General features: G+C 71.7%; 54 protein-coding genes (1 of these 54 cut by a window edge). 23 read left to right on the top strand and 31 right to left on the bottom strand.

The genetic code is table 11. The features are described 5' to 3' along the window. Positions 1-1,580, top strand: partial view of a DNA primase gene (dnaG, locus tag ACZ4TV_RS31325; protein ID WP_468138562.1) — the 3' portion only. It extends 337 nt beyond the left edge of the window; the window shows 1,580 of its 1,917 coding nt (coding positions 338-1,917); the start codon falls outside the window, past its left edge; it ends in the stop codon at positions 1,578-1,580. A 42-nt stretch (positions 1,581-1,622) separates the two neighbouring features. Here the strand turns inward: dnaG and ACZ4TV_RS31320 are convergent, their stop codons facing one another. Beyond that, complete coding sequence (locus tag ACZ4TV_RS31320; protein ID WP_468138560.1) at positions 1,623-2,075, bottom strand: gamma-glutamylcyclotransferase family protein; 453 nt, start codon at positions 2,073-2,075, stop codon at positions 1,623-1,625. Between the two features lie 270 nt (positions 2,076-2,345). Here ACZ4TV_RS31320 and ACZ4TV_RS31315 point away from each other — a divergent pair, with 270 nt between their 5' ends. Together ACZ4TV_RS31315 and ACZ4TV_RS31310 are read left to right on the top strand one after the other, a co-directional pair. Then, positions 2,346-2,888 (top strand): hypothetical protein, encoded by a 543-nt coding sequence (locus ACZ4TV_RS31315; RefSeq protein WP_468138558.1) that lies wholly within the window; start codon positions 2,346-2,348, stop codon positions 2,886-2,888. Positions 2,889-3,271: 383 nt separating this feature from the next. After that, positions 3,272-3,826: a class F sortase gene (locus ACZ4TV_RS31310; protein ID WP_468138557.1), complete on the top strand. Its 555-nt coding sequence runs from the start codon at positions 3,272-3,274 to the stop codon at positions 3,824-3,826. A gap of 10 nt (positions 3,827-3,836) precedes the next feature. Here ACZ4TV_RS31310 and ACZ4TV_RS31305 read toward each other — a convergent pair whose 3' ends face one another. Further along, positions 3,837-4,613 carry a sulfite exporter TauE/SafE family protein gene (locus ACZ4TV_RS31305; RefSeq protein WP_468138556.1) on the bottom strand — a complete coding sequence of 259 codons (777 nt, stop codon included), beginning with the start codon at positions 4,611-4,613 and terminating at the stop codon, positions 3,837-3,839. Between the two features lie 173 nt (positions 4,614-4,786). Here ACZ4TV_RS31305 and ACZ4TV_RS31300 point away from each other — a divergent pair, with 173 nt between their 5' ends. Genes ACZ4TV_RS31300 through nirD form a run of 3 tightly spaced genes read left to right on the top strand, consistent with a single transcriptional unit; the run spans position 4,787 to position 9,061 of the window. Beyond that, the gene (locus ACZ4TV_RS31300) at positions 4,787-6,208 is read left to right on the top strand and encodes an NAD(P)/FAD-dependent oxidoreductase (protein WP_468138555.1); all 1,422 of its coding nucleotides are present in this window, start codon (positions 4,787-4,789) and stop codon (positions 6,206-6,208) included. Position 6,209: 1 nt separating this feature from the next. Continuing rightward, entirely contained in the window at positions 6,210-8,732 is a 2,523-nt protein-coding gene (gene nirB, locus ACZ4TV_RS31295; protein WP_468138554.1) for a nitrite reductase large subunit NirB, read from the top strand. Further along, positions 8,729-9,061, top strand: coding sequence for a nitrite reductase small subunit NirD (gene nirD, locus ACZ4TV_RS31290; RefSeq protein WP_468138553.1), 333 nt, complete (start codon positions 8,729-8,731; stop codon positions 9,059-9,061). The genes nirB and nirD overlap by 4 nt, the downstream gene beginning before the upstream one ends. Positions 9,062-9,067: 6 nt before the next feature. Here nirD and ACZ4TV_RS31285 read toward each other — a convergent pair whose 3' ends face one another. Both ACZ4TV_RS31285 and ACZ4TV_RS31280 read right to left on the bottom strand, forming a co-directional pair. Next, positions 9,068-9,478: a VOC family protein gene (locus ACZ4TV_RS31285; RefSeq protein ID WP_468138551.1), complete on the bottom strand. Its 411-nt coding sequence runs from the start codon at positions 9,476-9,478 to the stop codon at positions 9,068-9,070. A gap of 170 nt (positions 9,479-9,648) precedes the next feature. Beyond that, a complete protein-coding gene (locus ACZ4TV_RS31280) occupies positions 9,649-10,113 on the bottom strand; it encodes a group III truncated hemoglobin (RefSeq protein WP_468138549.1) in 465 nt (154 codons plus the stop codon). Positions 10,114-10,212: 99 nt separating this feature from the next. Between ACZ4TV_RS31280 and ACZ4TV_RS31275 the strand changes: the two genes are divergently transcribed. After that, complete coding sequence (locus ACZ4TV_RS31275; RefSeq protein WP_468138548.1) at positions 10,213-10,770, top strand: SRPBCC family protein; 558 nt, start codon at positions 10,213-10,215, stop codon at positions 10,768-10,770. Between the two features lie 125 nt (positions 10,771-10,895). After that, a complete protein-coding gene (locus ACZ4TV_RS31270) occupies positions 10,896-12,056 on the top strand; it encodes an alkaline phosphatase PhoX (protein WP_468138547.1) in 1,161 nt (386 codons plus the stop codon). A gap of 201 nt (positions 12,057-12,257) precedes the next feature. Here ACZ4TV_RS31270 and ACZ4TV_RS31265 read toward each other — a convergent pair whose 3' ends face one another. The 3 genes from ACZ4TV_RS31265 to dusB form a co-directional block, all read right to left on the bottom strand. Continuing rightward, positions 12,258-13,256, bottom strand: coding sequence for an ArsR/SmtB family transcription factor (locus tag ACZ4TV_RS31265; protein WP_468138546.1), 999 nt, complete (start codon positions 13,254-13,256; stop codon positions 12,258-12,260). Between the two features lie 389 nt (positions 13,257-13,645). Next, positions 13,646-16,354: a pyruvate, phosphate dikinase gene (gene ppdK, locus ACZ4TV_RS31260; RefSeq protein ID WP_468138545.1), complete on the bottom strand. Its 2,709-nt coding sequence runs from the start codon at positions 16,352-16,354 to the stop codon at positions 13,646-13,648. A 364-nt stretch (positions 16,355-16,718) separates the two neighbouring features. After that, positions 16,719-17,879: a tRNA dihydrouridine synthase DusB gene (gene dusB / locus ACZ4TV_RS31255; protein ID WP_468138544.1), complete on the bottom strand. Its 1,161-nt coding sequence runs from the start codon at positions 17,877-17,879 to the stop codon at positions 16,719-16,721. Positions 17,880-17,913: 34 nt separating this feature from the next. On the opposite strand from dusB, the gene ACZ4TV_RS31250 reads away from it, so the two are divergent. Next, positions 17,914-19,362: an MFS transporter gene (locus tag ACZ4TV_RS31250; protein ID WP_468138543.1), complete on the top strand. Its 1,449-nt coding sequence runs from the start codon at positions 17,914-17,916 to the stop codon at positions 19,360-19,362. Positions 19,363-19,374: 12 nt separating this feature from the next. Here ACZ4TV_RS31250 and ACZ4TV_RS31245 read toward each other — a convergent pair whose 3' ends face one another. After that, the gene (locus ACZ4TV_RS31245; protein WP_468138542.1) at positions 19,375-19,830 is read right to left on the bottom strand and encodes a MarR family winged helix-turn-helix transcriptional regulator; all 456 of its coding nucleotides are present in this window, start codon (positions 19,828-19,830) and stop codon (positions 19,375-19,377) included. Between the two features lie 91 nt (positions 19,831-19,921). Here ACZ4TV_RS31245 and ACZ4TV_RS31240 point away from each other — a divergent pair, with 91 nt between their 5' ends. From ACZ4TV_RS31240 to ACZ4TV_RS31230, 3 genes are read left to right on the top strand one after another with little or no spacing between them, the layout of a single operon-like run. Continuing rightward, positions 19,922-20,266, top strand: coding sequence for a DoxX family protein (locus ACZ4TV_RS31240; RefSeq protein ID WP_468138541.1), 345 nt, complete (start codon positions 19,922-19,924; stop codon positions 20,264-20,266). A 54-nt stretch (positions 20,267-20,320) separates the two neighbouring features. Continuing rightward, positions 20,321-21,388 carry an aldo/keto reductase gene (locus ACZ4TV_RS31235; RefSeq protein ID WP_468138540.1) on the top strand — a complete coding sequence of 356 codons (1,068 nt, stop codon included), beginning with the start codon at positions 20,321-20,323 and terminating at the stop codon, positions 21,386-21,388. Positions 21,389-21,408: 20 nt separating this feature from the next. Then, positions 21,409-22,002: a TetR/AcrR family transcriptional regulator gene (locus ACZ4TV_RS31230; protein WP_468138538.1), complete on the top strand. Its 594-nt coding sequence runs from the start codon at positions 21,409-21,411 to the stop codon at positions 22,000-22,002. Positions 22,003-22,101: 99 nt separating this feature from the next. On the opposite strand, the gene ACZ4TV_RS31225 is transcribed toward ACZ4TV_RS31230, so the two are convergent. Continuing rightward, a complete protein-coding gene (locus ACZ4TV_RS31225) occupies positions 22,102-23,484 on the bottom strand; it encodes a glycine--tRNA ligase (RefSeq protein WP_468138536.1) in 1,383 nt (460 codons plus the stop codon). 155 nt (positions 23,485-23,639) lie between these two features. Here ACZ4TV_RS31225 and ACZ4TV_RS31220 point away from each other — a divergent pair, with 155 nt between their 5' ends. The 4 genes from ACZ4TV_RS31220 to ACZ4TV_RS31205 are packed head-to-tail and all read left to right on the top strand — an operon-like array spanning position 23,640 to position 26,805. Next, positions 23,640-24,638 (top strand): metal ABC transporter substrate-binding protein, encoded by a 999-nt coding sequence (locus tag ACZ4TV_RS31220; RefSeq protein WP_468138535.1) that lies wholly within the window; start codon positions 23,640-23,642, stop codon positions 24,636-24,638. Positions 24,639-24,667: 29 nt separating this feature from the next. After that, the gene (locus ACZ4TV_RS31215) at positions 24,668-25,459 is read left to right on the top strand and encodes a metal ABC transporter ATP-binding protein (RefSeq protein WP_468138533.1); all 792 of its coding nucleotides are present in this window, start codon (positions 24,668-24,670) and stop codon (positions 25,457-25,459) included. Beyond that, positions 25,459-26,322 (top strand): metal ABC transporter permease, encoded by an 864-nt coding sequence (locus ACZ4TV_RS31210; protein WP_468138531.1) that lies wholly within the window; start codon positions 25,459-25,461, stop codon positions 26,320-26,322. The genes ACZ4TV_RS31215 and ACZ4TV_RS31210 overlap by 1 nt, the downstream gene beginning before the upstream one ends. 51 nt (positions 26,323-26,373) lie before the next feature. Continuing rightward, positions 26,374-26,805: a Fur family transcriptional regulator gene (locus ACZ4TV_RS31205; RefSeq protein WP_078999356.1), complete on the top strand. Its 432-nt coding sequence runs from the start codon at positions 26,374-26,376 to the stop codon at positions 26,803-26,805. On the opposite strand, the gene ACZ4TV_RS31200 is transcribed toward ACZ4TV_RS31205, so the two are convergent. From ACZ4TV_RS31200 to leuA, 6 genes are all read right to left on the bottom strand, one after another. Next, entirely contained in the window at positions 26,802-27,368 is a 567-nt protein-coding gene (locus ACZ4TV_RS31200; RefSeq protein ID WP_468138530.1) for a YcxB family protein, read from the bottom strand. The two genes, ACZ4TV_RS31205 and ACZ4TV_RS31200, sit on opposite strands and share 4 nt — an antisense overlap. A gap of 26 nt (positions 27,369-27,394) precedes the next feature. Beyond that, entirely contained in the window at positions 27,395-28,222 is an 828-nt protein-coding gene (locus ACZ4TV_RS31195; RefSeq protein ID WP_468138528.1) for an isoprenyl transferase, read from the bottom strand. 12 nt (positions 28,223-28,234) lie between these two features. Beyond that, positions 28,235-28,981, bottom strand: a complete 747-nt coding sequence (gene recO / locus ACZ4TV_RS31190; protein ID WP_468138527.1) for a DNA repair protein RecO — start codon at positions 28,979-28,981, stop codon at positions 28,235-28,237. A 106-nt stretch (positions 28,982-29,087) separates the two neighbouring features. Continuing rightward, the gene (locus tag ACZ4TV_RS31185; protein ID WP_468138525.1) at positions 29,088-30,689 is read right to left on the bottom strand and encodes a nucleobase:cation symporter-2 family protein; all 1,602 of its coding nucleotides are present in this window, start codon (positions 30,687-30,689) and stop codon (positions 29,088-29,090) included. A 547-nt stretch (positions 30,690-31,236) separates the two neighbouring features. After that, positions 31,237-31,932, bottom strand: coding sequence for a TerB family tellurite resistance protein (locus ACZ4TV_RS31180; protein WP_468138523.1), 696 nt, complete (start codon positions 31,930-31,932; stop codon positions 31,237-31,239). Between the two features lie 222 nt (positions 31,933-32,154). Then, positions 32,155-33,918, bottom strand: a complete 1,764-nt coding sequence (leuA, locus tag ACZ4TV_RS31175) for a 2-isopropylmalate synthase (RefSeq protein ID WP_468138521.1) — start codon at positions 33,916-33,918, stop codon at positions 32,155-32,157. Positions 33,919-34,369: 451 nt separating this feature from the next. Here leuA and ACZ4TV_RS31170 point away from each other — a divergent pair, with 451 nt between their 5' ends. The 4 genes from ACZ4TV_RS31170 (at position 34,370) to ACZ4TV_RS31155 (ending at position 37,383) form a co-directional block, all read left to right on the top strand. Beyond that, positions 34,370-35,443 carry a M4 family metallopeptidase gene (locus ACZ4TV_RS31170; RefSeq protein WP_468138520.1) on the top strand — a complete coding sequence of 358 codons (1,074 nt, stop codon included), beginning with the start codon at positions 34,370-34,372 and terminating at the stop codon, positions 35,441-35,443. 9 nt (positions 35,444-35,452) lie between these two features. Then, positions 35,453-35,722, top strand: a complete 270-nt coding sequence (locus ACZ4TV_RS31165; protein WP_468138518.1) for a protealysin inhibitor emfourin — start codon at positions 35,453-35,455, stop codon at positions 35,720-35,722. A gap of 69 nt (positions 35,723-35,791) precedes the next feature. Further along, entirely contained in the window at positions 35,792-36,613 is an 822-nt protein-coding gene (locus tag ACZ4TV_RS31160; RefSeq protein WP_468138516.1) for a GNAT family N-acetyltransferase, read from the top strand. Between the two features lie 125 nt (positions 36,614-36,738). After that, positions 36,739-37,383, top strand: a complete 645-nt coding sequence (locus ACZ4TV_RS31155; RefSeq protein WP_468138515.1) for a class I SAM-dependent methyltransferase — start codon at positions 36,739-36,741, stop codon at positions 37,381-37,383. Positions 37,384-37,439: 56 nt separating this feature from the next. On the opposite strand, the gene era is transcribed toward ACZ4TV_RS31155, so the two are convergent. Then, entirely contained in the window at positions 37,440-38,390 is a 951-nt protein-coding gene (gene era / locus ACZ4TV_RS31150) for a GTPase Era (protein ID WP_468138583.1), read from the bottom strand. Between the two features lie 300 nt (positions 38,391-38,690). Then, positions 38,691-39,749 carry a GlxA family transcriptional regulator gene (locus tag ACZ4TV_RS31145; protein ID WP_468138514.1) on the bottom strand — a complete coding sequence of 353 codons (1,059 nt, stop codon included), beginning with the start codon at positions 39,747-39,749 and terminating at the stop codon, positions 38,691-38,693. A gap of 71 nt (positions 39,750-39,820) precedes the next feature. Between ACZ4TV_RS31145 and ACZ4TV_RS31140 the strand changes: the two genes are divergently transcribed. Then, positions 39,821-41,113 (top strand): MFS transporter, encoded by a 1,293-nt coding sequence (locus ACZ4TV_RS31140; RefSeq protein WP_468138513.1) that lies wholly within the window; start codon positions 39,821-39,823, stop codon positions 41,111-41,113. Between the two features lie 451 nt (positions 41,114-41,564). Here ACZ4TV_RS31140 and ACZ4TV_RS31135 read toward each other — a convergent pair whose 3' ends face one another. The 12 genes from ACZ4TV_RS31135 to hrcA all read right to left on the bottom strand — a co-directional run bounded on the left by ACZ4TV_RS31135 (position 41,565) and on the right by hrcA (position 52,341). Further along, positions 41,565-41,921, bottom strand: a complete 357-nt coding sequence (locus ACZ4TV_RS31135) for a cytidine deaminase (RefSeq protein WP_468138511.1) — start codon at positions 41,919-41,921, stop codon at positions 41,565-41,567. Positions 41,922-42,010: 89 nt separating this feature from the next. Then, positions 42,011-42,373 carry an MmcQ/YjbR family DNA-binding protein gene (locus ACZ4TV_RS31130; RefSeq protein WP_468138510.1) on the bottom strand — a complete coding sequence of 121 codons (363 nt, stop codon included), beginning with the start codon at positions 42,371-42,373 and terminating at the stop codon, positions 42,011-42,013. Next, complete coding sequence (locus tag ACZ4TV_RS31125; RefSeq protein WP_468138509.1) at positions 42,370-43,674, bottom strand: hemolysin family protein; 1,305 nt, start codon at positions 43,672-43,674, stop codon at positions 42,370-42,372. Before ACZ4TV_RS31125 ends, ACZ4TV_RS31130 begins: the two co-directional genes overlap by 4 nt. Then, a complete protein-coding gene (gene ybeY / locus ACZ4TV_RS31120) occupies positions 43,671-44,168 on the bottom strand; it encodes an rRNA maturation RNase YbeY (RefSeq protein WP_351295522.1) in 498 nt (165 codons plus the stop codon). The genes ACZ4TV_RS31125 and ybeY overlap by 4 nt, the downstream gene beginning before the upstream one ends. A gap of 13 nt (positions 44,169-44,181) precedes the next feature. Next, the gene (locus ACZ4TV_RS31115) at positions 44,182-45,228 is read right to left on the bottom strand and encodes a PhoH family protein (protein WP_468138507.1); all 1,047 of its coding nucleotides are present in this window, start codon (positions 45,226-45,228) and stop codon (positions 44,182-44,184) included. A 156-nt stretch (positions 45,229-45,384) separates the two neighbouring features. Beyond that, positions 45,385-46,479, bottom strand: a complete 1,095-nt coding sequence (locus ACZ4TV_RS31110) for a carbohydrate kinase family protein (protein ID WP_468138505.1) — start codon at positions 46,477-46,479, stop codon at positions 45,385-45,387. Between the two features lie 165 nt (positions 46,480-46,644). Beyond that, positions 46,645-47,550 (bottom strand): ribonuclease Z, encoded by a 906-nt coding sequence (locus tag ACZ4TV_RS31105; protein ID WP_468138504.1) that lies wholly within the window; start codon positions 47,548-47,550, stop codon positions 46,645-46,647. A 3-nt stretch (positions 47,551-47,553) separates the two neighbouring features. After that, positions 47,554-47,913, bottom strand: coding sequence for a histidine triad nucleotide-binding protein (locus ACZ4TV_RS31100; protein WP_468138582.1), 360 nt, complete (start codon positions 47,911-47,913; stop codon positions 47,554-47,556). 283 nt (positions 47,914-48,196) lie between these two features. Beyond that, positions 48,197-48,940, bottom strand: a complete 744-nt coding sequence (locus tag ACZ4TV_RS31095) for a 16S rRNA (uracil(1498)-N(3))-methyltransferase (protein WP_468138502.1) — start codon at positions 48,938-48,940, stop codon at positions 48,197-48,199. Further along, positions 48,937-50,028, bottom strand: a complete 1,092-nt coding sequence (locus tag ACZ4TV_RS31090) for a nitronate monooxygenase (RefSeq protein WP_468138500.1) — start codon at positions 50,026-50,028, stop codon at positions 48,937-48,939. The genes ACZ4TV_RS31095 and ACZ4TV_RS31090 overlap by 4 nt, the downstream gene beginning before the upstream one ends. Positions 50,029-50,184: 156 nt before the next feature. Continuing rightward, positions 50,185-51,324: a molecular chaperone DnaJ gene (gene dnaJ, locus ACZ4TV_RS31085; RefSeq protein WP_190182426.1), complete on the bottom strand. Its 1,140-nt coding sequence runs from the start codon at positions 51,322-51,324 to the stop codon at positions 50,185-50,187. Next, positions 51,325-52,341, bottom strand: a complete 1,017-nt coding sequence (hrcA, locus tag ACZ4TV_RS31080) for a heat-inducible transcriptional repressor HrcA (protein ID WP_468138498.1) — start codon at positions 52,339-52,341, stop codon at positions 51,325-51,327. It lies immediately after the preceding gene. A 157-nt stretch (positions 52,342-52,498) separates the two neighbouring features. Here hrcA and ACZ4TV_RS31075 point away from each other — a divergent pair, with 157 nt between their 5' ends. Further along, positions 52,499-53,224, top strand: a complete 726-nt coding sequence (locus ACZ4TV_RS31075) for an MBL fold metallo-hydrolase (protein WP_468138497.1) — start codon at positions 52,499-52,501, stop codon at positions 53,222-53,224. 28 nt (positions 53,225-53,252) lie between these two features. Beyond that, on the top strand, positions 53,253-54,062 hold the full coding sequence (locus tag ACZ4TV_RS31070; RefSeq protein ID WP_468138495.1) for a DUF3097 domain-containing protein: 810 nt from the start codon (positions 53,253-53,255) through the stop codon (positions 54,060-54,062). On the opposite strand, the gene ACZ4TV_RS31065 is transcribed toward ACZ4TV_RS31070, so the two are convergent. Both ACZ4TV_RS31065 and hemW read right to left on the bottom strand, forming a co-directional pair. Continuing rightward, positions 54,040-54,165: a hypothetical protein gene (locus tag ACZ4TV_RS31065; RefSeq protein WP_468138493.1), complete on the bottom strand. Its 126-nt coding sequence runs from the start codon at positions 54,163-54,165 to the stop codon at positions 54,040-54,042. The genes ACZ4TV_RS31070 and ACZ4TV_RS31065 overlap by 23 nt on opposite strands. A gap of 35 nt (positions 54,166-54,200) precedes the next feature. Continuing rightward, positions 54,201-55,433, bottom strand: coding sequence for a radical SAM family heme chaperone HemW (gene hemW, locus ACZ4TV_RS31060; protein WP_468138491.1), 1,233 nt, complete (start codon positions 55,431-55,433; stop codon positions 54,201-54,203). Positions 55,434-55,753: the final 320 nt, after the last annotated feature.

Genomic DNA, 55,753 nt, shown 5'->3' with positions numbered 1-55,753 from the left:
GTGAGCGCATCCGGCTGGTCGAGGCGCACAAGGCCGCCGCCCAGTTCTACGTGGACCAGCTGGACAGCCCCGAGGCGGAGATCGGCCGCAAGTTCCTGGCCGCGCGCGGCTTCGACCAGGCCGCGGCCGCGCACTTCAGCGTGGGCTACAGCCCGGCCGGCTGGGACCACCTGACCCGCTTCCTGCGCGGCAAGGGCTTCAGCGACAAGGAGCTGATCACCTCCGGACTCGCCCAGGACAGCCGCAGCGGGAAGCCGATCGACCGCTTCCGCGGCCGGCTGATGTGGCCGATCCGCGACATCAGCGGCGAGGTGGTCGGCTTCGGCGCGCGCAAGCTGCGCGACGACGACAACGGCCCGAAGTACCTGAACACGCCGGAGACGGCGATCTACAAGAAGTCCCAGGTGCTGTACGGCATCGACCTGGCGAAGAAGGAGATCGCGAAGACCTCGCGCGCCGTGGTGGTCGAGGGCTACACGGACGTGATGGCCTGCCACATGGCCGGAGTCACCACCGCGATCGCGACCTGCGGCACGGCCTTCGGCGGGGACCACATCAAGATCCTGCGCCGGCTGCTGATGGACAACGCCACCGCCGAGGTGATCTTCACCTTCGACGGAGACGCGGCGGGCCAGAAGGCGGCGCTGCGGGCCTTCGAGGACGACCAGAAGTTCGCGGCCGAGACCTCGATCGCGATCACCCCGGGCGGGATGGACCCGTGCGACCTGCGCCTCGCGCAGGGGGACGCGGCGGTGGCCTCACTGGTGGAATCCCGCACTCCGCTCTTCGAGTTCGCCCTGCGGCACATCGTCGCCCGGCACAACCTGGAGAACCCGGCGGGCCGCGCGGCCGCCCTGGACGAGGCGGCTCCGGTCGTCGCCCACATCAAGAACATCGCGATCCAGCACGAGTCGGCGGTCCAGCTGGCGGGAATGCTGGGCATTCGCGACGAGCAGTTCGTGGTCAAGCGGGTCGCGCAACTGGCGCGCTGGGCACGGGAGCGCGGCGGCCAGCCGGGCGGGCAGCCGGGCGGGCCGCAGCAGCGGGGCCGCCAGTCGTACGAGGCCACCTCCGCGCCCGCGCCCCAGCCCGCCGGCGGCCCCGCGCTGAATCTGCGCAGCCCCGCCCACCGCACCGAGCGCGAGCTGCTGAAGCTGGCCCTCCAGCGACCGGCCCTGGTCTCCCCCGCCTTCGACGCGTACGGGATGGACGAGTTCACCGCCCCGCCCTACGCGGCCGTGCGCCAGGCGATCCTGGACGCGGGCGGCGCCTCGCTCGCCGCCGAGGACTACCTGGCCCGGGTCCGCGAGGCGGCCCCGAACGACACCGTGCGCGCGCTCGTCACGGAGCTGGCGGTCGAGGCCATCCACGCGAAGACGGTGGACGAGATCTACGCCGGTGTCCAGCTGGTCCAGGTGCGGCTGCGCGCCGTCGACCGCCGGGTCCACGAGATCCAGGGCACGCTGTCCCGGCTGGGCCCGCAGGCCCCGCCGGAGCAGCTGGCCGCGGTGCAGGAGGAGCTGTGGGTGCTCCAGCAGTACGGCCAGCGGCTGCGCAACCGCGGCGCCGAGGGGCTCTAGCTCCGGGCTCCGGGCTCCGGGCTCCGGGCTCCGGCAACGGCTCTAGATCCGCGCTCGCTTGAACCAGTCGCCACCCGGTATCTCGGTCCCGGATTCCCGCAAGTCACGGGCGAGCAGCGGGGACGCCAGATAGACCCAGGCCCGCACGGCGGTGCCGTCGGGGCGCAGGGCCCACCGGGCGATCCGGTCGTAGACGTTCCCGGGGCGGCCCGGGCCCCCGTACTCCTCCAGCAGGTCCAGCGCGGCCAGCAGGTCCCCGTACGCGCCCGGCGCCGCCGTGATCAGCTCCCCGACGACGGCCGAGCCGGGGCGGTGGACCGCGAACGGGTATCCGGGGCCGTCGTAGAGCGCCACGTCCGGGAGGGTGGCGGGCTCCTCCGAGGCCGTGCGGCCGCGCAGGAACAGGTCGTGGTTGACCTCGCCCGGGCGCAGCGTCCCGTAGACGAAGAACGGGAGCGGAACGGTCGGATCTTGTGGCCGTTCGACCGGTGTCACGGGGCCCTCCCTCGGACAGGGCGCAGCGGTCCGCCTGCCGGGCCGGACGTCCCGGCCCTCCCTGCGCCCCACCACCGTACGCACCGCTGGGGCGCGGGAGTCACCCGGACGGCGCGGGCGGCACGGATGGCCGCGCCGGTGGCTTTGACCTGCGAGAACGGCCCGCAAGCGGACCGTGCGCAGGCAGACCTGACGGGACATCAGCAGGCGGGCGGCGGGCGGGCCGGGTTTCCTCGGAATCACGACCCCGTGTCTCCAGGGAGAGTGTCCATGCGCCGACGTACCGCACACGCGCTGACCGCGACCGCGCTGATCGCCGCCGCGTTCACCGGGCCGGTCGCCGGCGCGGTCGCCGCCGCGGACCTCGGCATGGTGGCCTTCGCGCCCGGTGACTTCGCCAAGCTGGAGGTGTGGCCCAAGTCCGCCGCCGGCGGCGCCACCGTCACCGTGAACACCACCGCCTGCGGCCCCGGCAGTCACGCCGAGGGCGATGCCACCACGGTCGGCGGCGGCCGGTTCAAGCTAGTCCCGGGCACCCACAAGGAAGTGGTCGTGGGGCAGTTCCAAGTGGCCCACGGCACCCGCGCCGGCACCTACGGCATCGGCGCGACCTGCGCGAACGGCAAGTTCGCCACGGGCGACCTGGTGGTCACCGAGCGCGGCCCACAAGGCCACGTCAACACCGGGGTGGGCGGTGGCACGACCACCACCGCCGACCCCGCCAAGATCGCGGCGGGAGCGGCCGTGCTGGCCGCGACCGCCGTCGGCGGTACCTGGCTCCTGCGTCGCCGGGCGAGCGGCACGCGGAGCTGACGGACGCCCACCGCGGCTTCGGCCGCGGTCCGACCGGTACCGTCCCCCGTCGCCCGCCCCGCGAGGTCCCCCCCGTTCGCGGGGCCGGGCGACGGCCAGTCACCCCGAAACGAAGGAAACGAAGAAACGGAAGAAACGGAAGCCGAGGGGTACGACGCATGGCTGGCGATGTCGGTGGCTTCCGGGGGCGCGACCCACAGCCCTGGCCGACGACGGGGCGCGACCCACGGCCCTGGCCCTCGACCGTGCGCGACCCGCGGCCCCGGCCAGCAAAGGGCGATCGCCCCGGATCGGGCGCACGCTTCCGGAAGCGAGCCTTCCACACCCCGACGGCCCGCCACGGGGGACTCGTCGCGCTCGCCGCCTGCATCGGCATCTGGCTCGTGACCAGCGGTTCCCGCGAGCCCGTCGGGCCGCCGCTGCCCTCCCCCGCCGAGGCCCTGACCGCGGCCGGCTCCGTGGGACCCGGCATCGCCCCGCTCCCCGGCTCCCCGCCCGGCCGGATCCGGATCCCCTCCATCCGGGTCGACGCACCGCTGACCGGGCTGGGCCTGGAGCGGGACGGCAGCCTCGAAGTGCCGCCGCCCGACCGGCGCGACCTGGCCGGCTGGTACCGCGAGGGCACCACCCCGGGCGCGACCGGCACCGCCGTCATCGCCGGGCACGTGGACGACGCCGCCGGGCCGGGGGTCTTCTACCACCTGGGCGCGCTGCGCCGGGGGGCCGCGATCGAGATCCCGCGTGCGGACGGCCGTACCGCCGTGTTCACGGTCCACGCCGTCGAGGTGTACGACGCCAAGGCCTTCCCCGACACCCGCGTGTACGGGCCTTCACCGCGCGCCGAGCTGCGGGTGATCACCTGCGGCGGCGGCTTCTCCCCGCGCACGGGCTACCGCGGCAACGTGGTCGTCTTCGCGCACCTCACCGGCACGTACTGACGCCGCGCGGTCAGCCCCACTGCTCGAAGCCGAGCTTGATCACGAGCGCGCCCACCACCGTCAGCAGGACGCCGCGGACGAAGCCGCTGCCCTTCTTGAGCGCCATGCCGGCGCCGATCATGCCGCCGGCCAGGTTGAACACCGCCATCAGCGCCGCCAGCTGCCACAGCACCATGCCCTGGTAGGCGAACATGGCGAGCGCCCCGGCGTTGGTGCAGCAGTTGACGATCTTGGCGGTAGCGGAGGCGGTGACCAGGTCGAGGTGGAGCAGCGCCGTGAGTGCGAGCACCAGGAAGGTGCCGGTGCCGGGCCCGATGAGGCCGTCGTAGAAGCCGATGCCGAGGCCGGCGAGCCCGATGGCGAGCAGGACCCGCTGCCTGCTGACGGGCGAGGTGGAGGGGGCGGTGCCGAAGGCGGGCCTGAAGAGCACGAATCCGGCGACGACCACGAGCACCACCATGATCAGCGGACGGAGCGCGTCCTTGCTGATACCGCCGGCGAGCGCGGCGCCGCCCATCGAGCCGGCGAGCGCGGCCAGGCCGATGCGGACGGCGATCTTCACGTCCACCGGGGCCTTGCGGACGTACGTCACGGCGGCGCCGGCTGTGCCGACGATGGCCACGGCCTTGTTGGTGCCGAGGACGGTGGCGGGGTGGGCGTTCGGCAGGCCGAGCAGGAGTGCGGGCAGCAGCAGCAGACCGCCGCCGCCCACCACCGCGTCGATCCAGCCGGCCGCCGCCGCGGCCACGCACAGCACGATGATCATGGTCGTTGATATGTCGGGCACGGTCAGACCCTACGGAGCGGTTGGCTGCAGACGGCATCGATCCCCGGAAACTTGCGCAAAGGTTGAGCTTTCACAAGGCCTCACGGGCCCTTGACCCGGGCGCTGAGGTCGGCGTTCCGTCCGGGTAACAAAGGCGATGCGGCGGGGAAACAGCGGACCCGCACGCTCATGGCATGACCTCGGAAAAGCGTGTGGTGGTGATCGGCGGTGGCCTCGCGGGCCTGCGGCTCGCACAGCGGCTGGGCCCGGCCGCGGCGGTGACCGTCCTCGGCGAGGAGTCCCACGTGCCGTACAACCGGGTGCTGCTCGCCGAGGTCCTCGCGGGCCGGTACGCGCCGGAGGTGATCGCCCTCCCGGCGGCCGGGCCGGCGCTGCGGCGGGCGGTCCGGGCGGTCCGCGTCGACCGCGCGGAGCAGGCCGTGCACTGCGACGACGGCACGGTGGCGCGGTACGACACGCTGGTGCTGGCCACCGGCTCGAACGCGGTGCTCCCGCCGCTGCGCGGGCTGTTCGAGCCGGAAGGGCGGGACCTCCCGGACGGGGTCCACGCGTTCCGCACGATGGACGACTGCCTGGCGCTCTCGGCGGCCGTACGCCCAGGGGTGCGGGTGGTGGTGATCGGCGGCGGCCTGCTGGGCGTCTCGGCGGCCCGGGCGCTCGCCGCCCGGGGCGCACAGGTGGTGCTGGCCCAGCAGGCGGAGCGCCTGATGGAGCGGCAACTGGACGCCGAGGCCTCCGGCCTGCTGCATGCGCACCTGACCGCGCTCGGCGTCGAGATCCACACGGAATGCCGGGTCCGCGGCCTGACCACATCTGCGGCGCCGCTGCCGCCGGAGGGGCTGAACGGGCCCGGCGGCCGCCACATCAAGCCCCTCCGGCGTTTGAGGAGCGGGGGTCCGGGGGCAGCGCCCCCGGCAGCGGCGCCGCGCCGATCCGCCGAGCCCGGCCACGGGCAGCGCCGGGTCACCGGGGTCGAGCTCGCCGACGGGTACCGGCTGGACGCCGACATCGTCGTGCTCGCCTGCGGCGTACGCCCCCGCACCGGCCTCGCCAAGGCCGCCGGCCTCGACGTCCGCACCGGCATCGTGGTCGACGACCAGCTCCGCACCAGCGACCCCCGCATCCACGCCATCGGCGACTGCGCCGAACACGCCGGCCAGGTGTACGGCCTGGCGGGCGCCGCCCTGGAACAGGCCGACGCCCTCGCCACGGTCCTCACCACCGGCGGCACCGGCAGCACCGGCAGCACTGGCAGCACCGGCACCGGCACCGCCACCGGCACCACCGCCAGCACCGGCGCCCCCACGCAGTACACCGGCACCCGCGCCCTCACCCGCCTCACCCTCGGCGGCACCGAAGAGGCCTTCGATCTCGCCGCCTTCGGCGAGACCACCCCCCGCCCCGGCGACGACGTGGTCCGCCTCGCCGACGCCACCCGCCGGACCTACCGGAAGGTCGTCCTGCGCGGCGACCGCCTCATCGGCGGGGTGCTCCTCGGCGAGCTCTCCACCGTGGGGGCCCTCGCCCGCACCTGGGAGGGCGAGGAATCACCGCACGACCTGTTCCACCTGCTCACCGACGACGGAGGCCACTGACATGACCGAGCCCTTGCCCACGATCGTGCTCATCGGGCACGGCATGGTCGGCCAGCGCTACCTCGAAGCGCTCGCCGAGCGCGGGGTCACCGCCACGCACCGGATCACCGTGCTCTGCGAGGAGCCCCGGCCCGCCTACGACCGCGTGCACCTGACCTCGTACTTCTCCGGCAGCACCCCCGAGGACCTGTCCATGACGCCCGCCGGGTTCATGGAGCAGCACGGCATCGCCCTCCACCTCGACGACCCCGCCGAGCACATCGACCGGGACGCCCGCACGGTCACCTCCCGCTCCGGGCAGGTGTTCCCGTACGACGTCCTGGTCCTGGCCACCGGCAGCTACCCCTTCGTGCCGCCCGTCCCGGGCAAGGACGCCCCCGGCTGTTTCGTCTACCGCACCATCGAGGACCTCCTCGCCATCGAGGAGTACGCGAAGGACAGGACCGCCGGCGCGGTCGTCGGCGGTGGTCTCCTCGGCCTGGAGGCCGCCGGCGCCCTCCAGGGGCTCGGCCTCGCCACCCGCGTCGTCGAGTTCGCCCCGCGCCTGATGCCCGTCCAGGTCGACGAGGGCGGCGGCGCCGCCCTGCTGCGCACCATCGAGTCCATGGGCCTGACCGTCCACACCGGCGTGGGCACCCAGGAGGTGCTGACCGGCGAGGACGGCCGAGTCAGCGGAATGCGGCTCTCCGACGGCTCCACCGTCGAGACCGACCTCGTCGTCTTCTCCGCGGGCGTCCGCCCCCGCGATCAGCTGGCCCGCGACGCCGGGCTGGACGTGGGCGAGCGGGGCGGCATCGCGGTCGACGCCCGCTGCCGCACCTCCGACCCGTACGTCTACGCCATCGGCGAATGCGCCCTGGCCTGCGACGGCCGCGTCTACGGCCTGGTCGCGCCCGGCTACGAGATGGCCGAGACCGCCGCCGACGATCTACTGGGCCGCGAGAAGGAGTTCACCGGGGCCGACCTCTCCACCAAGCTCAAGCTGCTCGGCGTGGACGTGGCCTCCTTCGGCGACGCCCACGGCACCACCCCCGACAGCCTCGACGTCGTCTGGTCCGACTCCCGCTCCGGCGTCTACAAGAAGCTGGTCGTCTCCCCCGACGGGGTCCTGCTCGGCGGAGTCCTGGTCGGCGACGCGGACTCGTACGGCCTGCTGCGCCCGCTCACCGGCAGCGTCCCGCCCGTCTCCCCCGAGCAGCTGGTCCTGCCCGCCGGGCTCGGCGCGCCCGTCGCCCTCGGCCCGTCCTCGCTGCCCGACCACGCGGTGATCTGCTCGTGCCACAACGTCACGAAGAAGGCCATCGCCGCCTGCGCCACCCTCGCCGAGGTCAAGAAGTGCACCAAGGCGGGCACCGGCTGCGGCAGCTGCGTCAAGGTGATCGGGCAGCTGCTGCCGGCCGCCGCCGACAAGGGGCTGTGCGGCTGCTTCCCGTTCACCCGGGCCGAGCTCTACGAGATCGTCCGCACCCGCCGGCTGACCTCGTACGAGCAGCTCCTCGACGGCCACGGGCGCCCGGAGGCCCGCGGCGGCGACGGCTGCGAGATCTGCAAGCCCACCGTCGGCTCGATCATCGCCTCGCTCGCCCCGACCCTCGGCGCGAGCGGCTACGTCCTGGACGGGGAGCAGGCGGCACTCCAGGACACCAACGACCACTTCCTCGCGAACATGCAGCGCAACGGCTCGTACTCGGTCGTCCCGCGCATCCCCGGCGGCGAGATCACCCCCGACAAGCTGATCGTGATCGGTGAGGTGGCCCGTGACTTCGGCCTCTACACGAAGATCACCGGCGGGCAGCGGATCGACCTCTTCGGCGCGAGCGTGGACCAGCTCCCGCGGATCTGGGCGCGGCTCGTCGACGCCGGATTCGAGTCCGGGCACGCGTACGGGAAGGCCCTGCGGACGGTGAAGTCCTGCGTGGGGCAGACCTGGTGCCGCTACGGGGTCCAGGACAGCGTCCGGATGGCCATCGACCTGGAGCTGCGCTACCGGGGGCTGCGCGCCCCGCACAAGCTCAAGTCCGCGGTCTCGGGCTGCGCCCGCGAGTGCGCGGAGGCGCAGAGCAAGGACTTCGGGGTCATCGCCACGGCGAGTGGCTGGAACCTCTACGTGGGCGGCAACGGCGGGGCCACCCCGCGGCACGCCGACCTCCTGGCCCAGGACCTGTCGGACGCGGAACTGGTCCGGCTGATCGACCGGTTCCTGATGTTCTACATCCGCACCGCCGACCGGCTGGAGCGGACCTCCACCTGGCTGGAGCGGCTGGAGGGCGGCCTGGCGCACCTGCGGGACGTGGTCGTGCACGACTCGCTCGGGCTGTGCGCGGAGCTGGAGTCCCTGATGGCCGAGCACGTGGCGCACTACCGGGACGAGTGGGCCGAAACGCTCGAGGACCCGGAGCGGCTGCGCCGGTTCGTGTCCTTCGTCAACGCGCCCGGCGCCCCCGACCCGACCGTGAAGTTCGTCCCCGAGCGCGACCAGGTCAAGCCCGACCTGGCCGTCCTGACGATCGGAGGAGTCCGATGACCGTGGAACTGCAAGTGGCGCAGGGCTGGCTGACGGTGTGCGAGCTGTCCGCGCTCACCCCCGGGCGCGGGGTCGCGGCGCTGCTGCCGGACGGGAGCCAGGCCGCGGTGTTCGTCGACCGCGCGGGGCGTCCGTACGCCATCGCCAACCAGGACCCCTTCACCGGGGCGCACGTGCTCTCGCGCGGGCTGGTGGGGGCCGTGGCGGGCCGGCCCTTCGTGGCCTCGCCGCTGCTGAAGCAGCGCTTCGACCTGGAGTCGGGGCGCTGCCTGGACGACGAGGAGGTGGCGGTCCGGACCTACCCGGTGCGGACCGCCGCGACCTCGTAGCCGGCATCAGCCCTCGATGGCGGCCGGGTCCATCCACACGTACTCCCACACGTGGTGGTCCAGGTCCTCGAAGGCCCGGCCGTACATGAAGCCCATGTCGACGGCCGGCCGCGGCTCGGTGGCGCCCGCGGAGAGGGCGGCGTCGACGATCTCGTCGACCTTGGCGCGGCTGTCCGCGCTCAGGGCGACCATCACCTCGGTGGTCTTGGCGGCGTCGGCGACCGGCTTGGTGGCGAACTCCTTGAACTTCTCCTCGGTCAGCAGCATCGCGAAGATCGTGTCGCTGATCACCAGGGATGCGGCGGTCTCGTCGGAGAACTGCGGGTTGAAGGAGTAGCCGAGCTTCTCCCAGAAGGCCCTGGCGGCGGCCAGGTCCTTGACCGGCAGGTTGACGAAGATCATCTGGGGCTGGGACATCTCGGTCTCTCTTTCTCGCGCGGTGTTCGCTGCTTTCGAGAGGTAGACCGGGGCGGCCGGGGGAACTCATCGCTCCCGGCGAAGTTTTTTCGAGAAATCTCGGACCCGTACGAAACCGCAGGTGAGGCCGTCAGGCCGTCAGGCCGCCAGGCCGTCAGGCCGCCAGGCCGTCAGGCCGCCACGGATCGCAGCTCCAGTGCGGCCAGCGGCACGAAGCCCACCCGCCCCTCACCGCGCAGCAGTCCCGCGTCGGGGCCGGCGAGGCGCTTGTGCAGGGTCAGCGCGATCCGCTCGCCCTGCGCCTTGGCCCGTTCGGCGTTGGGCCCGCGGTGCAGGCCGTCGATGGTCGCGTGCCACAGCTGCACCCAGCGGCCGAAGTCGGCGGCGGTGAGCGCGCGCGCCGAGTGCAGCGCGGCGTGCGGGGCGAAGGCGTCGCGCCGGTATTCGGCGCTGCGGAAGAGCGCCCGCTCCCAGAAGTCGGTGATCCGGGGCAGGTGGACGTCCAGGTCCGTGCCCGTGATCTCGGTGAAGAACGGCCCGATCCGCGGGTCGGCGAAGGCGGCCGTGTAGAAGCGGCGCAGCACGACCTCGAGGTCGGCGCGGCCCGTGATGTCGTGCGCGGCGCAGTGGTTCATTGCTCCACCATTCTCCTCCACCGGGGACCTCCCCGGGGCAGAAGGTCCCGCGGTACGTCACACCGTGCTGGTCCGCCCGCCCCGCAGTAGCGTCGAAGCATGGCCGTCAAGAAGATCACCGAGAAACTGTCGGACGAAACCCTGGCCGCCGAGACCGGCCGGGACTGGTCCGCGTGGTTCGCCGAACTCGACGGGTGGGGCGCGACCGAGCGTACGCATACCGAGATCGCCCGCCGCCTGGTGGACGCGTACGGGGTCAGCGGCTGGTACGCCCAGTCGATCACGGTCGGCTACGAGCAGGAGCGCGGGATGCGCGAGGTCGGCCAGTCCAGCGGCGGGGACTGGCAGGCGAGCGTCAGCCGCACCGTGGGGGCCGACGCCGAGCGGGTCACGGAGGCCTTCGCCGACGCGGCGCTGCGCGAACGCTGGCTGCCGCACGCGGATTTCGCCCTGCGCACGCACCGGCCCGGCACATCCGTCACCGCCGACTGGGACGGGGGCAGCAGCCGCATCTCCGTCTATCTCACCCGGAAGGGCACCGATCGTACGCAGGTGGGACTCGGGCACACGAAACTGGCCGACGCGGACGCCGTGGAGGTCTACAAGGCCTTCTGGAAAGAGCGCCTCGGCGCCCTGAAGTCTCTGCTGGAGGATTGAACCTCGACCGGTCGCTCGGGCGTAATGAGGAGTTGGCGCCACGTCAACTGGCGTCTCCTAGGTTCCTCGACGCGTGCGACCCCGCGTCCGACCGGCCGCGGGGCCTTCCTCCCACAGGAGTGACCGTGGAACGTCGTACCTTCCTGCGCGGCGCAGTGATCGGTTCGTCGGCCGCCGCCTTCGGCGGCACGTTGATGCACGGGGCCGCCTACGCGGCGCCCGCCCAGCCCGGTGCCGGACCCTACGGAGCGCTCGGCGCCGCGGACGCGAACGGCATCATGCTCCCCAGCGGCTTCACCAGCCGGGTGATCGCCCGCTCGGGCCAGACCGTCAGCGGCACCTCGTACACCTGGCACAGCGCTCCCGACGGCGGCGCCTGCTTCGCCGACGGCACGGGCTGGATCTACGTCTCCAACTCGGAGATCTCCTCCACCGGCGGCGCGAGCGCGGTGAAGTTCAACTCGTCGGGCTCGATCACCTCCGCCTACCGGATCCTGTCCAACACCAACCGGAACTGCGCGGGCGGCGCGACGCCCTGGAACACCTGGCTGTCCTGTGAGGAGGTCAGCCTCGGCTACGTGTACGAGACCGACCCGTGGGGCGTGAACGCCGCCGTCCGGCGCTCCGCGATGGGCCGCTTCAACCACGAGGCGGCGGCCGCCGACCCGGTCCGCAAGGTCATCTACCTCACCGAGGACGACTCCAGCGGCTGCTTCTACCGCTTCGTCCCCACGACCTGGGGCAACCTCTCCTCCGGCACCCTCCAGGTCCTCAAGGCCGGCACGGCCACCTCCGGCTCCTTCACCTGGGCCAACGTGCCGGACCCGGACGGCTCCCCGACCGCGACCCGCAGCCAGGTCTCGGGCGCGAAGAAGTTCAACGGCGGCGAGGGCTGCCACTACGCCAACGACACGGTGTGGTTCACCACCAAGGGCGACAACCGGGTCTGGCAGCTCAACGTCGCCACCAACACCTACGAGCTGGCCTACGACGACTCCCTCGTCCCCGGCGGCGCGGCTCCGCTGACGGGCGTGGACAACGTCACCGGGTCCTCGTACGGCGACCTCTACATAGCCGAGGACGGCGGCAACATGGAGATCTGCCTGATCACCCCGGACGACGTGGTGGCGCCCTTCCTGCGGATCACGGGCCAGTCCTCCTCCGAGATCTGCGGCCCGGCCTTCTCGCCCGCCGGCAACCGGCTCTACTTCTCCAGCCAGCGCGGCACGAGCGGCAGCTCCTCGGGCGGCATCACCTACGAGGTAACGGGCCCGTTCCGAGTCTGACCCCCCACCCCGCCGGGCAAACTCAGCCTCGCCGGCGTTTGAGGCGCGGGGTCCGGGGCGGAGCCCCGATCTTTCAGCCCCGCCGGCGTTTGAGGCGCGGGGTCTGGGGCGGAGCCCCAGGAAACGGCGCCGCGCCGCACCACCGACCGCACCCCGACGGGTCCGCCCCGCCGGGGTGCGGCCCGTCGGGGGTGCGGCCCGTCATGAGGCCACGGCACCACCCTTGAGCAAGGCGGCACCCAGCGGAGTCACCGTGTGCAGCACCGCGTTCCCGTGCCGGAGCGTCGTCACCAGCCCCGCCTCCCGCATCACGCAGGCGTGCTGACTCGCGGAGGCCAGCGAAACCCCGGCCCGCCGGGCCAGCTCACTGGTGGTCGCCCCGTCCCCTATGGCCCGCAGCACCACCGACCGGGTGTGCCCGACCAGCTTGCCCAGGGTCCGCTGGCGCTGCTCCTCCACCGGCCGGGCCGCATCCCCGCCCCCCGGCGCCGACGCCAGCTGCGCGGCGGCCGGATAGACCAGCACCGGCGGCAGCTCCGGGTCGTGCAGGGTCACGGCGGTGCGCCGGCAGAAGAAGGACGGCTGGAGCAGCAGCCCGCGCCCCCGAAGCCGTACGTCCCGGTCCACGGGGTAGTCGCACTCCAGCACCGGAGCCCGCCAGCGCAGCATCGGCGGCAGCGAGTCCAGCAGTTCGTCCGCGCCCCCGTCCAGCAGGGCCCGGCCGCGTGCGGCCCGCTCGGCCTCGATCTGGGCCTGGATGTGCGTCCAGTACGGCTCCACGGCCGCCCGGTGGTACGCCCGCAGCTCGCCCAGCAGCCTGGGCAGGTGCTTGCCGCCGCCGTCCATGAACTCCCGTAGCCGCGGCGTCATCGGCGCACCGGCCCCGAGCAGCTGCAGCTCGCGCCGCATACGATCGGGACGGATCCCGCGCAGCGCGTCGAGGCCCACGTCCCACCCGTACTGCCCCTCCACGGGGGTCAGGAAATCGGGGAAATAACCGCGACTCGGTATGAGCATACCGAGCGTGCGTGTTTCACTATTCAACCTGCTCCGGGTTTCCGTACGCCATTCACCGAACAACCGGGCATCGCGCCGGTCTCTTAAGCGGTGAAAGCTGAGAATCGTTTCCCACAACGCATCGGGACGCCCTGCCATCCGTACGCGTGCCAGGTCCACTCCAGTGAAATGGATACGCAGCACCGAACCCCCACCTGTGCAACCGCAATCCCCCCGCCCCATGAGTATGCATGCCGTCACACGTGGTCACCACGCCCTTTCGGCCACAGTTGAAACCCCTTTCGGCAGAGGCGTGACAACCGAAATCCTGTACTCCGCCGGGCACACTCCAGTGCGACCGAAACGCTCCGTGAAGGCCGTGGGGGGCTTTGCGGGGCCTGGCGGTCGGTCGCACCGGGAAGCGCCGACGTGCCCGGCAGAATGACAGCGGCGGTGGACGGGTGGGGATCCGTCCACCGCCTGCTGGCGTAAAGGTTTGTTGAACAACAAAAAAATGAGGCGCGCCCGCCCCACGGGCAGTCAGGGAACCCGGGGGCAGGCGCGGTCCAGGGGGCCCCTCGCGCGGCCGGGGGTCAGCGGCTGTCGCTGCCCTTCGCCTCGGCGGCCGCGCGACCGGCCTCCAGGCGCGCCACCGGAATCCGGAAGGGCGAGCAGGAGACGTAGTCGAGGCCGACCTCGTGGAAGAAGTGGACGGACTCGGGGTCACCGCCGTGCTCCCCGCAGACGCCGAGCTTGAGGTCGGGGCGGGTGGCCCGGCCGGCCTGTACGGCGCTGCGGACCAGCGTGCCGACGCCGTCCTTGTCGATGGTCTCGAAGGGCGAGACCCCGAAGATGCCCTTCTCCAGGTACGCGGTGAAGAAGCTGGCCTCGACGTCGTCGCGGGAGAAGCCCCACACCGTCTGGGTCAGGTCGTTCGTACCGAAGGAGAAGAACTGCGCGGCCTCGGCGATCTGCCCGGCCGTCAGCGCGGCGCGCGGCAGCTCGATCATGGTGCCGATGGACAGCTTGAGGCTGGTGCCGGTGGCGGCCTCGACCTCGGCGATGACCTGGTCGGCCTCCTCGCGGACGATCTCCAGCTCCTGGACGGTGCCCACGAGCGGGACCATGATCTCGGCGCGCGGGTCGCCCTTGGCGTTCTTGCGCTCGGCCGCGGCCTCGGCGATCGCCCGGACCTGCATCTTGAAGAGGCCGGGGATGACCAGGCCGAGGCGGACGCCGCGCAGGCCCAGCATCGGGTTCTGCTCGTGCAGCTTGTGCACGGCCTGGAGCAGGCGCAGGTCGTTCTCGTTGGCGTCCTTGCGGGACTCGGCGAGGGCGACGCGTACCGACAGCTCGGTGATGTCGGGCAGGAACTCGTGCAGCGGCGGGTCGAGGAGCCGGACGGTGACGGGCAGCCCGTCCATCGCCTCGAACAGCTCGACGAAGTCCTTCTTCTGCAGCGGCAGCAGGGCGCTGAGTGCCTGCTCGCGCTCGCCGTCGGTGTCGGCGAGGATCAGGCGCTCGACCAGCTCACGGCGCTCACCGAGGAACATGTGCTCGGTGCGGCACAGGCCGATGCCCTGCGCGCCGAAGCGGCGCGCGCGCAGCGCGTCCTCGGCGTTGTCGGCGTTGGCGCGCACGCGCAGCCGGCGGACCCGGTCCGCGTACGCCATGATCCGGTGCACGGCGGCGACGAGCTCGTCGGCGTCGTCGGCGCCGGCGTGCATGCGGCCCTCGAAGTACTCGACGACCGGGGAGGGTACGACCGGTACCTCACCGAGGTAGACCTTGCCGGTGGAGCCGTCGATGGAGACGACGTCGCCCTCCTCGATGACCGTGTCGCCCACGGTCATCCGGCGGCGCTTGGTGTCGACGTCGAGCTCCTCGGCGCCGCAGACACAGGTCTTGCCCATGCCGCGGGCGACGACGGCCGCGTGCGAGGTCTTGCCGCCGCGCGAGGTCAGGATGCCCTCGGAGGCGATCATGCCGTCCAGGTCGTCCGGGTTGGTCTCGCGGCGGATCAGGATGACCTTCTCGCCGGAGCGGGACCACTTGACGGCCGTGTAGGAGTCGAAGACGGCCTTGCCGACCGCCGCGCCCGGGGAGGCGGCGATGCCGCGGCCGAGCAGCTCGGTCTTGGCGTTCTCGTCGAAGCGGGGGAACATCAGCTGCGCGAGCTGGGCGCCGTTGACGCGCTGGAGGGCCTCGGCCTCGTCGATCAGGCCCTGGTCGACGAGCTGGGTGGCGATGCGGAAGGCCGCGCCCGCGGTGCGCTTGCCGACGCGGGTCTGGAGCATCCACAGCTGGCCGCGCTCGATGGTGAACTCGATGTCGCAGAGATCCTTGTAGTGGGTCTCCAGCGTCTCCATGATCGTCATGAGCTGGTCGTAGGAGGCCTTGTCGATGGCCTCCAGGTCCGCGAGCGGCACGGTGTTGCGGATGCCCGCGACCACGTCCTCGCCCTGCGCGTTCTGCAGGTAGTCGCCGTAGACGCCCTGGTGGCCGCTGGCGGGGTCGCGGGTGAAGGCGACGCCGGTGCCGGAGTCGGGGCCGAGGTTGCCGAAGACCATGGAGCAGATGTTGACGGCGGTGCCCAGGTCGCCGGGGATGCGCTCCTGGCGGCGGTAGAGCTTGGCGCGGTCGGTGTTCCACGAGTTGAAGACGGCCTCGACGGCGAGGTCCATCTGCTCGCGGGCGTCCTGCGGGAACTCGCGGCCGGCTTCCTTCGCCACGATCTTCTTGAAGAGCTTGACCAGCTTCTTCAGGTCGGCGGCGTCGAGGTCGGTGTCGACGGTGACCTTCTTGGCGGCCTTGGCCTCGTCGAGGGCGTCCTCGAAGAGCTCGCCGTCGACGCCGAGGACGGTCTTGCCGAACATCTGGATGAGGCGGCGGTACGAGTCCCACGCGAAGCGCTCGTCACCGGCCTGCGAGGCGAGGCCGGTCACGGACTCGTCGGAGAGACCGATGTTCAGGACGGTGTCCATCATGCCGGGCATGGAGAACTTGGCGCCGGAGCGCACGGAGACCAGGAGCGGGTCGTCCGACTGGCCGAGCTTCTTGCCCATCTTCGCCTCGAGGGCCGCAAGGTGGGCGCTGACCTCTTCGCGCAGCGCGGCCGGGGCCGTGCCGCTCTCGAGGTAGACCTTGCAGGCCTCGGTGGTGATGGTGAAGCCGGGAGGGACCGGGAGACCGAGGTTGGTCATCTCGGCGAGGTTGGCTCCCTTGCCGCCGAGAAGGTCCTTGAGGTCGCGGTTCCCCTCGGTGAAGTCGTAGACGAACTTCTGATCTTTGTTTTCCGACACGGGTCTCGACTCCTCGAGGCTCGGTGGCTGCCCTGACGGCCAGGAACATACCCAGATCGAAGGCTTCTGGGTACGTCCACTTGGTCGTCATACGGCTGTAACCACCCGTGCGCCAGCAGATCGAAAGTAACTCATGGGTAATCAGAAAGTACGAAGAGCCTTCACAAGCCGAAGGAAGAGGGGCCTCCTGGCGCCTGATCACGCTCGGATGAGCGATCATCGATACATTTGTGTTCAAGTATTGAACGCACAAAGGGTGGCACCCAGTGCCACCCTTTGAAAGTCTTACCCGTGACTTTAGTGCTCATCTGAGCGAAACCCCTCCCATGCGTGGCGTATATCACGCGCCACGGAGGGCGATTTGTCAGCCTCCGGAGGTGTCCAGTTCGGCGTCCTCGCTCACACCGGCACAGTCGTAGGGGTCCTTCAACCAGCCGTCCGGCAGGACAACTCGGTTGTTTCCGGACGTCCGGCCCCGCGGGCCGTCCGCGCTCTCGGGCCACCCCTGATCCAGATCCAGCTCGCTCAGATGAGCGTTCAGCTCGGCCAGGGAAGAGGTGACCGCGAGCTTCTTGCGCATCTCGGACCCGACAGAGAAGCCCTTGAGGTACCAGGCCACGTGCTTACGGAAGTCGATCACCCCGCGCGCCTCGTCGCCGATCCACTCCCCCAGCAGCTGTGCGTGGCGGTGCATGGTGGCCGCGACCTCGCGCAGCGTCGGCTTGTGGAAGTCCTCGGGCCGCCCCTCGAAGGCCGCCACCAGGTCGTTGAACAGCCACGGCCGCCCCAGGCAGCCGCGGCCCACGACCACGCCGTCACAGCCGGTCTCGCGGACCATGCGCAGCGCGTCCTCGGCGCACCAGATGTCGCCGTTGCCGAGCACCGGGATCTCCGGCACGTGCTCCTTGAGCCGCGCGATGGCGTCCCAGTCGGCGGTGCCGCCGTAGTGCTGGGCGGTGGTCCGCCCGTGCAGGGCTATCGCGGTGACCCCCTCCTCGACGGCGATCCGGCCGGCGTCGAGGTAGGTGAGGTGGTCGTCGTTGATGCCCTTGCGCATCTTCATGGTCACCGGCAGGTCGCCGGCGCCGCCGACGGCCTCGCGCAGGATCGCGCGCAGCAGGTTGCGCTTGTACGGGAGGGCCGAGCCGCCGCCCTTGCGGGTCACCTTGGGGACGGGGCAGCCGAAGTTGAGGTCGATGTGGTCGGCGCGGTCCTCCTCGACGATCATGCGGACCGCCTTGCCGACCGTCGCCGGGTCGACCCCGTACAGCTGAATCGAGCGAGGCTTCTCGGTCTCGTCGAAGTGGATCAGCTGCATGGTCTTCTCGTTGCGCTCGACCAGGGCGCGTGTCGTGATCATCTCGCTCACGAACAGCCCCTTGCCGCCCGAGAACTCCCGGCAGAGGGTACGGAACGGGGCATTGGTGATGCCGGCCATGGGCGCGAGCACCACCGGCGGCTGCACGGTGTGCGGGCCGATCGCGAGAGGCGGAGGGAGCGTGGTCATCCGCCCATTGTCCCGCATGCCGAGGGGGTGGGGCGGACGTAGCATCGGCGGCATGATCGAGCCGAGTCCCCGGCAGCGCACGCTCGTCCTGGCGATCTGCTGCATGAGCCTGCTGATCGTCAGCCTCGACAACACCGTTCTCAACGTCGCGCTCCCTTCGATGCGCCGTGACCTGGACGCCTCGGTCGCGGGACTGCAGTGGACCATCGACGCGTACACGCTCGTCCTGGCCTCGCTGCTGATGCTCGCGGGCTCCACCGCCGACCGGATCGGCCGTCGCAAGGTGTTCGTCGCCGGCCTGGTGGCCTTCACCGTCGGCTCCCTGATGTGCTCGCTCGCCCCCAGCCTCGACTGGCTCATCGTCTTCCGGATGGTCCAGGCGGTCGGCGGCGCCATGCTCAACCCGGTAGCGATGTCGATCATCACCAACACCTTCACCGATCCCGCCGAGCGGGCCCGGGCCATCGGCGTGTGGGGGGCGGTCGGCGGGGTCTCGATGGCCGCGGGGCCCCTGATCGGCGGGGTGCTCGTGGACTCCGTGGGCTGGCGCTCGATCTTCTTGATCAACCTGCCGATCGGCCTGGCGGCACTCGCGCTGACCCTGCGCCACATCCCCGAGTCCCGGGCCGCCCGGCCGCGCCGCCCGGACCCGGTGGGGCAGGTGCTGATCATCGCGCTGCTCGGCAGTCTGACGTACGGGATCATCGAGGCGCCGACCGCCGGCTGGCACTCGCCGCTGATCATGGGATGCGCCGTGGTGGCCGTCGGCGCGTTCGTGGGGCTGCTGGTCTACGAGCCCCGGTGCCCGGAGCCGCTGATCGACCTCCGGTTCTTCCGCAGTGCGCCCTTCAGCGGGTCGACCGTGATCGCGATCAGCGCCTTCGCGGGACTGGCCGGCTTCCTCTTCCTGAACACGCTCTACCTCCAGGACGTACGGGGGCTCAGCGCCCTGCGCGCCGGGCTCTACATGCTGCCGATGGCGGCCCTGACCGTCCTCTTCGCGCCGTTGGCGGGGCGGCTGGTGGGCTCCCGGGGGCCCCGGATCTGCCTGCTGATCGCGGGTGTGGCGATGGCGGCGAGCGGGCTGCTGTTCGCCCTCTTCCAGGCGGAGACGTCCACTCCGCTGCTCTTCACCGGGTACGTGCTGTTCGGGCTCGGCTTCGGCATGGTGAACGCGCCGATCACCAATACGGCGGTGTCCGGGATGCCGCGCTCCCAGGCGGGTGTCGCGGCCGCCATCGCCTCCACCAGCCGGCAGACGGGCGGCACCCTGGGCGTCGCGGTCATCGGCTCCGTCCTGGCGGCCGGGCTGGCGGGCGGCTCCGACTTCTCCACGGCGGCCCAGCCGGCCTGGTGGATCATCTCCGTCTGCGGTCTGCTGGTCCTGGTCGTGGGCGCGGCGACGAGCGGCAGCTGGGCCCGTGCGACGGCGGAGCGTACGGCCCGCACGCTGGAGGAGCCCGTCAGCCCTTCCGCGGCGACGGGTTCCCCACGCGCGTGACGCCGACCGCGGCTACTCGTCGCAGGTGAAGTCCTCGGCCGAGGTGTTGACCCGGTCGAGGAGATCGCGCAGGAGGCCGCGCTCCTGCGCCGACAGTCCCGCGAAGATGCCGCCTTCGACCTCGTCGAGGGCGGCGTTCGTCGTGCGCAGGACGGCTTCGCCGGCGTCGGTGATGGCCACGTTGTGACGACGGCGGTCGGCCTGGTCCCGGCGGCGTTCGGCCAGGCCTTCGCCCTCCAGGTCGTTCAGGATCCCGACGAGCACGCTCGGGTCCACCTCCAGCCGCTCGGCGAGCGCCCGCTGGCTGATGGGGCCGCCTGCCAGGTGCATCAGGGTCATGGCGTGCCGCGGGGTGAGCCCGGCCGCGCTGAGCGCCCTCTTCATCCGGGTCTGGGTGACCGATCCGTGCCAGGCCAGCAGCAGGCCCAGCCGCTGCGGTGGGTGCGATCCGTCCTGATCTGCCGTCATGGTCCACATCGTAGCAATCGAGGAATCATTGCTCTTGGCAGATCGTTGATGGTATTCAATGGTTTTACATCACCGACTGTTGGAGTTCTTCATGTTCATCGCCTACGCCGTCGTCGGCGGACTGCTCGCCCTCGTCCTCACCGCATCCGCCACCTTCACGCTCCAGCGCAACGACCAGATCGTCGCGAGCATGCGGAAGGTCGAGGTCCCGGACTCCTGGCTGCCACGCCTGGCCACCCTCAAGGCCGCCGGCGCGATCGGCCTGGTCGCGGGTCTGTGGATCACTCCGCTCGGCATCGCCGCGGCCATCGGCGTGACCCTCTACTTCGTCGGCGCGGTCATCAGCCACCTCCGCGTCAAGGACTACGAGCTCGCCCCGGCCGCCGTCCTGGCCGCGGTCGCGGCCGCGGCCCTCGTCCTGCGGAGCCTCTCCTGACACTGACGAGTGACAGATATTGAAATCTGTCACTCGTCATGCCACTCTCGTTTCATGACGAAGAACGAGAGCACCACCACCGCGACCGCCGTCCACCGCACCCTCACCCTCGGCAGCACCGGCCCCACCGTCTTCCCGCTGGGGCTGGGCTGCATGGGGATGTCCGCCCTCTACGGGGAAGCCGACCGCGCCGAGTCCATCGCCACGATCCACGCCTATCTGGACGCGGCCTCCGACGGCGCGGGGGCGCTGCTCGACACGGGCGACTTCTACGGCATGGGTCACAACGAACTGCTGATCGCCGAAGCCCTGCGCACCGCGCCGGCCGCTGCCCGCGAGAAGGCGCTGACCAGCGTCAAGTTCGGCGCCCTGCGCACGGTCGAGGGCGGCTTCACCGGCTACGACGGCCGGCCCGAGGCCGTCAGGAACTTCCTCGCCTACTCGCTCCAGCGGCTCGGCCGGGACCACATCGACATCTACCGGATCGCCCGTGTGGACCCGGACGTGCCGATCGAGGAGACGGTCGGAGCCATCGCCGAGGCGGTCGAGGCCGGGCACGTGCGCCACATCGGCCTCTCCGAGGTCGGCGCGGACACCCTGCGCCGGGCCGCCGCCGTGGCCCCGGTCTGCGACCTCCAGATCGAGTACTCGCTGATCTCCCGCGGGATCGAGGACGAGATCCTGCCGACCGCGCGCGAGCTCGGCATAGGCATCACGGCGTACGGGGTGCTGTCCCGCGGCCTGATCAGCGGTCACTTCACCCGCGACCGCGCGCTGGCCCCGGGCGACTTCCGCGGCATGAGCCCCCGCTTCCAGGGCGGCAACCTCCACCGGAACCTCGACCTGGTCGACGCTCTGCGCGAGGTCGCCGAGGACAAGGGTGTGAGCGTCGCCCAGACCGCCATCGCCTGGGTGCTCTCGCGGGGCCCGCTGCACGGCGTCGACATCGTGCCGCTGGTCGGCGCCCGGCGGCGGGACCGGCTCGCCGAGGCACTGGGTGCCATCGACATAACCCTCAGCGGCAGGGACCTGGCCGCGATCGAGGAAGCCGTGCCCGCCGGGGCCGCGGCCGGAGAGCGGTACCCGGCGGCCCAGATGGCCCACCTCGACAGCGAGCGCTGAGCTGGCGGTACGGTCGTCGCATGCCTCCCGCTGCCGCCGAACCCCTGACCCCCGAGCGCATCCTCGAGACCACCGAGGAGGTGCTGCGCCGCTTCGGCCCCACCAAGGCGACCGTGGTGGACGTGGCCCGCGCCCTGGGCGTCAGCCACGGCAGCGTCTACCGGCACTTCCCTTCGAAGGCGGCGCTGCGCGAGGCCGTCACGGACCGCTGGCTCGCCAAGAGCGTCGTCATGCTGGAGGAGATCGCCTCGGCGCCCGCCCAGAGCGCCCCCTCCAAGTTGGAGGCGTGGCTGGAGGCACTTTTCGAGGCCAAGCGCCACAAGGCGGGCGACGACCCGGAGCTGTTCGCCACGTACACGGTGCTGCTCGCCGAGAACAGCGACGTGGTGGACACCCACCTGACCGAGCTGATCGACCAGTTGGCCCGGATCATCGCCGAGGGGGTCGAGGCGGGCACGCTCGCCGCCGAGGACGTGCCGGCCGCCGCCCGCGCCGTCTTCGATGCCACCGGCCGCTTCCACGATCCCCAGTACGCCGCCGACTGGCTCTCGCCCACGATCCTCACGGAGTTCGAGGCGGTCACCGCTCTGATCATCCGAGGTCTGCGCGCCTGACGCCGGACCCGGCCTGTCCGGAAGCTTCCAGCCGGGCAAAAGGCCGGTGGCCCGGTGCGCGGCGTGCGCACCGGGCCACCGGTCTTGGTACGGCGGAACCTAGCAGCCGAGCAGGCGGCTGCCGAGGTAGCTCTGGATCTGGTCCAGGGAGACGCGCTCCTGCTTCATGGTGTCGCGCTCGCGCACGGTCACCGCGTTGTCGTCCAGGGTGTCGAAGTCGACGGTGACGCAGAACGGCGTGCCGATCTCGTCCTGGCGGCGGTAGCGGCGGCCGATGGCGCCCGCGTCGTCGAACTCGATGTTCCAGTTCTTGCGCAGGTCAGCGGCGAGGCCCTTGGCCTTCGGCGACAGCTGCGGGTTGCGGGACAGCGGCAGGACGGCGACCTTGATCGGGGCCAGGCGCGGGTCGAGGCGCATCACGGTGCGCTTCTCCATGACGCCCTTGGCGTTCGGGGCCTCGTCCTCGACGTACGCGTCGAGCATGAAGGCCAGCATGGCGCGGTTGACACCGGCCGCGGGCTCGATGACGTACGGAGTCCAGCGCTCGCCGGCCTCCTGGTCGAAGTAGGTCAGGTCCTGGCCGGAGGCGGCGGAGTGGGCCTTGAGGTCGAAGTCGGTGCGGTTCGCCACGCCCTCGAGCTCGGAGAACTCATTGCCACCGAAGTTGAAGCGGTACTCGATGTCGGCGGTGCGCTTCGAGTAGTGGGACAGCTTCTCCTTCGGGTGCTCGTACCAGCGGATGTTCTCCTCGCGGATGCCGAGGTCGCGGTACCAGTTCCACCGCTCCTGCATCCAGTACTCCTGCCACTGCTCGTCCTCGCCGGGCTTGACGAAGAACTCCATCTCCATCTGCTCGAACTCGCGCGTGCGGAAGATGAAGTTGCCCGGGGTGATCTCGTTGCGGAAGGACTTGCCCATCTGCGCGATGCCGAAGGGGGGCTTCTTGCGGGAGGTGGTCTGCACCTGGGCGAACTGGGTGAAGATGCCCTGGGCGGTCTCGGGGCGCAGGTAGGCCTTGGAACCGCTGTCCTGGGTCGGGCCGAGGTGGGTCTCCAGCATGCCGGAGAACTGCTTGGGCTCGGTGAACTGGCCCTTCACACCGCAGTGGGGGCAGTTGATGTCGGCGAGGCCGCCCAGCGGCGGGCGGCCGTGCTTGGCCTCGTACGCCTCTTCGAGGTGGTCCGCGCGGTGGCGCTTGTGACAGGCGGTGCACTCGGTCAGCGGGTCCGAGAAGGTCGCGACGTGACCGGAGGCCACCCACACCTCGGGGGCCAGGATCACGGACGAGTCGAGGCCGACGACGTCCTCACGCCCGGTGACCATCGCCTTCCACCACTGGCGCTTGATGTTCTCCTTGAGCTCGACACCCAGCGGACCGTAATCCCAGGCAGCCCTGGAGCCGCCGTAGATCTCACTGCACGGGAAAACGAAGCCACGGCGCTTGCTCAGGCTGACGATGGTGTCGATCTTGTCGGCGGCCACGGTGCTCTCTTCATTACGAGGACGAACGGCGAAGTCTTTAGGTTACCGGCGCCCGCACCCCCCCTTTCAAATCGGATCCCCCTCCACGGCCGCGCGCCCAGCGCTCTCACCTGGTTTTTTGACAATCGTTTCCATCTTTGATGAAAATGGATGTCATGAACGTACGACGCCTGATACCCACCGCCGCCCTCGCCGGAGCCGTCACCCTCGGCGCCACGGCCCTGACCTCCTGCTCCGGAGCCGGCGAAGCCACCGGCAGCAAGGACGGCAAGCTCGGCGTGACGGCGTCGTTCTACCCGATGCAGTTCCTGGCCGAGCAGATCGGCAAGGACCACGTGAAGGTCGACGCCCTGACCAAGCCGGGCGTGGAACCGCACGACCTGGAGATAACCCCCAAGCAGACCGCGCAGCTCGGCGAGGCCGACGTCGTCCTCTACCTCAAGGACCTGCAGCCCGCCGTCGACAAGGCCATCGCCCAGTCCGGCGTGAAGAACGTCGTCGACGCCGCGACCCTCACCAAGCTGGAGTCGCACGGCGCCTCCGGCCACGACGCCGGCCACGGCCACGAGGGCGAGGCGGGTCACGATGACCACGCCGCCGAGGGCGAGGCGAAGCACGCCGAGGGCGAGGCCGCCACCGACCCGCACGTCTGGCTCGACCCGTCCAAGTACGCCGAGGTCGCCCAGGGCGTCGGCAAGGCGCTGGAGAAGGCCGACCCCGCCCACGCCGCGGACTACAAGAAGAACACCGACGAGCTCGTGGCCAAGCTGACCGCGCTGGACACCGAGTTCAAGGACGGCCTGAAGAACACGGGCACCAGGACCTTCATCACCACGCACTCCGCCTTCGGCTACCTCGCCGAGCGCTACGGCCTGGACCAGGAGGGCATCTCCGGCCTCGACCCCGAGTCCGAGCCCAGCCCGGCCCGGGTCAAGGAGATCCAGGAGATCGCGAAGAAGGAGAATGTCACCACGGTGTTCTTCGAGACCCTGGCCAGCGACAAGACGGCCAAGACCCTCGCGGCGGACACCGGTCTGAAGACCGACGTCCTCGACCCGCTCGAGGGAATCACCGGCACGTCCCAGGGCACTGACTACTTCGAGGTCATGCGGTCCAACCTGAAGAACCTCCAGAAGGCACTCGGTAGCAAGTAATGGCAGTACCAGCAACGGAGGCGCGAGCCATGCAGTCCACGCCCCGACAGGCAGATGACCAGCCCGTCATATCCCTGCGCGGGGCCAAGGCCTCGCTCGGCTCTCGCCCCGTGCTGCGCGGGATCGACCTCACCGTCCGTCGCGGTGAGGTCGTCGCGCTGCTCGGCGCCAACGGCTCCGGCAAGTCCACGGCCGTACGCGCCGTGGTCGGCCAGGTCCCGCTGACCGCCGGCGCCCTCTCCCTCTTCGGAACGGACTTCGGGCGCTTCCGGGACTGGGCTCGCATCGGGTACGTCCCGCAGCGCACCACCGCCGCCAGTGGCGTCCCCGCCACCGTCCGCGAGGTCGTCTCCGCCGGCCGGCTCGCCCGCTCCCGCTTCGGCGTCCTGCGCAAGGCCGACCGGGCCGCCGTCGAGCGCGCGCTGGCCCTCGTCGACATGGAGACGCACGCCGACGTCTCGGTGAGCGCCCTCTCCGGCGGCCAGCACCAGCGCGTGCTCATAGCCCGGGCCCTCGCCGTCGAGCCGGAACTCCTGATCATGGACGAGCCGATGGCGGGCGTGGACCTGGCCAACCAGGAGGTCCTCGCGAAGGCCCTGCGCCGGCAGGTCGCCGCCGGCTCCACCGTCCTCCTCGTCCTGCACGAGCTGGGCCCGCTGGAGCCCCTGATCGACCGGGCCGTCGTCCTGCGGGACGGCTGCGTCGTGCACGACGGCCCGCCCCCGGAGGCCGTGGGCCAGCACGCCCTGCCCGGCCACGACCACGTACACCCCCACGCGGCGCACGACGCCGAGCCCCTGCGGACGGGACTGCTGAGCTGATGGACCTCCTGAACTACGCCTTCATGCAGCGGGCCCTGATCGCCGCCGCGCTCGTCGGCATCACGGCTCCCGCCATCGGCACCTACCTCGTCCAGCGCCGCCAGGCCGTCATGGGCGACGGCCTCGGCCACGTGGCCATGACCGGCGTCGCCCTCGGCTTCGTGCTCAACACCAGCCCGGTGTGGATGGCCACGCTGGTCGCCGTCGTCGGCGCCGTCGGCATGGAACTGATCCGCTCCCGCGGCAAGACCAGCGGGGACGTCGCGCTCGCCATGCTCTTCTACGGCGGCCTGGCCGGCGGCGTGATGATCATCAGCGCGGGCGGCGGCTCCACGGCCAGGCTCCTCAGCGCCATGTTCGGCTCGATCACCACGGTCGCCCCGGAGGACGTCATCGCGATGGCGCTCCTCGCCGCCTTCGTCCTCGCCGTCACCATCGGCCTGCGCAGGCAGCTCTTCGCCGTCTGCCAGGACGAGGAGTTCGCCCGGGTCACCGGCCTGCCCGTACGCGCCCTGAACCTGCTGATCGCGATCACCGCCGCGGTCACCGTCACCGTCGCCATGCGCATCGTGGGCCTGCTGCTGGTCAGCGCCATGATGGTGATCCCGGTCGCGGCCGCCCAGCGGCTGACCCGCGGTTTCGCCGCCACGCTGGGCCTGGCCATCGCCCTCAGCCTCACCGTCTCGGTGACCGGCACGGCGGCCACGTACTACATCGACGCGCCGTCGGGCGCCACGATCGTGCTGCTCGCGATCGGCGTCTTCATGGTGCTGACGGCCCTCTCCACCCCCCTGGCCCGGCGCCGGGCGAAAGCGGCCCGCGCCGCCGAGGACGTGTGCACGCGGGACGACGTGAAGGTCTAGGGGTCTCGGCCGCCTGGCACAATGGCGGCAGGCCGATACGAGGAGGAACCGGTGGCGACTGCGCCTGGCGAGATGAATACCGCGCCAGTACGAGGACGATCCACCCGGCAGCGGGCGGCCGTGGCGGCGGCGCTGGACGAGGTGGACGAGTTCCGCAGCGCCCAGGAACTCCACGACATGCTCAAGCACCGTGGCGATTCCGTGGGCCTGACCACCGTCTACCGCACCCTCCAGTCGCTCGCGGACGCCGGCGAGGTCGACGTGCTGCGCACCAGCGACGGCGAGTCCGTCTACCGCCGCTGCTCCACCGGGGATCACCACCACCACCTGGTCTGCCGCAAGTGCGGCAAGGCCGTCGAGGTGGAGGGCCCGGCCGTGGAGAAGTGGGCGGAGTCCATCGCGGCCGAGCACGGCTACGTGAACGTGGCCCACACGGTGGAGATCTTCGGCACCTGCGCCGACTGCGCGGCCGCCGCCGGTTAGACCCGGGTCAGGTTGCGGTCCAGGATCGCCCGCAGCCGGTCCGCGTCCGCGGGGGCGGCGAGGCCGCGCTTGGGCAGCACCAACACCATGACGGCCTGCTTGTCACCCGAGAACACCGCGAAGTGCGCCGGCGTCTCGGCGTAGTAGGCCAGGGCGGCCCACTGGTGGTACGAGGAGGCCAGGGTCCCGGCTACGGCCACCCCGTCGCCGTCGAGGACCGTCCGGCAGTCACCCGCCGCGTCCAGCGCTCCCCGGTAGGCCCGGGCCAGCATCCGGTGGCCGAAGAGCACGTACGCCCAGCAGAACACGACCCCCGCGAGCAGCCCCGTCGTCACGGGTGTCGTGCCCCCGTCCTGCGCGATCAGCACAGCGACCAGCACCGGACCGAGCAGGCTCACGAGGACGAACGGCCGACGCTGGCGGCGCCCGGCACGGGTCCTGTTGCGGGCGCGCAACGCCTCGGCCATGTCCGTCGTCGTCGGCCTGTAGCGGAGCTCGACCGCCTGCCCCGCCGATGCCGACTCGTGTATGCGGAACAGCGGATCCCCACCCATGTCGTCCATGAGCGGGGATCTTAGGGGCAGGGCGGTCAGCCGGCCGAGCCGGGGCCCTCCGGCTGGTTCGGTACCGCGCCGCCGAAGCGGCGGTCGCGCTGGGCGTACTCCAGGCACGCCGCCCAGAGGTTGCGGCGGTCGAAGTCCGGCCACAGCACGTCCTGGAAGACCATCTCCGCGTACGCGCTCTGCCAGAGCAGGTAGTTGGAGGTGCGCTGCTCGCCGCTCGGCCGCAGGAACAGGTCCACGTCCGGCATGTCCGGGTAGTACATGTACTTCGCGAAGGTCTTCTCGTTCACCTTCGACGGGTCCAGCTTGCCGGCCGCCACGTCGCGGGCGATCGCCTGCGCCGCGTCCGCGATCTCCGCGCGGCCGCCGTAGTTCACGCAGAAGTACAGGGTCATGGCGTCGTTGTCGACGGTCTGCTCTTGAGCGACCTGGAGCTCCTGGACGACCGACTTCCACATCTTCGGCATGCGGCCGACCCAGCGGATGCGGATGCCCAGCTCGTTCATCTCGTCGCGGCGGCGCCGGATGACATCGCGGTTGAAGTTCATCAGGAAACGGACCTCGTCGGGCGAGCGCTTCCAGTTCTCCGTCGAGAAGGCGTACAGGGAGAGGTTCTTGACGCCCATCTCCAGGCAGCCCTTGAGCACGTCCAGTACGACGCCCTCGCCGACCTTGTGGCCCTCGGTGCGCGGCAGGCCGCGCTCCTTGGCCCAGCGGCCGTTGCCGTCCATGACGACCGCGACGTGGTTCGGGACGAGCTCGCCGGGGATCTTCGGCGGGCGCTCACCGGACGGGTGCGGCTCGGGAACCTTGTACTCGCGGCGAGAGCGCCCCAGAATCCCGCGTCGTGCCATGTGGTCCAGCTCCTATTTCTCGACGTATCGCAGGGAGCGTAGCCCGCGCTCGAGATGCCAGTGCAAATAGGCGGAGACGAGCCCGCTGCCCTCCCGCACGTGGCGCGCCTCGCACGCGTCGGCGTACCCCCAGTCGCCCGTCAGCAGGGCGCTGAGCAGGGCGATGGCCTCAGACGAGGGTACGACGCTGCCGGCCACCCGGCAGTCGCCGCATATCACCCCGCCCGCGGCGACGGAGAAGTGCCGGTTGGGGCCGTGGATCCCGCACTTCGCGCAGTCCTCGAAGCTGGGCGCGTAGCCGTTGACGGCGAGGGAGCGCAACAGGAAGGCGTCGAGGATGAGGTGCGGCTCGTGTTCGCCGCGCGAGAGGGTGCGCAGGGCGCCGACGAGCAGCAGGTACTGCTGTACGGCGGGTTCGCCCTCGTTCTCGCAGAACCGCTCGGCGGTCTCCAGCATGGCCGTGCCGGCGGTGTAGCGGGCGTAGTCGGTGACGATTCCGTTGCCGTACGGGGCGATGATCTCGGTCTGGGTGCAGAGCGGGAGGCTGCGGCCGATCAGTTCGCTCCCGCGGGCGAAGAACTGCACGTCGGCGTGGGAGAAAGGTTCCAGCCGGGCCCCGAATTTGGACTTCGTACGCCGGACCCCGCGGGCGACGGCCCGGACCCGGCCGTGGCCTCGGGTCAGCAGCGTGATGATGCGGTCCGCCTCACCCAGCTTCTGGGTGCGCAGCACGATGCCGTCGTCGCGGAACAGACTCATGGGCCCATTGTCGCCTGTACGGGGACCCGCGCGGGGACAGCACTGACCCCTCGCCCGGAGGGGGGTCCGGGCGAGGGGTCACCACCCCTTGGGAGGCTTGGGAGGATCAGGGAGCGGACGGGGCGGCGTCCACGTCGTCCGCCTTCTCGGCCCCAGGGGCGGGGGACGCCGCCTGGGCGGGGACCGCCGCGGGGACCTTGTCGCCCGGGCCGTCGGCCTCGCTCGCGGCCTCGGACTCGGTTCCGGACTCGGTCCCGGCCGCGGGCTTGGCCTCGGTCGCGGTCGCGGTCGCGGCCGCGGCCGCGGCCGCGATCGGCTCCTGGGGGACGACGTGGGCGCCGTCCTTCGCGCCGTCCTTGGCCAGACCGTTGAAGACGAGGTTCAGCACGATGGCGGCCGTGGCACCGAGCGTGACACCGCTGTTGAGCAGCGAGGACAGGTCCGCGTCCATGTACTTGGTGAAGAAGACCGGGACCGTCGCGGGGAGCAGGGCGAAGGCCAGGGACACGCCCACGATGAGCGCGTTCTTCTCCTCCTTGAGGTCCACCTTGGCCAGCGTCTGGATACCGGCCAGGGCGACCATGGCGAACATGACGGTCGCGGCGCCGCCGAGGACGCCGTGCGGTACGGCGGCGACGATCGCGGCGGCCTTGGGCAGCAGGCCAAGGATGATCATGAAGACGCCCGCGGCGACGACCACGAACCGGCTCTTCACCTTCGTCATGCGCACCAGGCCGACGTTCTCGGCGAAGGCGACGTACGGGAAGGAGTTGAGGACACCGCCGAGGGCGGTCGCGGCTCCGTCGGCACGCAGGGCGCGGGCCACGGTCTCGCTGTCGACGTCCTTGCCGACGATGTCGCCGACGGCGTAGGTGTCACCGGTCGTCTCGACCATGGTGATCAGCATGACGATGAGCATCAGGACGATCGGGAACCACTCGAACTGCGGGACGCCGAAGTGGAAGGGCGTGGTGACACCGATCCAGTCCGACTTGCCCACGTCACCGAACTTGGCGTCCCCGAGGAGGAAGGCGACCGCGGTGCCGACGACCAGGCCGAGCAGGATGGAGATGCTGGAGAGGAACGGCTTGCCGATCTTCATCAGGACGAGGATGAAGAGCATCGTGCCACCGGCGTAGGCGAAGTTCTTCGGGTCGCCGAAGTCGGGGCTGCCGAGGCCGCCGGCCGCGTCGTTGAGACCGACTGGGATCAGGACGATGCCCAGCACGGTGATCACCGTGCCGGTGACGACCGGCGGGAACAGCCGCATGACGGTCCGGAAGGCCTTGGCGGGCAGCCAGGCGAAGGCGAAGGTGGCGATACCGGCGGTGATGACCGCGCCGTAGATGACCAGCAGGGCGGCGGTCCCACCCCCCGCACCGAGGCCGATGGCGATCATCGGGGAGACGGCGGTGAAGGTCACGCCCTGGATCAGCGGCAGTCGCGCACCGATCCGGCCGATGCCCCACGCCTGGATGATCGAGGCGATGCCGCAGGTGAAGAGGTCCGCGTTGATCAGGTAGACGAGCTGTTCAGGGCTCAGCTTCAGCGCGTTGCCGACGATGATCGGGACGATCACCGCGCCGGCGTAGAAGGCGAGTACGTGCTGGAAGCCGTACAGCGCGAGCTTGGGGAGGGGGAGCACCTCGTCGACCGGGTGCGTGCTCTGCTCTCCATCGGTGGAAAGCCGGGCGGCGACACGTGCCATCTCAGCCTTGCCCTTCAAGGTAGGTAAGTGAGAGGAGATCTGGTTATCCCTGGCCGGAGTGGGTCGCTAACCCGTTGATCCGCCAGGGTTGTCAGTGCGTTCACGTGAATCGAAGCCGCGCTGTGTTAACTGCGGCGTCTCGGCGTGTGACCGGAATTGAACGCCTGTGGGGGGCCTCACAGATATCGTCGACTTCCACAAATTGTTGACGCGCAGGGCGGCTCGATTTTGTGGTTCCTCCAGTAGCGGCAGCGCCTGGGGAGGGGTAAGGCGAACGGCCGCACGCGAGCGCCCGCCGACTGCGCATCGACTCACTCAGGGGCCTGTGACCTGGTGGTATGCGCTCCGCGCCGGTCCCGCTCGGCACATGCCGGCATGGACACGGCACCGTCCAAGGGGTGGACGCCGCTGCTCCCGGAGCGGTCGGCTCCGGCGTGCGGAAGGCGCGATTTCGGCCGCGCGAGGCCGGATCGTTACGTCGACCGGGCCGGTTTCGGACGCTTCGCGGACAGACTCGGGCCCGCCCGGCCGGCGCGGCAGGACACCCCTACGGCGCGCGCACCGCCGACAGGAGTCGCGCCACATCGTCCGCGTCGATCCGCAGCGCCGCGCCGACGGTGGCGAGCACCTCGCGCTCGGCCGGGATGTACGGGCCGTCCGCGAGCGCGATACGGGCGCCCTGGAGCAGGATCGACTCGCGCCCCGGGCCCGCCAGGTGCGGGGCCAGCGGTTCCAGGGCCTCGTGGAGCTCGATCGACAGCGCGGCCCCGCAGCACTCCGGGACGTCGTACAGCCCGAGTCGGCCCTCGTCGGTGGTCAGCGCCTCCACGAGGGACTCCAGCTGCTCCTCGGTGCAGTCCTGGAAGCCCGCGGCCCGTACGGCGCACACCGCTGCCTCCAGCGCGCTGCGCGAGGCCGTACCGCCCGCCGTGAGCACGGCCAGCGCCACGGTGTGCACGGCGTCGCGCAGGAGCGCCGTGAAACGGGTGGTGGTGAGGTGGTCCAGGACGTCGGTGTCGAAGCGCGCGCGGCAGCCCTGGCACTCCACGACCGGCCCGGCCTGCCCGCGGGGCAGCAGCGGCACCCCGAGGACGGTGAACCGGCGTCGGCCGGTGCGCCTGCGGTAGTTGCGGTCTCCACCACAGGCCGGGCAGAAGAACTCGCCGTCACCCACGGTGCTCCAGGTGGTACGGATGCCCCAGACCGTCAGCTTCCGGCCGTCCCCACCCCGAACTGGCAGCACGTCGCACCTCCGTAACCTTCCGGCAACATCGCCGGGTTGGCGTGATGTTAGCCACATCGATGAGGAAGCGTCAGTCGTGTGACAAGACAACATGTCCCGGGGCCGCGACTTGGCCGATCTGCGCCCCCGGCGCGGCCCGGCGGCCACCTGGCCCACTGAGGCCCCGACGGCGCAACCCCCGCCCCTCCGGGGAGGAGGGACGGGGGTTCACGTACGAGCGGGTCAGCGGCCCGCGCGGTTGACGGCGGAGATGACCGCCTTCAGGGAGGCGCGCGTGGTGTTGGCGTCGATGCCGATGCCCCACAGGACGCGGCCGTCGATCGCGCACTCGATGTACGAGGCGGCCACGGCGGAGGCGCCCTCGCTCATGGTGTGCTCGGTGTAGTCCAGCAGGCGGGCGTCGACGCCGATGCCGGCCAGCGCGTCGAAGAAGGCCGAGATCGGACCGTTGCCGGTGCCGTTCAGTACGGTGTCCACGCCGTCCACGACCGCCTCGACGGTCAGCGTGTCCGTGCCGTCCTTGTCGGTCGCCGTCGAGCCGGAGCGCAGCTGGATGCGGCCCCACGGGTTCTCGGGGTTGGGCAGGTACTCGTCCTCGAAGATCGACCAGATCGCCTTCGGCGTGACCTCGCCGCCCTCGGCGTCCGTCTTGGCCTGGATGATCCGGGAGAACTCGATCTGCATGCGGCGCGGCAGGTCCAGCTTGTGGTCGTTCTTCAGGACGTAGGCGATGCCGCCCTTGCCGGACTGCGAGTTGACGCGGATGACGGCCTCGTAGGAGCGGCCGACGTCCTTCGGGTCGATGGGCAGGTACGGCACCGCCCACTCGATGTCGTCGACGGTCTTGCCCTGGGCGGCCGCGTCGGCCTCCATGGCGTCGAAGCCCTTCTTGATGGCGTCCTGGTGGGACCCGGAGAAGGCGGTGTAGACCAGGTCGCCCGCGTAGGGGTGGCGCGGGTGGACTTCCATCTGGTTGCAGTACTCGCTGGTGCGGCGGATCTCGTCGATCTGCGAGAAGTCGATCTGCGGGTCGATGCCCTGCGAGAACAGGTTCATGCCCAGGGTGATCAGGTCGACGTTGCCGGTGCGCTCGCCCTGCCCGAACAGGCAGCCCTCGATGCGGTCGGCGCCGGCCATCAGGGCCAGCTCGGCGGCGGCGACGGCGGTGCCGCGGTCGTTGTGCGGGTGGACGGAGATGCAGATGTGCTCGCGGCGGGTCAGGTTGCGGGCCATCCACTCGAAGCGGTCCGCGTGCGTGGACGGCGTCGAGCGCTCCACGGTGGCGGGCAGGTTCAGGATGATCTCGCGGCTGGGGCCGGGCTGCCAGACGTCGCAGACGGCCTCGCAGACCTCCAGGGCGAATTCCAGCTCGGTGTCGGTGAAGATCTCCGGGCTGTACTGGTAGCCGAAGACGGTCTCGGGACCCAGCAGCTTGTCGGCGTACTCCATGACCAGGCGGGTGCCGTCGACGGCGATCTGCTTGATCTGCTCCTTGGAGCCGCGGAAGACGACCCGGCGGAAGGTCGGCGCGGTCGCGTTGTAGAGGTGCACGGTGGCGCGCTTGGCGCCGACCAGGGACTCCACGGTCCGCTCGATCAGGTCCTCGCGGGCCTGGGTCAGTACGGAGATGGTGACGTCGTCCGGAATCGCGCCCTCTTCGATGATGGAGCGCACGAAGGCGAAGTCGGTCTCGCCGGAGGACGGGAAGCCGACCTCGATCTCCTTGTAGCCCATGCGCACCAGCAGGTCGAACATCTCGCGCTTGCGGGCGGGGGTCATCGGGTCGATCAGCGACTGGTTGCCGTCACGCAGGTCGGTGGACAGCCAGCGGGGAGCCTTGGTGACGCGGGCGTCGGGCCAGGTGCGGTCCGGGATGTCCACCTGCTCGTACGCGCCGTACTTGTGGATCGGCATCCCGGAGGGCTTCTGGGCGTGGGTCGCGTTCGTGATGGGCGTGGGGCGACCGACAAAAGTGTGCTGGCTCATGGCGCAGGGCTCCTCGCGTGTCCGCGTGTAGTTCGCTGGGACGGCCGACGGCGGTCGTAAATCCGCAACACCAGACTCCGCGGGGAGGGGGTCGGCCTACGACTAGAGACCCTCGCCGCGGCAGCTAAGGAGAAGCAGCCCGAAACGCATGATGGACCGAGCCTAGCCGAGCCGCGCCGTGACGCGAGGACCGTTTCAGTATGCAAGACCCACTGGTCCGATTTGCACCGAATGTGAGCTACACCTCTTTCGTCCCGTGAAGTCCGGTCGATCCGTCGATGACGAGGGGTTCCGTACGTACGATCGCCTGATCACCTCATCACCGCTGGCGACGACGGGCATTCGATCACCATCCGGCCGGGAGCACGACCCCTATCCCCATGTGACACAACCGAATGAATCATGGATACATCTAGTGACAACCACGTCACCCGGTGCCACATTGCCGGGCATGGATGCCTCCCACGCTCATCACCCCGTCTTCTGCACCGTCGTGCCCCCGCACCTCCTCGACAAGGCCGCCCGGTCCGGGGACTCCCGGCGCGCCGACCTCGCGCAGCGCACGCTCGAACGCGACTCCCTGCTGCGCACCCGGCGCCGGGTCACCGCCGTCCGCGGGATCGTGCCCACGCTCGGCGCGCCGACCGCCGACGACGATCCGCGGCGGACCGTCTACGACGCCCAGCACCGCACCCGGCTGCCCGGGAGGAAGGTCCGGGGAGAGGGGGACCCCGTGAGCAAGGACGCCACCGTCAACCGCGCCTACGCGGGGCTCGGGGCGACGTACGAACTGTTCCTGCAGGGTTTCGGGCGGCGCTCGATCGACGATGCCGGGCTCGCGCTGGACGCGACCGTCCATTACGGCGAGGACTACAACAACGCCTTCTGGGATGGGCAGCAGATGGTCTTCGGCGACGGGGATGGGGACCTCTTCCTCGACTTCACCGTGTCGGTGGACGTCATCGGGCACGAGCTGACCCACGGCGTCACCCAGTACACGGCCAATCTGACGTACCACGGCCAGTCGGGCGCCCTGAACGAGTCGATGTCGGACGTCTTCGGCTCGCTGATCAAGCAGTACTCGCTGGAACAGACGGCCGAGGAGGCCGACTGGCTGATCGGGGCCGGGCTGCTGGGCCCCAACGTGACCGGGGTCGCGCTGCGCTCGATGAAGGCGCCGGGGACCGCGTACGACGACGATGAGCTCGGCAAGGATCCGCAGCCGGGCACGATGGACGACTACGTGGACACCCACAGCGACAACGGCGGGGTGCACATCAATTCCGGCATCCCGAACCACGCCTTCTACATCGTGGCGACCGAGCTGGGCGGCAAGGCCTGGGAGCGGGCCGGACAGATCTGGTACGACACCCTGACCGGCGGGGAGCTCGCCTCGAACGCGGACTTCGCGGACTTCGCCCGGCTCTCGACGGCGGCGGCCGTGACCCGGTACGGGGACGGCGGCGCGGAGCACCAGGCACTTCAGAAGGCGTGGTCCGCGGTGGGCGTCCCGCTCGCGGGGTAGACGGCTTCCATGCGCATTCAGGTGATACGGACGGGCGGCTTCGCGGGCATCGAGCGCCGGGCCGAGGTGGACACCACGGGCCGGCCGGACGAGGACGAGTGGCGGGCCCTGGCCCAGCTCGCGCTGCGGCCCGGACCGCCGGGCCACCCGGCCGACCGGGTGCGGGACGGGTTCTCGTACCGGATCACGGTGGACGGACGGACGGTGTCCTGCCACGAGCCGGGCCTCTCGGACGCCCAGCGGGCGCTGATCTCACGCGTTCTGAAGGAGGGCGCCTGAAGGCGGGCGCCTGAGGCGGGCGCCGGAAAGCAGGTGCCCGGGCGCGGCCCGCTTTGCTTGGATGGCCCGATGACCGACCACATGATCGATTCGACGTTGTCCGAGCTGGAGCGGTACTACGACACGGTGCCGCGGGTGGGCGGGGCCCGGGCCGAGGACTTCGGGCCGCTGACCCTCTTCGTCCAGGAGGGCGCGGGCTGGCCGTACTACGCGCGGCCCGCGCTCGGCGGCTCCGACGCGACCGCGGCCGATGTGCTGCGGGTGCTGGCCCGTCAGCGGGAGCTGGGGGTCCCCGAGTCCTTCGAGTGGGTGGCCGAAACCAGCCCCTCGCTGCGGGCCGCGGTGGAGGCGGCGGGCCTGTACGTCCACGCGCACCCGCTGATGGTGCTGGAGAGCGCCGAAGAGCTGCCCCCGCACCCGCAGGTGCGGCTGCTCGGCCCGGAGGACCCGCTGCTGGCGGCCGCGGTGACGGTCCCGGTGCTGGCCTTCTCCGCCCCGGGGACGGCGGTGGGCGAGGCCGGGCCGGACGAGCTGGCCGCTGCGCTGGCGGACCCGTCGGCGGAGCCCCGCCGGGCCCGGATTTCCGGGATGCTGGCCGCCGGCCGTATGGGCATGGCGGCGGCCGTGCGGGACGGGGTGGTGCTCTGCTCGGGGGCGTACAACCCGGTCGGGGACGTCTCCGAGGTGGTGGCCGTCGGCACCCTCCCCTCCGCCCGCCGCCAGGGCCTGGCCCTCGGGGTCACGGCGGCCCTGGTCGCGGAGGCCCGCGCGCGGGGCGCGCGTACGGTCTTCCTCTCGGCGGGCGACGAGGACGTGGCACGCATCTACGGCCGCATCGGCTTCCGCCGGGTGGCGACGGCCCTGATCGCGGAGCCGCCGGCCCAGGCCTGAGGACGGAGGCCGGAGGGCGCCGGATGCCTGACGGGTTTTGCCGGAACGGCAACGAAGTTTGCCCGCGCCGGCGGTAGCGGCGCAGCATCGGCCGTACCGGCAGACCCGTACAGGAAGAGGCCCCCATGTCCGACCACCAGCACCAGGATCACGCCGCGGGCGAGGAGTTCTGGGACTCCCGTTACCGCGAGAGCAACCGCATCTGGAGCGGCAAGGCCAATGCCGTCCTGGTCCGCGAGGTCGCGGACCTCACTCCCGGCCGCGCCCTGGACCTCGGCTGCGGCGAGGGCGCCGACGCGGTGTGGCTGGCCCGGCGGGGCTGGCGCGTCACCGGGACCGACATCTCCGGGGTGGCCCTGGAGCGGGCGGCCGAGCACGCCGACGGGGAGGAGCTCGCCGGCAGCGTCGAGTGGCAGCGGCACGACCTCGCGGAGTCCTTCCCCGCCGGGGAGTTCGACCTGGTCTCCGCGTGCTTCCTGCATTCGTACGGGGACTTCCCCCGCGAGCGGATCCTGCGCCGGGCCGCGGCGGCCGTGGCCCCCGGCGGGATCCTGCTGATCGCGGGCCACGCGGGAGGCCCCTCGTGGGACCCGGGCGCGCTCGCGGACATCCACTTCCCGACCCCGGACGAGGTCCTGGCCCAGCTGGAACTGCCCGAGGGCCGCTGGGAGGTCCTGCTCGCGGCGGAACACGTACAGGCCATGACCGCGCCCGACGGCCGGCCCGGGACCCGCCCGGACAACGCGCTGAAGGTACGGCGACTCGCCTAGTAGGCCCTGTCCGTGACCGGCTCGGGTCCTGTCCTGGCCGGACAGGACCCGGGCGGTCAGAAGCCCAGCTTGCGCAGCTGCTTCGGGTCCCGCTGCCAGTCCTTGGCGACCTTCACGTGGAGGTCGAGGAAGACCGGGGTCCCGAGCAGCGCCTCGATGTGCTTGCGCGACTTCATCCCGACCTCCTTCAGCCGGGAGCCCTTCGGGCCGATGATGATGCCCTTCTGGCTCGGCCGCTCGATGTAGACGTTCGCGTGGATGTCGAGCAGCGGGCGGTCCGCCGGGCGGTTCTCGCGCGGGATCATCTCCTCGACGACCACGGCGATGGAGTGCGGGAGCTCGTCCCGTACGCCTTCCAGCGCGGCCTCGCGGATCAGTTCCGCGACCATGACCATCTCGGGCTCGTCGGTGAGGTCGCCCTCCGGGTACAGCGGCGGGCTCTCCGGCAGCAGCGGCGCGATCAGGTCGGCCAGCAACTGGACCTGGCTGCCTTCGACCGCCGAGACGGGGACGATCTCGGCCCACTCGAAGCCGAGCTCCGCGCCCAGCTGGTGGATGGCGAGGAGCTGTTCGGCCAGGGCCTTGGACTCGACCAGGTCGGTCTTGGTCACGATGGCGATCTTGGGGGTCTTCTTGATCCCCGCGAGTTCTTTCGCGATGAACTTGTCGCCGGGGCCGAGCTTCTGGTCGGCCGGCAGGCAGAAGCCGATGACGTCGACCTCGGCCCAGGTGGTCCGTACGACGTCGTTGAGGCGCTCGCCGAGCAGCGTGCGCGGCTTGTGCAGGCCCGGCGTGTCGACGAGGACGAGCTGGGCGTCGGGGCGGTGCACGATGCCGCGGACGGTGTGGCGGGTGGTCTGCGGCCGGTTGGAGGTGATCGCGACCTTGGTGCCCACGAGTGCGTTGGTGAGGGTCGACTTCCCCGCGTTGGGGCGGCCGACGAAGCAGGCGAAGCCCGCACGGTGCGGGGCTGTGGACTCGGGGGAACGATCGCTCATACGGGCCATTCTCCCCGATGCGGCTCCCAGCGCCGACCAGATCACGGCAGTGAGGGCGAGCACAGCCGTGAGCGGGGGGTGCGCGGCGTAGGCGACGCGGCCCTGAGCTGTGGTTCCGTGAACCTCGCCGGCCTGCATTTCAGCCCCGCCGGCACATCCAGCCCCCCTTTCAGCCCCGCCGGGCACAATCCAGCCCCGCCGGCGTTTGAGGCGCGGGGTCCGGGGCGGAGCCCCGCTCTTTTCAGCCCCGCCGGCGTTTGAGGCGCGGGGTCTGGGGCGGAGCCCCGGGAAACGGCGAAGGGGCGGAAGTCAATGCACGGGCCCGGCGGCGACTGATGGGCCATCAGGAGAGGGCGGAGCAGCGGCGCCACCCGCGGCGCCGGACGTGCGGAAGGTGCGCCGGTAGGCCGTCGGGCTCACCCCCAGCGCCGCCTGCACGTGCTTGCGCAGCGACTGCGCCGTCCCGAAGCCGCTCTCCCGCGCGACCTGCTCCATCGGCAGCTCCGTCTGCTCCAGCAGCTGCCGGGCACGCTCCACCCGCTGGCCGACGATCCACGCCCCGGGGCTGACGCCCGACTCCTCGCGGAAGCGGCGCGTGAAGGTCCGTACCGACATGGCCTCCTGCCGGGCCAGGTCGGTGAGCCGGAGCGGCTCGTGCAGCCGGTCCAGGACCCACGCCCGGGCCGCCGTGGTGCTGGCGAGCTGCGGCTCCGGCATCGGGCGCGCGATGAACTGCGCCTGTCCGCCGTCACGGTGGGGCGGTACGACGGTCCGCCGGGCCGCCTCGTTCGCGACGGCCGCGCCGTGGTCGCGGCGCACGATGTGCAGGCACAGGTCGATGCCGGCGGCGACGCCGGCGGAGGTCAGCACGTCCCCGTCGTCGGTGTAGAGCACCCCGGCGTCCACCCGTACGGCCGGGAAGAGCCGCTGGAAGTGTTCGGCGCAGGCCCAGTGGGTGGTGGCCGGCCGGCCGTCCAGGTAGCCGGCGGCGGCCAGTACGTAGCCGCCGGTGCAGATGGAGACGAGCCGGGTGCCGGGCCGGATGTGCGCCAGGGCCGCGGCGAGCTCGGCCGTCAGCGTGCCGTGGTCGTACACCGGGCCCAGCTTGTACGAGGCGGGCACCACCACCGTGTCCGCGGTGGCCAGCAACTCCGGACCGTGCTCGACCTGGATCGCGAAGTCGGCGTCGGTGCGCACCGGCCCGGGGGCGAGTGCGCAGGTGAGGATCTCGTAGAGCGGCCGCCCTGCCGGATCCTTGGCGCGGCCGAAGATCCGGTGCGGGATGCCGAGCTCGAAGGGGAGCAGCCCGGTGAGCGCGAGGACGACGACGCGGTGGCGGTTCGACTTCGACTTCGACTTCGACTCCATGGCCCGATCGTAGCGAAGCGTGACAGTCAGGCCACTGTCGTACGGGTCCCCGTGGCCCGGAAGCTGTCCGCGTGACGCAGACAGCCACCGCCTCCACGGCCACCCCGCACGCTCCCCGCCCACCCGGACGCATCCACCGCGCGTGGTTCGTCGCGGCCGTCTCCTTCGTGACGATCATCGGCGCCGCCGGCTTCGCCTCCCTGCCCGGACTGCTCATCGAGCCGCTGCACAGCGAGTTCGACTGGTCGCGCGGCACCATCGGCCTCGCCGTTTCGGTGAACCTCGCCCTGTACGGGCTCACCGCGCCCTTCGCGGCGGCCCTGATGGACCGCTTCGGGATCCGCCGGGTCGTGGCGCTGGCCCTGCTCGTGATCGCCTGCGGCTCGGTGGCCACGGTGTGGATGACCGCACCCTGGCAGCTGGTGCTGTGCTGGGGCGTGCTGGTGGGCCTGGGCAGCGGCTCGATGGCCCTGGCCTTCGCGGCGACGGTGACCAACCGCTGGTTCACCGCCCGGCGCGGGCTGGTCACGGGCATCCTGACCGCGGCCGGGGCCTCCGGGCAGCTGGTCTTCCTGCCGCTGCTGGCATGGCTGGTGGACCACCACGGCTGGCGCCCGGCGACGGTGACGGTCTCACTGGCGGCGCTGGCCGTCGTCCCCTTCGTCTGGCTGCTGCTGCGCGACCACCCGGCGGACGTGGGGCTCGCGCCGTACGGCGGCACGTACGCGCCGAAGCCCGCGCCCGTCCCCGGCGCGGCCCGCAGAGCCGTCACCGTCCTGTTCGACGCCGCCCGTACGGGGCCCTTCTGGCTGTTGGCGGGGACCTTCGCGATCTGCGGGGCCTCGACCAACGGGCTGGTCAGGACCCACTTCGTGCCCGCCGCTCACGACCACGGCATGCCAGTGACGGCGGCGGCGGGGCTGCTGGCGGTGATCGGCGTGTTCGACGTGGTCGGCACGGTGGCCTCGGGCTGGTTCACGGACCGCTTCGAGTCCCGGCGCCTGCTCGCCGTCTACTACGCCCTGCGCGGGGTCTCGCTGCTCTTCCTGCCCCTCCTGCTGGCGCCGTCGGTGCGGCCGCCGCTGATCTTCTTCATCGTCTTCTACGGCCTGGACTGGGTCGCGACCGTCCCGCCGACGATCGCGCTGTGCCGGGAGCACTACGGGGCCGACGGCGCGATCGTCTTCGGCTGGGTCCTGGCCTCCCACCAGGTCGGCGCGGCGGTGGTGGCCTTCCTCGGAGGCCTGGCACGGGACGTCACCGGCTCGTACGACGTCGTCTGGTACGCCTCGGGCGCGCTGTGCGCGATGGCCGCGCTGATGTCGATGGTGATCCGCCGCCGCTCCCCCGAGAACACCCCCTAGGGAGTGTCGTCAAAGTAGCGTCGGCCGCCCGGAGGGCGGGGCTGGCGGGGCCTGGTGCGTGCGATCGCAAGGCGGAGGAGGGAGTCGACGCGGAGCGTCGGCGACCGACGACAACGCGGCGAGCGTGCGTGCCAGGCCCCGCCAGCCCCGGGGGCACCTCCCAGCGGTAGCTGGGGGAGGGACTTTGACGACACGACCTTAGAGCGGGAGCCGGGTGAGGAGCTCGCGCGGAGCGCGGTGAGTGCGGCCCGGCGGAGCGCGGCGATCGGCCAGGGCCCGTCCCCGGGGCGTGACCGGAGGGGTCGAGCCGGTCCGCGGCGTCCCCGCCCGCGGCGCGGCGGTGCGGACGAGGAGGATGCCGCCGGGCCGGCGTCACCCGGCGCGGGCGCCGGGCGCCTCGGCCTCCCGGGCGCGGGACCGGCGGGCCTGCCTGCGCCGGGCCCGCCGGGGATCAGGTCCCTGCGGGAGTCGTCGACTTCAGGGTGCCGTCGGGGGCCGCCAGCAGCACCGGGGTGTCCGGGCCGCCAAGGTCGCGGACGGCCGCGCGGTCGGCCTCGGCCGGGGCGTCGGCCGCGCTGACGACGGCGGCCGCCTCCAGCGACCGGGCCCCGCTCGCCACGGCCATCGCGACCGCGGTCTGCAGCGCGCTCAGCTTCAGGGAGTCGAGCTCCACCGTCCCGGCGACGTACGTGCGGCCCGTCTCGTCCCGCACCGCCGCCCCCTCGGGCACTGCGTTGCGGGCCCGGGCGCTGCGCGCCAGCGTGATGATCTTGCTGTCCTCGGGGTCGATCCCGGTGCTGTCGGTCATGGACGGAAGCATAGGGAGCGCTGGGGCCGGGCCGTGCAACGACCCCGCCGAGGCCCCACCCAGGGCCCCCGCCGCGTCCGGATCCGGCGTCAGGGCCGGTCGAGCCGCAGCCGCTGCGCCCTCGGCAGGCCCGCCACCACCAGGTCGTACGAGTCCTCCACCAGCTCCCGCACGAGCCGATCCGGCAGGCCGCCGGGCCCGCCGACCGTCACCGTGTTCCAGTGCCGCTTGTTCATGTGGTAGCCCGGCACGATCGCCTCGTGCTCCGCCCGCAGCCGCACCGCCAGCTCCGGCTCGCACTTGAGGTTGACCTTCAGCGGCTCCGCGTCCAGCGCCGTCAGCGCGAACACCTTGCCCAGCACCTTGAACACCGAGAACTCCGGGGTGAAGGGGAACTCCTCCACCGCCGCGTTGAAGCCCAGGCAGAACGCCCGCAGCTGCTCGGGGCTCACTCCGCCTCCTCCCCCGCGGCCTGCGCCGCGCCCACCGGCTCCACCAGCACCGTCACGATCTTGTTCCGCCGCCCCGCCGGGGACTCGGCCGTCAGCCGCAGCGGACGCCCGTCCGGCAGGTCCACCACCGCCGAGGCGCCCGCGATCGGCACCCGGCCGAGCGCCTTCGCCAGCAGTCCGCCGACCGTCTCCACGTCCTCGTCGTCGAAGGCGTCGACCTTGAACAGCTCACCGAGATCGGTGATGTCCAGGCGCGCCGTGACCCGGTAGCGGTCCTCGCCCAGGTCCTCGACCGGGGGGAGCTCCCGGTCGTACTCGTCCGTGATCTCGCCGACGATCTCCTCGAGGATGTCCTCGATGGTGACGATGCCGGCCGTGCCGCCGTACTCGTCGATCACGACGGCCACGTGGTTGCGCACCTGCTGCATCTCGCGCAGCAGATCGCCCGCGTTCTTGGTGTCCGGTACGAAGACGGCCGGCCGCATCGCCGTCGAGACCAGGTCGGACTCCGCCTCCCGGCTGATGTGGGTCTTGCGGACCAGGTCCTTCAGGTAGACGATCCCGACGATGTCGTCCTCGTTCTCCCCGGTCACCGGGATGCGCGAGAAGCCGGACCGCAGCGCGAGCGTGGTCGCCTGGCGGACGGTCTTGTAGCGCTCGATGCAGACCAGGTCGGTGCGCGGCACCATCACCTCGCGCACCAGCGTGTCGCCGAGTTCGAAGACCTGGTGCACCATCCGGCGCTCGTCGTCCTCGATCAGCGATTCCCTCTCCGCGAGGTCCACCATCGCGCGCAGCTCCGCCTCGGAGGCGAACGGCCCCTTGCGGAAGCCCTTGCCGGGCGTGAGCGCGTTGCCGATGAGGATCAGCAGCTGCGGGATCGGCCCCATGATCCTGGCCAGCGGTACGAGGACGTACGCGGCCGCCGTCGCGGTGTTCAGCGGGTGCTGGCGGCCGATCGTACGCGGGGAGACGCCCACGGCGACGAAGGAGACCAGCACCATCACGGCGATGGCCACGAGCAGCGCGGTCCAGTTCTCGCCGAACTCGTCGAGGCAGACGTAGGTGACGAGCACCCCCGCCGCCATCTCGCAGGTGACCCGGACCAGCAGCGCCACATTGAGGTAGCGGGTGGGGTCGCCGGCGACCTGGGCGAGCTTCTCGCTGCCGCGCCGGCCCTCCCGTACGGCCTGCTCGGCGCGGAAGCTCGAAATGCGGGCGATGCCGGACTCGGCGCACGCCGCGAACCAGGCCACCACCACCAGCAGCACCGCCCCGGTGATCAGCTGGGGGGCGTTCACGAGACGGTCGGCGCCGGCGAGGGACCGGTCATGCCGCGTTCACCGCGCCAGCCGTCGACGATGGCCGCCTGGAGGCCGAACATCTCGGCCTTCTCGTCCGGCTCCTCGTGGTCGTAGCCGAGCAGGTGCAGCACTCCGTGGACGGTCAGGAGCTGGAGCTCCTCGTCCATGGAGTGCTGCGTCGGGGCTTCCTCGCCCTGCTTCTTCGCCACCTCGGGGCAGAGCACGATGTCGCCGAGGAGCCCCTGCGGGGGCTCCTCGTCGTCCTTGGCGGGCGGCCGGAGCTCGTCCATCGGGAAGGACATGACGTCGGTGGGGCCGGGCAGATCCATCCACTGGATGTGGAGCTGCTCCATCGCGTCCTCGTCGATGACGATGACGGAGAGCTCGGAGAGCGGGTGGATCCGCATCCGGGTGAGCGCGTAGCGGGCGATGTCGAGGATCGCCTGCTCGTCGACCTCGGTTCCGGACTCGTTGTTGACGTCGATCGACATGGTGCGCTGGGTTCTACTTCCGCTGGAGGCCGTTCGTGGCCTGCTGGCTGTCGTCGTACTTCTCGTACGCGTCGACGATACGGCCGACCAGCTTGTGGCGGACGACATCCTCGGACGTGAGCCGCGAGAAGTGGATGTCGGGGACCCCTTCGAGGATGCCCTGCACCTGACGCAGACCGCTCTTGGTGCCGCCCGGCAGCAGGTCGACCTGGGTGATGTCACCGGTGATGACGATCTTCGAGTCGAAACCGAGCCGGGTCAGGAACATCTTCATCTGTTCCGGGGTCGTGTTCTGCGCCTCGTCGAGGACGACGAAGGCCTCGTTGAGCGTGCGTCCGCGCATGTACGCCAGGGGCGCCACCTCGATGGTCCCGGCCGCCATGAGCCGCGGGATCGAGTCCGGGTCGAGCATGTCGTGCAGGGCGTCGTAGAGCGGGCGCAGGTACGGGTCGATCTTGTCGAAGAGGGTGCCCGGCAGGAAGCCGAGCCGCTCTCCCGCCTCGACGGCGGGCCGGGTCAGGATGATCCGGCTGACCTGCTTGGACTGCAGGGCCTGGACCGCCTTGGCCATGGCGAGGTAGGTCTTGCCGGTACCGGCGGGGCCGATGCCGAAGACGATCGTGTGCTTGTCGATCGCGTCGACGTACCGCTTCTGGTTGAGGGTCTTGGGTCGGATGGTGCGGCCGCGGCTGGAGAGGATGTTCTGGGTGAGCACCTCGGCGGGCGTCTCGACGGGCCCGTTGCCGTTTCCGTTGCCGCTCGCCTTGAGCATGGCGATCGAACGTTCCACTGCGTCCTCCGTCATCGGCTGCCCGGTGCGGAGCACCAGCATCATCTCGTCGAACAGTCGCTGGATCAGTGCGACTTCCGCCGCATCGCCGATCGCGCTGACCTGATTGCCCCGAACATGGATGTCGGCCCTCGGGAAGGCCTTCTCGATCACGCGCAACAGGGCGTCACCCGAGCCGAGGACCGTCACCATCGGGTGCGTGGCCGGGACGGTGAAGTGGGCTCGCGCCTGCCCCGGCGCCGGAATGTGGGCTGTCGGTGTCTGAGTCATGGGCCGGCACTGTGGCCTGCACATACCTCCCGCTGAGGGGCCGCGCCGATCGACGACCTCCGGACTTCCAAGCGTACGTCGCCGCCGCGGCTTCCCCGAGAGGTTTTACGGGCCCGTCCGCGGGGACCCGCGTTCCTCCAGCCCTGAAACGCGTGACTACGCGGAGTGGCGGAAGCCGATCGTGGGTACGGCCCTGCGCCGGGCCGCCGGGGTCGAGCCCGGTGGGATCAGGTCGTCCAGGAAGCCGTAGCGGCCGCGGAGCTCGTGCGGGGCGGCCCGCCACCAGTGGGCCACCTCCGGCCAGCCGGGGGCGGACAGGGAGCCGCCGAACTCCTGGACCGACAGGGCCGCCGTCAGCCCGGCGAAGGCCAGCCGGTCCACCAGCGGCCAGCCCGCCAGCGTGCCGGTGAGGAAGCCCGCCACGTACACGTCCCCCGCCCCCGTCGGATCCAGCGCCTCCACCGTGATCCCCGGGACCCGCGCCGTCTCGCCGGTGCGCCCGTCCACCGCGTACGAGCCGTCGGCGCCCATGGTGACCACCGCGATCGGCACCTTGTCCGCCAGGGCCCGGGCCGCCGCCCGCGGGCAGTCGGTCCGCGTGTAGCGCATCGCCTCGCCCGCGTTCGGCAGGAAGGCCTCGCAGTGCTCCAGGTCGGCCAGTGCCGACAGGTCCCACCGCCCGCTCTCGTCCCATCCCACGTCCGCGAAGACCCGCGAGCCGCGGCGGGCGGCCTCGCCGATCCACTGCTCGCCACGGCCGGGCCCCAGCGAGGCCACGGCCGCACGGGCCCGCGGCGGGCACTGCGGGAAGGGCCCGGGGCCCGCCGGCGGCGGAGCCTCGTGGCCGTGCGAGACCATCGTGCGCTCGCCCTCGTAGGCCATCGAGACGGTGACGGGGCTGTGCCAGCCCGGGATGGTCCGCGACATGGACAGGTCGATGCCCTCGCCCTGCTCCAGGGCGTCCCAGCAGTACTCCCCGTAGTGGTCGTCCCCGAAGGCCGCGGCCAGCGAGGTGCGCAGGCCGAGCCGGGCGAGGGCGGTGGCCATGTTGGCGACGCCGCCGGGGCTGGAGCCCATGCCGCGCGCCCAGGACTCCGTACCGCGCACCGGCGCCGAGTCGAGGCCCGTGAAGATGATGTCCAGGAAGACCGCTCCGGTCAGGAAGACGTCGCAGCCCGGTTCCTCGGGGTCGCGCACCGGACCGAGCGGGTCCACTGCGGCGGAGCGGCTGTCGAAGTCCCGACTGGTCACGGTGTACTCCCCGTTGTTCTCGAAGGGTCGTTTCTGCGTGCGGCTGCTCCGTGGAAAGCTGCCAGCCCCGCCCACACCTGGGTCAGGACCAAACCAAGTGTGGCGCACATCACCTTCGAAACGCCCTTCGTTCCGGACCGTCAGCGGCCGGGGACGGGGACGGGGCTACGACCGCTTGGGGAGCGGGACCCGCACCAGGTCCGCGGCCACCGTGAGTTCGCCTTCGAAGCCCGCCGCGCGGGCCTGGCGTTCGAACGCGGTCGGGTCGGTGTAGCGCTGCGAGAAGTGCGTCAGCACGAGGTGCCGTACGCCCGCGTCCCGCGCCGCCCGGCCCGCCTGCCCGGCGGTGAGGTGCCCGTGGTCCGTGGCCAGGCGCTCCTCCTCGTCGAGGAAGGTGGACTCGATCACCAGCATGTCGCAGCCCTCCGCGAGCGCGTCCACGCCGGCGCAGAGCCGGGTGTCCATGACGAAGGCGAACCGCTGCCCGGGCTTGTGCTCGCTGACGTCCTCCAGCGTGACCCCGCCCAGGCGCCCCTCGCGCTGGATCCGGCCCACGTCCGGCCCCTTGATCCCGTGCCGCGCGAGCAGCTCCGGCACCATGCGGCGCCCGTCGGGCTCGGAGATCCGGTAGCCGAAGGACTCCACCGGGTGGGAGAGCCGCCGGGCCTCCAGGACGTACGAGGACCCGTGCGCCAGTGTCCCGTCCGCGGCCACCGGTTCCTCGCGGAGCAGGACGGTCTCGCGGTAGGCCGTGGCGTACCTCAGCCGGTCGAAGAACTTCTGGCCGGAGGCCGGGTAGTGCGCGGTGACGGGGTGCGGGACCTGGTCGAGGTTGATCCGCTGGATCACCCCGGCGAGGCCGAGGCTGTGGTCACCGTGGAAGTGCGTGACGCAGATCCGGTTGATGTCGTGCGCGGCCACCCCGGCGCGCAGCATCTGGCGCTGGGTGCCCTCGCCCGGGTCGAAGAGGATGCCCTCGCCGTCCCAGCGCAGCAGGTAGCCGTTGTGGTTGCGGTGGCGGGTGGGCACCTGGCTGGCGGTGCCCAGCACCACGAACTCTCGTATGGACACGTGCTATCCGGGGGGCCACTGGAGGCCGCGGCCACCGAGGACGTGCGCGTGGGCGTGGAAGACGGTCTGCCCGGCGCCGGAGCCGGTGTTGAAAACGACCCGGTAGCCGGGGTCGACGATCTTCTCGTCGAGGGCGACCTGACCGGCCTCGCGCAGTATGTCGGCGGCAATGGCCGGCTCGGCGGCGGCGAGGGCGGCGGCGTCGGGGTAGTGCACCTTCGGGATGATGAGCACGTGCGCGGGCGCCTGCGGGTTGATGTCCCGGAAGGCGACCGTGGTCTCGGTCTCCCGCACCACGGTCGCGGGGACGTGCCCCGCGACGATCTTGCAGAACAGGCAGTCGGCCTGCGGTTCCCCGGCCATTGCTTCGCCTCCCGTGACGGTGATCAGTCCGGGCATCGTATCCAGCCCGGCGCCGCCCGGGCGCGGTGCTCGCTCAGGATGCTGCCCGGTCAGGACGGTGCCGGGCCGGGCGCGGTGCCCGACCAGCGCGGCACCCGCCCACGCGCGGCGCCCGACCAGATACGGTGCCCGGCCAGGCGTGCTGCCCGGCCATGCGCGGCCCCCGACCAGGCGCGGTGCGCGGCGGGCGCGGCGCACCGGCCAGGCGTAGCCGCCCGGTCGGGACGACTCGGCAGCGGCAGGGTCAGGACCAGCGCCCCGTGCGGGCCAGCAGGACCGCCGTGGCCGCGGTGCCGGCCGTGGAGGTCCGCAGGACGGAGCGGCCCAGGCGGTAGGGGTGGGCCCCCGCCTCCGTGAAGGCCGCCAGCTCCTCCGGGGAGACGCCCCCTTCCGGTCCGACCACCAGCACGATGGAGCCGGAGGAGGGGAGCGCGGCCGTGGCCAGGGCCTCGGAAGGGGTGTCGCGGTCCTCGTGGAGGACCATCGCCAGGTCGGCGCCGGCCAGCAGCGCCGCCACCTGCTTGGTGGACATGGCCTCGGCCACCTCCGGGAAGCGGACCCGGCGGGACTGCTTGCCCGCCTCCCGGGCCGTGGCCCGCCACTTGGCCAGGGACTTGGCCCCCCGGTCGCCGCGCCACTGCGTGATGCAGCGCGAGGCCTGCCAGGGCACGATCGCGTCCACGCCCGTCTCGGTCATGGTCTCGACGGCCAGCTCGCCGCGGTCTCCCTTGGGCAGGGCCTGGACCACCGTGATGCGGACCGCCGGCTCCGGTTCCTGCCCAGTCGAGGACACCGCCACCACGAGCCGGTCCTTGCCCTCCGCCGCCTTCACGACGGCTTCGGCCCAGCCGCCCCGGCCGTCCGTCAGGACCACCGCCTCGCCCGGGTTCAGCCGCTTCACGGACACCGCGTGGCGGCCCTCCGGACCGTCCAGGACGAATTCCGCTCCCGCGGGGACCTCTTCGACCACGAACACCGGGGCGGTCATGACGCACTCCTCATCTGCATTGTCTTCAACGTGCTCTGGGCCTCGGCCAGTTCGGCCGCCAGCACCTCCACCAGCTCCCCCGCCGGCAGCGCCCGCGCCAGCCGGTGCCCCTGGCCCGCCCACAGGGCCATGCCCTGCGGGTCCCCGGCCGCGGCGGCCGCCTTGCGCAGCCCCGAGGTCAGGTGGTGGACCTGCGGGTACGCGGCCGGGGCGTACGGCCCGTGCTCCCGCATGAAGCGGTTCACCAGTCCCCGCGCCGGCCGCCCGGAGAAGGCCCGGGTCAGCTCCGTCCGGACGAACAGCGGGTCGGTCAGCGCCTTCTTGTGCACCGGGTCCGCCCCCGACTCGGGGCACGGCAGGAAGGCCGTCCCGAGCTGCGCCGCCTCCGCGCCCGCCGCCAGCAGCGCCGCGATCTGCGAGCCCCGCATGAGACCGCCCGCCGCGATGATCGGCAGGGCCACGGCCTCCCGTACCTGGGCCACCAGCGCGAGGAGCCCCACGGCCGCCGTGCCGTCGGCCTGGGGGTCGTCCCGGTGGCTGCCCTGGTGTCCGCCGGCCTCTACGCCCTGGACGCAGACGGCGTCGGCCCCCGCCTGCTGGGCCGTACGGGCCTCCTCGACGGAGGTCGCCGTGACGACGGTGTACGTACCGGCCTTGCGCAGGGCGGCGAGGGCCGCGGAGGAGGGGCAGCCGAAGGTGAAGGAGACGACCGGCACCGGATCTTCGAGGAGGATCGCGAGCTTGGCGTCGTAGCCGTCGTCGCTGGTGCCGATGATGTCCTCCTCGGCGAGGGAGATCTCGTACCAGCTCGCCTCCCCGGCCAGCTGCCCGCGGTACGCCTCGACGGCGGCCGGGTCGACGTAACCGGTCTGCGGCATGAAGAGGTTGACACCGAAGCGCCGCCGGGTGAGCGCGCGCACCTGCTTGATCTCCTGGTACATCCCGTCGGCGGTCTTGTAGCCGCCGGCCAGGAAGCCCAGTCCGCCCGCTTCGCACACGGCCGCGGCGAGCGGCGGACAGGAGGCGCCGCCCGCCATGGGAGCCTGCACGATCGGGTACGGGGAGAGACCGTTCGGTGCGGAGGACATGGACTGCATCGTGCCATGTCCCGCTCAGGGGACCGAATCATGGCATTCGCCTGGCATAGTCCGCTTCCCGAGGGGCCGTCGGCCGGTGCCCGGCCATGCGACGAGCCCGGCCCGGGGATGGCCCGGGCCGGGCTCGTGGCAGTGGTCGCCGGTCGGTCAGCGACCGTTGAAGGCGTCCTTCAGGCGGCTGAACAGCCCCTGCTGACCCGGCGCGAACTGGCCCATCGGCCGCTCCTCGCCGCGCAGCTTCGCCAGCTGGCGCAGCAGGTCCTCCTGCTGGGCGTCCAGCTTGCCCGGGGTGGTCACCTCGACGTGGACGATCAGGTCGCCGCGACCGCCACCGCGCAGGTGGGTGACGCCGCGCCCGTGCAGCGGGATGGCCTGGCCGGACCCGGTGCCGGGCCGGATGTCGATCTCCTCCAGGCCGTCCAGCGTCTCCAGCGGGCACTTGGTGCCCAGCGCGGCCGCCGTCATCGGAATGGTCACCGTGCAGTGCAGGTCGTCCCCGCGCCGCTGGAACGTCGGGTGCGCCAGCTCGTGGATCTCCACGTACAGGTCGCCGGCGGGGCCGCCGCCGGGGCCGACCTCGCCTTCGCCCGCGAGCTGGATCCGGGTGCCGTTCTCGACACCGGCCGGGATCTTGACCGTGAGGCTGCGGCGGGAGCGGACCCGGCCGTCGCCCGCGCACTCGGGGCACGGGGTCGGGACCACGGTGCCGAAGCCCTGGCACTGCGGGCAGGGGCGCGAGGTCATGACCTGGCCCAGGAAGGACCGGGTGACCTGCGAGACCTCACCGCGGCCGCGGCACATGTCACATGTCTGCGCCGAGGTGCCGGGTGCGGCGCCCTCGCCGGAGCAGGTGGTGCAGACCACGGCCGTGTCGACCTGGATGTCCTTGGTGGTCCCGAAGGCCGCCTCGTCCAGCTCCAGGTCGAGGCGGATCATGGCGTCCTGGCCGCGCCGGGTCCGCGAGCGCGGGCCGCGCTGCGAGGCCTGGCCGAAGAAGGCGTCCATGATGTCGGAGAAGTTGCCGAAGCCGCCCGCTCCGAATCCGCCCGCTCCGCCGCCGCCCCCCGAGGAGGACAGCGGGTCCCCGCCGAGGTCGTAGACCTGCTTCTTCTGCGGGTCCGAAAGCACCTCGTAGGCCGCGTTGATCTCCTTGAAGCGCTCCTGCGTCTTCGGGTCCGGATTCACGTCCGGGTGGAGTTCACGCGCCAGGCGGCGGAAGGCCTTCTTGATCTCGTCCTGCGATGCGTCGCGGCGCACGCCGAGAACGGCGTAGTAGTCCGTGGCCACTTACGACTCCGCCAGGATCTGTCCGACGTAACGTGCCACTGCGCGTACCGCTCCCATCGTTCCGGGGTAGTCCATGCGGGTCGGTCCGACCACGCCGAGTTTGGCGACTGTTTCGCCGCCCGAACCGTAACCGACCGAGACGACGGACGTGGAGTTCAGTCCCTCGTAGGCATTCTCATGCCCGATCCGTACGGCCATTCCCGACTCGTTGGCCTCGCCGAGCAGCTTGAGGAGCACGACCTGCTCCTCCAGCGCCTCGAGCACCGGCCTGATCGTCAGGGGAAAATCGTGTCCGAAGCGGGTGAGATTGGCGGTACCGCCGATCATCAGCCGCTCTTCGGCTTCCTCGACCAGGGTTTCGAGGAGCGTCGCGAGCACGGTGGAGACCGTGGCGCGGTCGTCGGCCTCGAAGGATTCGGGGAGGTCCTGGACGAGCGGGGGCACATCGGTGAAGCGCCGGCCGACGACCCGGCTGTTGAGCCGGGCCCGCAGATCCGCGAGCGAGGTCTCGCCGAAGGGGCTCGGGCAGTCGACGAGCCGCTGCTCGACGCGTCCGGTGTCCGTGATCAGTACGAGCATCAGGCGCGCCGGGGCGAGCGAGAGCAGCTCCACGTGCCGGACGGTCGACCGGGTCAGGCTCGGGTACTGGACGACCGCGACCTGCCGGGTGAGCTGCGCGAGCAGCCGCACCGTACGCCCGACGACGTCGTCGAGGTCCACGGCGCCGTCGAGGAAGTTCTGGATGGCCCGGCGCTCGGGCGACGACAGCGGCTTGACCCCCGCCAGCTTGTCGACGAAGAGGCGGTAGCCCTTGTCGGTGGGGATCCGGCCGGCGCTGGTGTGGGGCTGGGCGATGTAGCCCTCCTCCTCCAGCACGGCCATGTCGTTGCGCACGGTGGCGGGCGAGACGCCGAGCCGGTGCCGCTCGGTGAGCGCCTTGGAGCCGACAGGCTCCTCCGTCCCGACGTAGTCCTGGACGATGGCGCGCAGCACTTCGAGTCTGCGTTCGCTGAGCATCGCGCACACCTCCAGCTGTGGTCCGTTGCCGTGTTCTGCCGTGTTCTGCCGTGTTCGTTTGGCACTCTGGACGTTCGAGTGCCAGAGATCCCCCGCTCAGTGTACGGCCGGGCGGTGAGCCCCTGGCAAGGGAGGCCCGCCAGGGTAGCGTCGCGGCATGGACGTGCGTTGGGAAGAGGCGGGCTGGGAACGGCTGACCGGACGGGCCGGCCGGCGACGGCTGCCGGTGTGGGACTGCACGGTGGGGCTGGTGGTGGGGGACGAGTCCGTCCTCCTGATCGACCCCGGTTCGTCCGTACGGGAAGGCGTGCGGGTGCGGGCCGAGGCCGAGCGGCTGACGGGTCGGCGCGTGACCCATATCGCATTCACGCACGGCCATTTCGATCACGTCCTGGGCGGGGCCGCCTTCGCCGGGGCCGAGGTGTTCGGGGCGGTCGGACTGGACGCGCTGCTCCACGCGGGCCGCGAGGAGCTGCGCGGGGACGCGGTACGGCACGGGCTCGCGGAGGGGGAGGCGGTGGAGGCGGTGGACCTGCTGGTGCTGCCGAGGCACCCGGTCTCGGGCGAGTGGACGCTGGAGCTGGGCGGGGTGCAGGTGCTGCTGGCCAATGTGGGGCCCGGGCACACCGGTCACGACCTGGCCGTCTTCGTACCGGGTGAACGCGAGGTGGTCTTCTGCGGGGACCTCGTCGAGGAGTCGGGCGAGCCCTTGGCGGGTCCGGACGCGGTGCCCGGGCAGTGGCCCGCCGCCCTGGACCGGCTGCTGTCGCTGGGCGGGGACGACGCGCTGTACGTGCCGGGTCACGGAGCGGTGGTCTCCGCGGACTTCGTCCGTGCGCAACGCGCCACACTGGCAGCCCGTTTCGGCGTGTCGGGGACATGACGCCCGGGGCTCTCCTAGTGTCGGCCGGATGCGCGAGTACTCCCCCGACCTGACCCCGCAGTGGAAGCGACCCAAGGCCGTGCCGGAGGTGGCGGCGGAACCGGACCTGGTGGTCGAGGTGGCCGGTACGGACTTCTGTGGCGCGGTGGTGGCCTGCGAGGCGGGCACGGTGACCCTGGAGGACCGCTTCGGCAAGCGGCGGGTCTTCCCGATGGAGCCGCGGGGCTTCCTGCTGGAGGGCGCCGTGGTCACCCTGGTCCGCCCGCCCCGGGGCCCTGCCGTACCGGCCCGGACGGCCTCCGGCTCGATCGCCGTGCCGGGCGCCCGGGCGCGGGTGGCGCGGGCGGGCCGGATCTACGTCGAGGGCCGGCACGACGCCGAGCTGGTGGAGCGGGTCTGGGGCGACGACCTGCGGATCGAGGGCGTGGTGGTGGAGTACCTGGAGGGCATCGACGACCTCCCGGCCGTCGTCGCCGACTTCGCCCCGGCCCCGGACGCCCGCCTGGGTGTCCTGGTGGACCACCTCGTCCCGGGCTCGAAGGAGTCCCGCATCGCGGCCTCGGTGACCTCGCCGGACGTCCTGATCGTGGGCCACCCCTACGTGGACGTCTGGCAGGCGGTGAAGCCGTCCGCGCTGGGCATCGCCGCATGGCCGGTGGTCCCGCGCGGCCAGGACTGGAAGACGGGCGTCTGCCGGGCGCTGGGCTGGCCGCAGAACACCGGCGCCGCCTGGCAGCACATCCTGTCCCGGGTGACCTCGTACAAGGACCTGGAGCCGACCCTGCTGGGCCGCGTGGAGGAACTGATCGACTTCGTTACGGTTGGCGGTACCGCTTGAACTGGGGCAGGCTGCCGAACTCGCTGGTGTCCAGCTTGATGTCCAGGACAGCCAAGGGGACCGGCTCGCCGAACTTCGCCCTACGAACAGAATAGGCGGGCACGTCCCGATCCCGCCCGGATTCACTCCCCCGAGTGGTCAGTCGACCAGGTCCCGGACCACCGCGTCGGCCAGCAGCCGCCCGCGCAGGGTCAGCACGGCCCGCCCGGCCTCGTACGGCGTCTGCTCCAGCAGCCCGTCGGCCAGGGCCCGCCGCGAGGCCGCCAGCCCGGCCGGGGCCAGCAGGGACAACGGCACGCCGTCCACCAGCCGCAGCTCCAGCAGGATCCGCTCCACGCGCCGGTCCTCCTCGGAGAGGAGTTCGCGGCCCGCGCCCGGGGAACGGCCCTCCGCCAGCGCGGCGGCGTACGCGCCGGGGTGCTTCACGTTCCACCAGCGCACCCCGCCGACGTGCGAGTGGGCGCCCGGCCCGGCGCCCCACCAGTCGGCGCCGCGCCAGTACAGCTCGTTGTGCAGGCAGCGCCCGGCCTCCGAGGTGGCCCAGTTGGAGACCTCGTACCAGGAGTACCCGGCCTGCGCCATCACCGAGTCCGCGATCAGGTACCGGTCGGCGTGGACGTCGTCGTCCGTCATCGGGACCTCGCCCCGGCGGATGCGCCGCGCCAGCTGCGTCCCCTCCTCCACGATCAGCGCGTAGGCGCTGATGTGGTCCGGCCCGGCCCCCAGCGCCGCCGAGAGCGACGCCCGCCAGTCCTCGTCCGACTCCCCCGGCGTCCCGTAGATCAGGTCCAGGTTGACGTGCTCGAACCCCGCCGCCCGCGCCTCCGCGACGCACGCCTCGGGGCGGCCGGGCGTGTGGGTGCGGTCCAGCACCTTCAGGACGTGCTGCTTCGCGCTCTGCATGCCGAAGGAGATCCGGTTGAAGCCACCGGCGCGCAGCTCGGCCAGATACTCCGGATTCACCGACTCCGGATTCGCCTCGGTCGTGATCTCGGCGTCCTCGGCCAGGCCGAATTCGTCCCGGATCGCCGCGAGCATCCGTACGAGGTCCCGGGCGGGCAGCAGCGTCGGAGTACCGCCGCCGACGAACACCGTCCGCACGGCCCTCGGGTCGTCCCCGAGCACCTTGCGGGCGAGGCGGACCTCGTCGATCAGGGTGTCGGCGTAGTTCTCCCGGGAGGCGAGCACGCCGCCGGTGCCCCGCAGCTCGGTCGCCGTGTAGGTGTTGAAGTCGCAGTAGCCGCAGCGCGTGGCGCAGTACGGGACGTGCAGGTAGAACCCGAGCGGCCGCTCCCCCGCACCCGCCAGGGCATGCGACGGCAGCGAGCCGTCTTCGGGCATGGGTTCACCGTCGGGCAATACGGAAGGCATGCCCCCATTGTCCCGCACAATCCGCCCCCGCCCGCCGGCCACCTTCCAGCCCCGCCGGGCAAAATCCAGCCCCGCCGGCGTTTGAGGCGCGGGGCCCGGGGCGGAGCCCCGCTCTTTTCAGCCCCGCCGGCGTTTGAGGCGCGGGGTCCGGGGCGGAGCCCCGGGAGGCGGCCCGCAGGGAAGGGCAGCTCCGCAAGGCCCGACGCCCGGGACCGGGGGGGGGGCCGGGGGGGGGGGGGCCCCCCCCCCCCCCCCCCCCCCCCCCCCCCCCCCCCCCCCCCCTCCCCCCCCCTCCCCCCCCCCTCCCCCCCCCCCCCCCC

The sequence above is a fragment of the Streptomyces sp. NPDC028910 genome, from assembly GCF_055564955.1.
The sequence above is the reverse complement of the archived record's forward strand: the minus strand, read 5'-3'. Positions and strand labels throughout refer to the sequence as shown.

Excerpts from the sequence above, each read along its gene's own strand:
- ACZ4TV_RS31315 (WP_468138558.1), top strand. The coding sequence starts at position 2,346 with ATGCGCCGACGTACCGCACACGCGCTGACCGCGACCGCGCTGATCGCC.
- ACZ4TV_RS31300 (WP_468138555.1), top strand. The coding sequence starts at position 4,787 with ATGACCTCGGAAAAGCGTGTGGTGGTGATCGGCGGTGGCCTCGCGGGC.
- nirB (WP_468138554.1), top strand. The coding sequence starts at position 6,210 with ATGACCGAGCCCTTGCCCACGATCGTGCTCATCGGGCACGGCATGGTC.
- nirD (WP_468138553.1), top strand. The coding sequence starts at position 8,729 with ATGACCGTGGAACTGCAAGTGGCGCAGGGCTGGCTGACGGTGTGCGAG.
- ACZ4TV_RS31285 (WP_468138551.1), bottom strand. The coding sequence starts at position 9,478 with ATGTCCCAGCCCCAGATGATCTTCGTCAACCTGCCGGTCAAGGACCTG.
- ACZ4TV_RS31280 (WP_468138549.1), bottom strand. The coding sequence starts at position 10,113 with ATGAACCACTGCGCCGCGCACGACATCACGGGCCGCGCCGACCTCGAG.
- ACZ4TV_RS31275 (WP_468138548.1), top strand. The coding sequence starts at position 10,213 with ATGGCCGTCAAGAAGATCACCGAGAAACTGTCGGACGAAACCCTGGCC.
- dusB (WP_468138544.1), bottom strand. The coding sequence starts at position 17,879 with ATGCGGGACAATGGGCGGATGACCACGCTCCCTCCGCCTCTCGCGATC.
- ACZ4TV_RS31250 (WP_468138543.1), top strand. The coding sequence starts at position 17,914 with ATGATCGAGCCGAGTCCCCGGCAGCGCACGCTCGTCCTGGCGATCTGC.
- ACZ4TV_RS31245 (WP_468138542.1), bottom strand. The coding sequence starts at position 19,830 with ATGACGGCAGATCAGGACGGATCGCACCCACCGCAGCGGCTGGGCCTG.
- ACZ4TV_RS31240 (WP_468138541.1), top strand. The coding sequence starts at position 19,922 with ATGTTCATCGCCTACGCCGTCGTCGGCGGACTGCTCGCCCTCGTCCTC.
- ACZ4TV_RS31235 (WP_468138540.1), top strand. The coding sequence starts at position 20,321 with ATGACGAAGAACGAGAGCACCACCACCGCGACCGCCGTCCACCGCACC.
- ACZ4TV_RS31230 (WP_468138538.1), top strand. The coding sequence starts at position 21,409 with ATGCCTCCCGCTGCCGCCGAACCCCTGACCCCCGAGCGCATCCTCGAG.
- ACZ4TV_RS31220 (WP_468138535.1), top strand. The coding sequence starts at position 23,640 with ATGAACGTACGACGCCTGATACCCACCGCCGCCCTCGCCGGAGCCGTC.
- ACZ4TV_RS31215 (WP_468138533.1), top strand. The coding sequence starts at position 24,668 with ATGCAGTCCACGCCCCGACAGGCAGATGACCAGCCCGTCATATCCCTG.
- ACZ4TV_RS31210 (WP_468138531.1), top strand. The coding sequence starts at position 25,459 with ATGGACCTCCTGAACTACGCCTTCATGCAGCGGGCCCTGATCGCCGCC.
- ACZ4TV_RS31200 (WP_468138530.1), bottom strand. The coding sequence starts at position 27,368 with ATGGACGACATGGGTGGGGATCCGCTGTTCCGCATACACGAGTCGGCA.
- ACZ4TV_RS31195 (WP_468138528.1), bottom strand. The coding sequence starts at position 28,222 with ATGGCACGACGCGGGATTCTGGGGCGCTCTCGCCGCGAGTACAAGGTT.
- recO (WP_468138527.1), bottom strand. The coding sequence starts at position 28,981 with ATGAGTCTGTTCCGCGACGACGGCATCGTGCTGCGCACCCAGAAGCTG.
- ACZ4TV_RS31185 (WP_468138525.1), bottom strand. The coding sequence starts at position 30,689 with ATGGCACGTGTCGCCGCCCGGCTTTCCACCGATGGAGAGCAGAGCACG.
- leuA (WP_468138521.1), bottom strand. The coding sequence starts at position 33,918 with ATGAGCCAGCACACTTTTGTCGGTCGCCCCACGCCCATCACGAACGCG.
- ACZ4TV_RS31170 (WP_468138520.1), top strand. The coding sequence starts at position 34,370 with ATGGATGCCTCCCACGCTCATCACCCCGTCTTCTGCACCGTCGTGCCC.
- ACZ4TV_RS31165 (WP_468138518.1), top strand. The coding sequence starts at position 35,453 with ATGCGCATTCAGGTGATACGGACGGGCGGCTTCGCGGGCATCGAGCGC.
- ACZ4TV_RS31160 (WP_468138516.1), top strand. The coding sequence starts at position 35,792 with ATGACCGACCACATGATCGATTCGACGTTGTCCGAGCTGGAGCGGTAC.
- ACZ4TV_RS31155 (WP_468138515.1), top strand. The coding sequence starts at position 36,739 with ATGTCCGACCACCAGCACCAGGATCACGCCGCGGGCGAGGAGTTCTGG.
- era (WP_468138583.1), bottom strand. The coding sequence starts at position 38,390 with ATGGCCCGTATGAGCGATCGTTCCCCCGAGTCCACAGCCCCGCACCGT.
- ACZ4TV_RS31145 (WP_468138514.1), bottom strand. The coding sequence starts at position 39,749 with ATGGAGTCGAAGTCGAAGTCGAAGTCGAACCGCCACCGCGTCGTCGTC.
- ACZ4TV_RS31135 (WP_468138511.1), bottom strand. The coding sequence starts at position 41,921 with ATGACCGACAGCACCGGGATCGACCCCGAGGACAGCAAGATCATCACG.
- ybeY (WP_351295522.1), bottom strand. The coding sequence starts at position 44,168 with ATGTCGATCGACGTCAACAACGAGTCCGGAACCGAGGTCGACGAGCAG.
- ACZ4TV_RS31115 (WP_468138507.1), bottom strand. The coding sequence starts at position 45,228 with ATGACTCAGACACCGACAGCCCACATTCCGGCGCCGGGGCAGGCGCGA.
- ACZ4TV_RS31100 (WP_468138582.1), bottom strand. The coding sequence starts at position 47,913 with ATGGCCGGGGAACCGCAGGCCGACTGCCTGTTCTGCAAGATCGTCGCG.
- ACZ4TV_RS31095 (WP_468138502.1), bottom strand. The coding sequence starts at position 48,940 with ATGACCGCCCCGGTGTTCGTGGTCGAAGAGGTCCCCGCGGGAGCGGAA.
- ACZ4TV_RS31090 (WP_468138500.1), bottom strand. The coding sequence starts at position 50,028 with ATGTCCTCCGCACCGAACGGTCTCTCCCCGTACCCGATCGTGCAGGCT.
- hrcA (WP_468138498.1), bottom strand. The coding sequence starts at position 52,341 with ATGCTCAGCGAACGCAGACTCGAAGTGCTGCGCGCCATCGTCCAGGAC.
- ACZ4TV_RS31075 (WP_468138497.1), top strand. The coding sequence starts at position 52,499 with ATGGACGTGCGTTGGGAAGAGGCGGGCTGGGAACGGCTGACCGGACGG.
- ACZ4TV_RS31070 (WP_468138495.1), top strand. The coding sequence starts at position 53,253 with ATGCGCGAGTACTCCCCCGACCTGACCCCGCAGTGGAAGCGACCCAAG.
- hemW (WP_468138491.1), bottom strand. The coding sequence starts at position 55,433 with ATGCCTTCCGTATTGCCCGACGGTGAACCCATGCCCGAAGACGGCTCG.